The organism is Flavobacterium sp. CLA17, from assembly GCF_013112255.2.
Lineage (GTDB): Bacteria > Bacteroidota > Bacteroidia > Flavobacteriales > Flavobacteriaceae > Flavobacterium > Flavobacterium circumlabens.
On sequence record NZ_CP068294.1, the window covers coordinates 2,520,849 to 2,578,519 of the forward strand.

36 protein-coding genes (1 of these 36 only partly in view) are annotated in these 57,671 nt (G+C 36.0%); 26 read left to right on the plus strand and 10 right to left on the minus strand.

Annotation, left to right across the window (positions count from 1 at the left end; all coding sequences use genetic code 11):
- Positions 1–124 precede the first annotated feature (124 nt).
- Together HAV12_RS10445 and HAV12_RS10450 are read left to right on the plus strand one after the other, a co-directional pair.
- Positions 125–1,588, plus strand: a complete 1,464-nt coding sequence (locus HAV12_RS10445) for a catalase (RefSeq protein WP_171569593.1) — start codon at positions 125–127, stop codon at positions 1,586–1,588.
- A 193-nt stretch (positions 1,589–1,781) separates the two neighbouring features.
- Complete coding sequence (locus HAV12_RS10450) at positions 1,782–2,576, plus strand: alpha/beta fold hydrolase (RefSeq protein ID WP_240345261.1); 795 nt, start codon at positions 1,782–1,784, stop codon at positions 2,574–2,576.
- 539 nt (positions 2,577–3,115) lie between these two features.
- Here the strand turns inward: HAV12_RS10450 and HAV12_RS10455 are convergent.
- The 7 genes from HAV12_RS10455 to HAV12_RS10480 all read right to left on the minus strand — a co-directional run bounded on the left by HAV12_RS10455 (position 3,116) and on the right by HAV12_RS10480 (position 11,846).
- Positions 3,116–3,796 carry a metal-dependent hydrolase gene (locus tag HAV12_RS10455; RefSeq protein ID WP_132037531.1) on the minus strand — a complete coding sequence of 227 codons (681 nt, stop codon included), beginning with the start codon at positions 3,794–3,796 and terminating at the stop codon, positions 3,116–3,118.
- A 217-nt stretch (positions 3,797–4,013) separates the two neighbouring features.
- Entirely contained in the window at positions 4,014–6,704 is a 2,691-nt protein-coding gene (locus HAV12_RS10460; RefSeq protein ID WP_240345262.1) for a TonB-dependent receptor domain-containing protein, read from the minus strand.
- Positions 6,682–7,230, minus strand: coding sequence for a carboxypeptidase-like regulatory domain-containing protein (locus HAV12_RS22915; protein WP_240345263.1), 549 nt, complete (start codon positions 7,228–7,230; stop codon positions 6,682–6,684). The genes HAV12_RS10460 and HAV12_RS22915 overlap by 23 nt, the downstream gene beginning before the upstream one ends.
- 866 nt (positions 7,231–8,096) lie before the next feature.
- A complete protein-coding gene (locus HAV12_RS10465; protein WP_171569595.1) occupies positions 8,097–9,464 on the minus strand; it encodes a HAMP domain-containing sensor histidine kinase in 1,368 nt (455 codons plus the stop codon).
- Positions 9,454–10,146 carry a response regulator transcription factor gene (locus HAV12_RS10470; protein ID WP_171569596.1) on the minus strand — a complete coding sequence of 231 codons (693 nt, stop codon included), beginning with the start codon at positions 10,144–10,146 and terminating at the stop codon, positions 9,454–9,456. Before HAV12_RS10470 ends, HAV12_RS10465 begins: the two co-directional genes overlap by 11 nt.
- A gap of 246 nt (positions 10,147–10,392) precedes the next feature.
- Positions 10,393–10,863: a hypothetical protein gene (locus tag HAV12_RS10475; protein WP_171569597.1), complete on the minus strand. Its 471-nt coding sequence runs from the start codon at positions 10,861–10,863 to the stop codon at positions 10,393–10,395.
- A 2-nt stretch (positions 10,864–10,865) separates the two neighbouring features.
- Positions 10,866–11,846 carry a heme-binding domain-containing protein gene (locus tag HAV12_RS10480; RefSeq protein ID WP_171569601.1) on the minus strand — a complete coding sequence of 327 codons (981 nt, stop codon included), beginning with the start codon at positions 11,844–11,846 and terminating at the stop codon, positions 10,866–10,868.
- 192 nt (positions 11,847–12,038) lie between these two features.
- Here HAV12_RS10480 and HAV12_RS10485 point away from each other — a divergent pair, with 192 nt between their 5' ends.
- On the plus strand, positions 12,039–13,163 hold the full coding sequence (locus HAV12_RS10485; RefSeq protein WP_171569602.1) for a LytTR family DNA-binding domain-containing protein: 1,125 nt from the start codon (positions 12,039–12,041) through the stop codon (positions 13,161–13,163).
- Positions 13,164–13,307: 144 nt separating this feature from the next.
- Positions 13,308–13,787, plus strand: coding sequence for a hypothetical protein (locus HAV12_RS10490; RefSeq protein WP_171569603.1), 480 nt, complete (start codon positions 13,308–13,310; stop codon positions 13,785–13,787).
- Between the two features lie 367 nt (positions 13,788–14,154).
- Here HAV12_RS10490 and HAV12_RS10495 read toward each other — a convergent pair whose 3' ends face one another.
- On the minus strand, positions 14,155–15,768 hold the full coding sequence (locus HAV12_RS10495; protein WP_171569604.1) for a class I SAM-dependent methyltransferase: 1,614 nt from the start codon (positions 15,766–15,768) through the stop codon (positions 14,155–14,157).
- A gap of 153 nt (positions 15,769–15,921) precedes the next feature.
- Between HAV12_RS10495 and HAV12_RS10500 the strand changes: the two genes are divergently transcribed.
- A complete protein-coding gene (locus HAV12_RS10500) occupies positions 15,922–16,884 on the plus strand; it encodes a CorA family divalent cation transporter (RefSeq protein WP_205423365.1) in 963 nt (320 codons plus the stop codon).
- Positions 16,885–17,020: 136 nt separating this feature from the next.
- Positions 17,021–17,269 (plus strand): hypothetical protein, encoded by a 249-nt coding sequence (locus HAV12_RS10505; RefSeq protein WP_132037544.1) that lies wholly within the window; start codon positions 17,021–17,023, stop codon positions 17,267–17,269.
- A gap of 101 nt (positions 17,270–17,370) precedes the next feature.
- Here HAV12_RS10505 and HAV12_RS10510 read toward each other — a convergent pair whose 3' ends face one another.
- Entirely contained in the window at positions 17,371–18,525 is a 1,155-nt protein-coding gene (locus HAV12_RS10510; protein ID WP_171569606.1) for a hypothetical protein, read from the minus strand.
- A gap of 357 nt (positions 18,526–18,882) precedes the next feature.
- Between HAV12_RS10510 and HAV12_RS10515 the strand changes: the two genes are divergently transcribed.
- A complete protein-coding gene (locus HAV12_RS10515; protein WP_171569607.1) occupies positions 18,883–19,893 on the plus strand; it encodes a hypothetical protein in 1,011 nt (336 codons plus the stop codon).
- A 69-nt stretch (positions 19,894–19,962) separates the two neighbouring features.
- Here the strand turns inward: HAV12_RS10515 and HAV12_RS10520 are convergent, their stop codons facing one another.
- Positions 19,963–21,174 (minus strand): DUF6625 family protein, encoded by a 1,212-nt coding sequence (locus HAV12_RS10520; RefSeq protein ID WP_171569609.1) that lies wholly within the window; start codon positions 21,172–21,174, stop codon positions 19,963–19,965.
- Between the two features lie 477 nt (positions 21,175–21,651).
- Between HAV12_RS10520 and HAV12_RS10525 the strand changes: the two genes are divergently transcribed.
- The 19 genes from HAV12_RS10525 to HAV12_RS10615 all read left to right on the plus strand — a co-directional run.
- The gene (locus HAV12_RS10525; protein ID WP_158286352.1) at positions 21,652–21,813 is read left to right on the plus strand and encodes a hypothetical protein; all 162 of its coding nucleotides are present in this window, start codon (positions 21,652–21,654) and stop codon (positions 21,811–21,813) included.
- Positions 21,814–21,873: 60 nt separating this feature from the next.
- Positions 21,874–23,346: a redoxin family protein gene (locus HAV12_RS10530; RefSeq protein ID WP_171569611.1), complete on the plus strand. Its 1,473-nt coding sequence runs from the start codon at positions 21,874–21,876 to the stop codon at positions 23,344–23,346.
- Between the two features lie 115 nt (positions 23,347–23,461).
- Positions 23,462–25,078 (plus strand): thioredoxin domain-containing protein, encoded by a 1,617-nt coding sequence (locus HAV12_RS10535; RefSeq protein ID WP_171569612.1) that lies wholly within the window; start codon positions 23,462–23,464, stop codon positions 25,076–25,078.
- A 337-nt stretch (positions 25,079–25,415) separates the two neighbouring features.
- The gene (locus tag HAV12_RS10540; RefSeq protein ID WP_132037611.1) at positions 25,416–25,874 is read left to right on the plus strand and encodes an RNA methyltransferase; all 459 of its coding nucleotides are present in this window, start codon (positions 25,416–25,418) and stop codon (positions 25,872–25,874) included.
- A gap of 621 nt (positions 25,875–26,495) precedes the next feature.
- Complete coding sequence (locus tag HAV12_RS10545; RefSeq protein WP_171569614.1) at positions 26,496–28,670, plus strand: alpha-N-acetylglucosaminidase; 2,175 nt, start codon at positions 26,496–26,498, stop codon at positions 28,668–28,670.
- A gap of 277 nt (positions 28,671–28,947) precedes the next feature.
- Complete coding sequence (locus HAV12_RS10550; RefSeq protein WP_171569615.1) at positions 28,948–31,959, plus strand: TonB-dependent receptor; 3,012 nt, start codon at positions 28,948–28,950, stop codon at positions 31,957–31,959.
- Between the two features lie 19 nt (positions 31,960–31,978).
- Positions 31,979–33,592, plus strand: coding sequence for a RagB/SusD family nutrient uptake outer membrane protein (locus tag HAV12_RS10555; RefSeq protein WP_171569618.1), 1,614 nt, complete (start codon positions 31,979–31,981; stop codon positions 33,590–33,592).
- Between the two features lie 310 nt (positions 33,593–33,902).
- Positions 33,903–36,215, plus strand: coding sequence for a GH92 family glycosyl hydrolase (locus HAV12_RS10560; protein ID WP_171569620.1), 2,313 nt, complete (start codon positions 33,903–33,905; stop codon positions 36,213–36,215).
- A gap of 57 nt (positions 36,216–36,272) precedes the next feature.
- Positions 36,273–38,549, plus strand: a complete 2,277-nt coding sequence (locus tag HAV12_RS10565) for a GH92 family glycosyl hydrolase (protein WP_171569621.1) — start codon at positions 36,273–36,275, stop codon at positions 38,547–38,549.
- A gap of 13 nt (positions 38,550–38,562) precedes the next feature.
- Positions 38,563–39,135 carry a hypothetical protein gene (locus tag HAV12_RS10570; protein WP_171569623.1) on the plus strand — a complete coding sequence of 191 codons (573 nt, stop codon included), beginning with the start codon at positions 38,563–38,565 and terminating at the stop codon, positions 39,133–39,135.
- Between the two features lie 81 nt (positions 39,136–39,216).
- Entirely contained in the window at positions 39,217–41,052 is a 1,836-nt protein-coding gene (locus HAV12_RS10575) for a metallophosphoesterase (RefSeq protein ID WP_171569625.1), read from the plus strand.
- 52 nt (positions 41,053–41,104) lie between these two features.
- Entirely contained in the window at positions 41,105–45,139 is a 4,035-nt protein-coding gene (locus tag HAV12_RS10580; protein WP_171569626.1) for a two-component regulator propeller domain-containing protein, read from the plus strand.
- A 387-nt stretch (positions 45,140–45,526) separates the two neighbouring features.
- Positions 45,527–46,405: an inositol oxygenase family protein gene (locus HAV12_RS10585; protein ID WP_171569628.1), complete on the plus strand. Its 879-nt coding sequence runs from the start codon at positions 45,527–45,529 to the stop codon at positions 46,403–46,405.
- Positions 46,406–46,446: 41 nt separating this feature from the next.
- The gene (locus tag HAV12_RS10590) at positions 46,447–49,587 is read left to right on the plus strand and encodes a glycoside hydrolase family 2 TIM barrel-domain containing protein (RefSeq protein ID WP_171569630.1); all 3,141 of its coding nucleotides are present in this window, start codon (positions 46,447–46,449) and stop codon (positions 49,585–49,587) included.
- Between the two features lie 108 nt (positions 49,588–49,695).
- Positions 49,696–50,838: an acyltransferase family protein gene (locus HAV12_RS10595; protein ID WP_171569632.1), complete on the plus strand. Its 1,143-nt coding sequence runs from the start codon at positions 49,696–49,698 to the stop codon at positions 50,836–50,838.
- A gap of 55 nt (positions 50,839–50,893) precedes the next feature.
- Positions 50,894–52,531, plus strand: coding sequence for a sodium/solute symporter (locus tag HAV12_RS10600; RefSeq protein ID WP_171569633.1), 1,638 nt, complete (start codon positions 50,894–50,896; stop codon positions 52,529–52,531).
- Positions 52,532–52,550: 19 nt separating this feature from the next.
- The gene (locus tag HAV12_RS10605; RefSeq protein WP_197984788.1) at positions 52,551–54,113 is read left to right on the plus strand and encodes a glycoside hydrolase family 28 protein; all 1,563 of its coding nucleotides are present in this window, start codon (positions 52,551–52,553) and stop codon (positions 54,111–54,113) included.
- A gap of 237 nt (positions 54,114–54,350) precedes the next feature.
- The gene (locus HAV12_RS10610; protein ID WP_171569635.1) at positions 54,351–55,790 is read left to right on the plus strand and encodes a glycoside hydrolase family 28 protein; all 1,440 of its coding nucleotides are present in this window, start codon (positions 54,351–54,353) and stop codon (positions 55,788–55,790) included.
- 20 nt (positions 55,791–55,810) lie between these two features.
- Positions 55,811–57,671: the 5' portion of an alpha-L-arabinofuranosidase C-terminal domain-containing protein gene (locus HAV12_RS10615; protein WP_171569637.1), read on the plus strand. It continues 119 nt past the right edge of the window; the window shows 1,861 of its 1,980 coding nt (coding positions 1–1,861); the start codon lies at positions 55,811–55,813; its stop codon lies off the right edge, out of view.

A 57,671-nucleotide genomic window follows, 5' to 3' on the forward strand; every position in this document is an offset into this window, starting at 1 on the left:
ATAGATTTTATGTACAGTGGATCGATCCGATCTAAATGTAATTACTATGCTGCCCTGGTATAACGTTATTTCAAAGCTTTATTAAAGATCAGAATTCTAATACTAAACCAAAATAAATACAATCATGGAAAATAACAAATTGACTACTTCTACGGGAACGCCGGTTGCGGATAATCAAAACATTCAGACAGCAGGCAAAAGGGGACCGGCACTGCTTCAGGACGTCTGGTTTTTAGAAAAAATGGCTCACTTTGACAGAGAAGTAATACCAGAGAGGCGCATGCATGCAAAGGGATCAGGCGCATATGGGGAATTTACCGTTACACAGGATATAACACGTTTTACTAAAGCTGATCTATTTTCAGAAATTGGAAAAACGACTCCGATGTTTGTAAGATTTTCGACCGTTGCCGGAGAACGCGGTGCGGCCGATGCGGAGCGTGACATTCGCGGTTTTGCACTTAAGTTTTATACGCAGCAGGGGAACTGGGATCTTGTAGGCAATAATACTCCCGTATTTTTCCTCAGGGATCCCTTAAAATTCCCGGATCTGAATCATGCGGTGAAACGTGACCCCAAAACTAACCTGCGAAGCGTAGATAATAACTGGGATTACTGGACGCTGCTTCCCGAAGCACTTCATCAGATTACAATTAACATGACCGACAGGGGCATTCCTAAATCCTATAGAAATATGCACGGATTCGGTAGTCATACCTATAGTTTTATAAATGCACAGAAGGAAAGATTCTGGGTTAAATTTCATTTCAGAACACAGCAGGGTATAGAAAATATTTCCGATGCCGAGGCAGCAGCGATTATAGGCGATGACAGGGAAAGTCACCAGAGGGATCTGTTTGAAAATATTGAAAAAGGAAATCTGCCGGAGTGGAAGTTCTATATTCAGATTATGAGTGAAGAGCAGGCTTACAATTATCCCCACAATCCTTTTGATCTGACAAAAGTATGGCCACATGGGGAGTTCCCTCTTATCGAGACCGGAAAATTTGTACTGAACAGAAATCCGGAAAATTACTTTGCAGAAGTAGAGCAGGCTGCTTTTAACCCCGCCAATATTGTTCCCGGCATCGGATTTTCTCCCGACAAAATGCTTCAGGGCCGCCTTTTTTCTTATGGAGATGCCCAGCGTTACCGTTTAGGTGTCAACAATTCACAGATTCCTGTCAATGCTCCAAAATGTCCTTATCACGCCTTTCACAGGGATGGAGCCATGCGTGTGGACGGGAATTATGGAGCTGCCAAAGGTTATGAGCCAAACAGTTTTGGAGAATGGCAGCAGCAGCCCGAGTACAAGGAACCACCTCAGGCTTTATTTGGTGATGCATGGCAGTGGGACCATCGGGAAGACAATGATTATTTTTCTCAGCCGGGTAATCTTTTCAGGCTACTGACACCTGATAAGAAAGAACTGCTTTTTTCAAATACAGCCAGAGCAGTTGGCAGCGCACAGGAATTTATTCAGGTACGGCACATTCAAAATTGTTATAAAGCCGATCCGGATTATGGGCGAGGTGTTGCAAAAGCTTTAGGTATTGACATAAATCTAACGTGGTCTGAAGAGAAGTGATCTTTATCAGTCACATTTGTAGCGAAAGTAATTATCGAAAAGGCTGATTTAAATTAACAAGAAAATGAATTTATAATCCAAAAATTAAAATTTATAGTATGAAAACAAAGACTTCAAATGTAGTAATCCTGACACAATAGCAGGTAAAAATGCACAGGATACGGCGCATGGCAGTGAAACTCAATATGCAGAATTGGCCGGAAGAAAACTGGCATACCGTTCCATTGGAAACGGAGCACCCCTAATTTTAAGCAATCGTTTCAGAGGTACTCTTGATACCTGGGATCCATTATTTTTAGATACACTTTCCGAGAATTTTCGGGTTATCACCTTCGATTATTCGGGAATCGGTTACTCGACGGGAACTCTGCCGACTGATGCGGTCTCTGTAGCAAGAGATATAAAGGATTTGGCGGCTTATTTAAAACTGGAGAAAACAGCTGTGCTGGGATGGTCCTGGGGAGGACTGATTGCTCAGGCGGCAACACTTGAATATCCGGAACTTATCACACACGCTGTAATTATCGGATCAGTGCCGTTGGGGGAGAGAACAGTGGATATAGAACCCGCTTTCCTGCAGGCTGCGGTAAAGCCATTGAATGATTTTGAGGATGAAATTGTTCTTTTTTATGAACCAAAGTCCCGCAAATCAATAGCGGCTGCTGAAATTTCTTATGAAAGAATCCGCAAAAGGCTTGACGTATCTAAAATTCCTTCTACTATGGATGTTTTTCAGCTTTATTTTCAGGCAGGTGGAGCAGCTGCGGAAGACAAGGAAGGACTCAGAGACAAACTTAAAGAAACGGCTGTTCCAATTTTGGTAATATCAGGAGACAACGATATTAGCGCCGCCGTAGAAAACTGGTTTCCGCTGCTTCGGGAGCTTCCTACCGTACAGATTATTATACTTCCTCACGCTGGCCACGCCCCGCAGCATCAGGAACCCATATTGACTGCCGGATATATAAATACTTTTCTGGCGCAATAAAGAAGCAACAGAAGAAGGTTTGTCTGAAATTACCGATTCATTTGAAACAAGATAGTACTGCATGAAATTAAATTTACTGAATATGCTGCAATGTTTTTTGACGGCAGCACTATTGTATAGATATGGAGGATGTAAACTCTCAGAGCATGGAGGCTTGTAATTTTTATTTCACAATTGCAGCAATACTTGCTGTGCTGATACTGATTGTTTTGATTTTAACAATTATAGTTTCTTTTTCCCTGAAGCAGAATGTTTCTGAACGTTATAAGCTCAGCTGTGAAAATAAAATAAGATTGGAAGAGGAAAAAAAGAAATAGTCTAAAAAGGAAAACCTCTCCGTTTCGTTTATCACGAATTTGGAGAGGTATTTCATGTTAACCTGATTCTGATCTTTCCAACTGGTTCAGGTATCGATTTTTTAAATATTTATTCCCGAATCGCCCAAGGATTCATAGTGCCTTGATATTTTTTCTTAAATATCACTAAAAAAAATATGTTTTTACGAAATATAGAAAGCAGACCCGGTTAAAATACGCTGATTAAAGCAGTATTGTACTGTCAATTTCCGGGAGATAAAGTTCCAGTCCGGCATTTTTAAATCCGTCATATGCTTTCTGATGATCCATTACAATAAAGCCAAACGTATCATAGTGAACGCCTAATATTTTAGTGACTCCAACAAGTTTTGATGCTTCAACCGCCTCTTCTATACCCATTGTAAGTCCGTCCCCGATTGGGAAAACAGCAAAATCAAGGGAAGTAAATTTTGGTATCAGCTGCATGTCGAGAGTCAGGGCAGTATCTCCGCTGTAGTAAAAATTACCGTCAATAGTGGTCAGAACAAAACCGCTGGCGATACCACCGTAAGAGCCATCCATGAAGCTGCTTGAATGCTGTGCTGTAACACATTTTACAGTTCCAAAATCAAAATCATATTTACCGCCGGGATTGATGGGATGTGCATTTTCGATCCCGTTTTTTAAAAGCCAGTTGTAGATTTCAAAATTCCCAAGCACTTTCGCTCCGGTATTTTTGGCAATACGCTCCACATCCAGAATATGATCATAATGCGCATGGGAAATAAAAATGTAATCTGCTTTTATGGCATCTACATCCACATCTCTGGCAAGTTCATTGGGGGTTATAAAAGGATCAAAAAGAATATGTTTTCCATTGGCATATACAGAAAAACAAGAATGACCGTAGTACGTTACTTTCATAATAAATAAGATTAGTAAATTTATAATTAGAAATAATTGACAAAAAATAGTATTCAAGTAATGTGCCGCTAAATTGACTTGCAGATAGCTCAATGGAAAAAAACATTTAATAAGGGGATTTTTTATGTCAATCGCGGAATTCGCTATAAAAAAGTCACCCAGTTTCATAAGGTTTGAAACCGGGTGACAATTAAAAAATAAAATAAAAACACAATCTCTAGAACGAATACCTAACTCCAAATTGTCCTTGGAATCTTGAGGCTAATTGATCTACAGTGTAAGGTGATGAACCCGGTTTCTGGAAAGTATAGGTTGGGTCGCCGGTAGCAACTCCGCCTAAGTTTCCTGATTTTGTTAAACCTAAGTTGGCTGTTGAATTATAAGTGTTTGGAACGAAATAACTTCTTCCCCAATCTTTATTGATAAGGTTTCCAATATTGGCCATACTAAATGAAATCTGGAAAGTACCTACTTTAGCAACTTTGATTTCATCCATTAATTTCAAATCAGCCTGGATGTTCCATGGAGTAGTGTCGCCATTTCTTTCTGTGAAATTTCCTCTTCTGTTTTTCAAATAATCATTTCCATTAACGAAAGCTTCGTAATCTGCTACTTGTTGTGCTGCTGTAGCTGATGGAACTCCGGTTGGACTTACTCCGATATATTTAGCGGCTTCTGTTGCATCTTTAAAGATATAAGCCAATCCTGCTGCTTGTCCTGTTCCGGCAATGGTTGAGTTTACAAATCCCCATGAAAACGGATTTCCGGATTGTGCATTAAAATATACATTGGCAGACAAAGTATTGTTATCAGCCACTTTTACCGCATATCCAACATTAGAAACGATTCTGTGTTTGATGTTAAAGTTAGAAGTTGCCAGTTGCGGATCATTAGGGGTTAAGGATTGGTTCATCTGGAAGTTACTTTCCATAGAGTTACGAATTCCGTTGGTAACATCACGCGAATTTCCGTATGTATATGCGACCATGAAATTTAAACCAAAATCATATGTTTTAGAAACCATTTCCGTAATGCTGTATCTGTATCCTTTATTCGTATTGGAAAGAAGGTAAGCATTTGAAAAAGCAGGATTGATGTTTGCTGCATAAATTGGCATCTGATGATTCGTGTCATAAGAGAAATAAGTAGGATTGTCTGTCTTATTTACCTGTTGAAATTCAAGATCACGAATTACTTTGGTATAAATACCTTCAGTTGTAAATTTATATCCGTCGATGATTTTATCGATAGCCAGGGAGTTTCTTAAAACAGCCGGCATTTTAAATTTATTGTCTACCAAATCCGCCTGTACTTTTGGAGTTGCATCGTGATATCCGTTTAATCCATTGTTTGCCAAAGGATCGCCCGCTGCTGCAACCTGTGCTGCAGTAAGGTTGTTTTTGTCGTAACTTCCGTAACCTACACCATCATTGTAATAGGCATATCCTAACCAGGCAAATGGAATTCTCCCTGTAAATACGCCTGATCCGCCTCTTACAACAAGTGTTTTGTCTTCGTCTACATTATACGTAAATCCTATTCTTGGAGAAACTAAAGCAGTACTGAAAAAGTTGTTTTTAATCTGGTTCAATGGCGTATAACTGTACGTTGTACCATAATTAGGATCGGCAGGAGAGTTTTGCACTTGTGCACTCAGATTTGGTTTTGTAGGCAAATCGGTGTAATCTACTCTCACACCCGGAGTAACTTTTAATTTGTTACCAATTCTGATTTCATCCTGTACATAAAAACTATAAAGGTTTACTTTGAATTTAGCATACGGGTCATTAAAAATTTCATCTCTGGTAGAACCGTCAAACGGATACGTTCCACGGACACGAGAAGGTAATTTATTGTAGAAATCTGCCAGGGATTTATATGAAACTCTTCCGTTTAGGGCATTTACGAATCCGTAATTGATGTCGTAGAACTCATTGTGCGTACCAAACAACAAAGTATGGTTTCCGGTTTTGTAAGTTAGGTTGTCTGTGATTTCAGCCGTATTTTGTTTCATATTAAAAACAGTGGCTTCACGGTCGTTTCCTAAGAAAATAGTACCTCCGTTATATCCAATTTCTGTCTGGGGAAACATAATATTGCCTGATTTTGGATCACGATAATCTTTAATGGCTGAATAACTGGCAATAAAGGAGTTCGACCATTGGCTGTTGAAATGGCTTTTTAATTCTAAAACGGTACTGATGGATTGGTTTTTCTGCGTAAAATCCATACTTGAAAACCTGAAATTTGCTGCATCACGCTCTAAGTTTGACGCTTCAGAGATAACAGTATTGTTTCTTAACGATAGGGAATGTTTGTCATTAATTTTCCAATCTAATTTATTGAAGAATTTCTGGCTTTTTGCAAAGTTGTTGTAGGCACCATAACTTCCCGTGTCAAATCCGTAATTTGTTTTAACGAAATTCGAAATTTGTTCTGCTGTAGCGTTATCTACCAATGAAGTTAATTTTCCGGCAGAATTGGTCTGTCCTGCATTGTAAAATAACGGATCAGTTCGCTCGGCATATTCCATATTGGTAAAGAAGAATAATTTGTCTTTTATAATGGGCAAACCCAATCGGAAACCCACTTGGTAATCACCAAAAGAATTGGGCATCTTAGAACCGTCACCAGCGTTATTCGGGCCTGTAATGGCTGCACTTCGGCCATAACTGTAAATAGATCCGCTCACTGTATTGGTACCGCTGCGGGTTACGGCATTGACGCTTCCTCCTAAAAAGTTTCCTAATTTAATGTCGTAAGGAGCAATGTAAACCTGAATATCCTGTATCGCATCCAAACTTATCGAATTGGAACGTGTGCTGCTTCCCGGCATTCCTGAAGTTCCGGATTGCCCACCCAAAGACGGACTAAATCCAATGGCATCATTGTTTATTGAAACCGTCAATGGTTACGTTATTGTATCTGAAATTGGTTCCTGCGAAAGAGTTGTTGGAACTTTGCGGAACCAGTTTGGTAACATCCTGAATCCCTCTGTTGATTAACGGAAGACCATTTACCTGCTTTTCGTTAATATTGGTTCCGTTATTTTTAGAAGAAGGTTTAGAACTGGTAATCACAACTTCTTCCAATACATTATTGTCCGCTTTCGCAACTACGATTGTTGGTAAATCATTATCACCAAGTGCTAAAAATATTTGTGCGTTGGAGTAATCTTTGGTATCCTTACTTTTAATTTCCAGTTCATAAGGTCCGCCGGCATTTAAATTTTCGAAACTAAACCTACCTTGTTTATCTGTTACGGCTCTGTAAACGGAGTTGGTAGGTAAATGTGTTAATGTAACCTCGGCATCAGTAAGAACGCTTGTACCATCATTAACTTTTGCAGATAAGGACGAGGTTGTAATTTGAGCAAAAATGTTCCCCATAACAAGAAGCATTAAAGCCGAAAAAAAGAGTTTTAGTTTTGTCATGTTATTTTAGTTTTTATTTGACAAAGAAACTGCCTTTGTTTCGATCCCATTTAACGCTTTTGTTAACTTAAAATCATAAAACAATTTAGTGTTATCTTAAAATTAGGAACGTGTTATTTATATGGAATTTATTTAACTCTTTAAAACCAATCACTTGTGTAATATTCTAAAAATAAGTAGATTATAGTTGTGTTTAAAGTAGATTAGAAAAAGATTAGAGTATTAAGCCAATGTTACGGATTGCAAAAACAGATAACTTTAAATATTCGTATTACAATTCAGAAAATGGAATTCTTTGCTGTATGATGAATAGCGTCTAACTTTAGTTGGATGGAAAATAAAGTAGGATAGAAAAGCTTTAGCCTAATGATCAGTTTGGCTAAAACCTATTTCTTTTCCGTTTTTAACCTCCAGCTAAAGCTGGAGGTTATTAAATGTTTTTTCTCGCAGATTTTGCAGATTGAGCAGATTTTTTTTAAGCAAGGTTAAACAAAAGTAAGATCTGCTCAATCTGCAAAATCTGCGAGAGATAAAAAAACATAGAAATCCTTTTAATTGTATGTAACGTTTTTTAAATGGTTAACTTATATCAGGACTATAAAAGATTTTAAATTGGTATTAGATCGAATAGCCGTCCAATTTTAGTTGGATGGAAAATAAAGTAGGATAGAAAGGCTTTAGCCTAATGATCAGTTTGGCTAAAGCCTCTTTCTTTTCCGTTTTTAATCTCCAGCTAAAGCCGGAGACTATTTAAATATTTTTTTCACAGATTCTGAAAGCTCTATTTTGTAATCTGTCTGATCCTTTTGATCTGTGGCTATTATTTAAAAACATAGCTTTTAGTAAATATTCAATGCGTTTATTCTCTAAGGAAATATTAGAGAGAAGGAAGTTCCTTTTCCGAGTTCGGAATCTACGATTAATTTAATATCGTGCAGTTTGAGAATTTGTGTGGTGATAAAAAGACCCAATCCCTGTCCCTGAATATGACGTGTATGGTCGCTTCTGAAAAAGAGGTTGAAAATAGATTGCTGATCGTTTTCTGAGATTCCGGGTCCCTGATCTGTAATTTTGATGACCAGTTTCCCTTCTTTCGAAAGAGCAGCAACGGCCACTTGTGCCGGAAATGAAAATTTTATGGCATTGTCTAAAATATTATACAACGCAATAAAAAGCATGTGTTTATTGGCGTAAACAGAAAGTAAATCTTCATGCTCTGCAATCGCGTTCAGGTCTACCGAAACTTTAGCTTCCGGATATTCAATCGCTTTCTTTTCGAGAACATTCCATAATATTTCGTCTATTCTGACCATTTCCATTTGTTGCGGTTCTGAAAGCTCCAGTCCGGATAAAACCAAAAGCCCTTCGAGAGTTGCTTTGAGATGTAAAGTATCTTTTCGAAGTGATTTTAATATTTCTTCGTATTGTTCGTTTGTTCTGGGTTGCTGTAACGAGACATCAAGGTCTCCAATAATAATAGTGAGCGGCGTTTTTAATTCGTGAGACGCATTTTTCAAAAAGTTATTCTGAATCATGATGCCGCTTTCTAATCTTTCTAACAGATAATTAAAAGTAGTAACTAATTCCCTGATTTCGTCTTTGTCACTGGTTTGCGGTACTTCTAATCTCGAATGCAGGTTTTCGGTTGTTATCGTATTTACTTTCGCAATAACGTCTGTAAAAGGACGGAAAGTCTGTCTGGCTAAAAACGTTCCTAAAAGATAATTTAAAGGAATTCCCGCCAGGTAAAATAAAATAAACATAAGACCAAGCATCTCCAGTTGTCGGTTACCGGTGCGATCGATTCCTGAAACCACAATGATAAAGTCGCCCTGATTGTCCTTATAAAATAGTCCAACAAATTGTCTGTGGTTAATTGTAAAGGTTAGGATTTTGTTTTTTGTGATCGCATTTAAATAGTGATCATTTAAAGGGATGTCAATATTATCCTGTACAAAAAGGTTTTTGGTTTTGGCGTCATAAACCCGTATCGATTCGTTATTGATTCTGTTGTACTGAAGTTCAATCTGACGGTAACGTTCACTGCTAATTTCTTTGATCTCATCTTTTTCAAAATAAAAAAGTGCGGTTGTCATGGCATGATCTTCCAGATTATCAAAGTACAGATCTTTCATATGACTTCTGAACAGCAGAAAAGAACCAGCCATAAGAAGTCCGGCTATAAAAGCAAACAGCAAAGTAGAATTAACCGCTAACTTGTTCTTAAGATTCATAACTCTTTTGTTTGAGCATATATCCTGTTCCTTTAATGGTATGAATGAGCGGAGTGGGGAAGTTCTTGTCTATTTTGTTTCGCAAATAGTTAATATAAACATCTACGGTGTTTGAGGTAGTGTCAAAATCAATATTCCAAACTGCTTGTGCAATCTCAATTCGGGATAAGGCTTTCTCGCGGTTTTTCATAAAAAAGATCAGAAGCTTGAGTTCTCTTGACGAAAGATTTAATTCTTTTCCGTCTCTGGAAACACTTTGTTCTTTCATGTTAATTTCGACTCCGGCATACGACTGAAAATCCAGAATTCCGTTGCTGAATTCCGCACGACGAAGCTGCGCATTTATCCGTGCCAGCAATTCTTCAAACAAAAAAGGCTTGGCCAGATAATCATCGGCTCCCGCCTGTAAACCTTTTACTTTTTCCTGCGGCGTATCGAGTGCGCTTAGAATAAGTATCGGAACTATTATTTTTCGGCTTCTTAAAACTTCACAAACCTCAAATCCTGTAATGTCCGGAAGCATGATGTCGAGAATAATAATATTATACTCGTTCTCCATAACCTCTTTTATGGCTTCAAAACCTTTTGTGATCGTCTTGACTTCATAAAGATGTTCTTCAAGTCCTCTTGTAATAAAAGATGCGACTCTCGGATCGTCTTCCACTAATAATACTTTATTCATAAGTGAATAGAATTGGAGTGTTTACTACTATAAAATTTATCCTTAATCATCTTCTATCAGAAAGGTTATAAAACAGACGGTCAAATTTGAAAACAAAAGTAATAAGAAAAGTCCTGACAGCACTGTAAAAAAAGTTTTTCATTTACAAGAATGGCTTTGATAGCAGTGCGATTAAAGTGTATAGGAATACAGAAAAAATTTCAATTGTTTTAATTTATACTTATTCTGGCAAATTCCCGTAATTTATCAGGGATTATTAGCCATACGTTGAGCAATAACAAAAGCAATTCTTTTATTTTCAGCTTTAAAAGGTACTTTCTTTAAAGGATGTCCGGCATATAATTCGTATTTTGGAAGTGAGTCTCCTGAGAATGTTAAACGTTCCACCTGAATAATTTGATTGGGAATATTAGCACCGTACCATAGCGAATCTGCTTTCTGGCTCCAGGTCACTTCATACAATACAGCTCCGTCTGGGTAAGAACTATTTGCTTTGGTTGCGGCATGCTGATAAGCAATTGAATTACCATATAAAGTTGCCATGGCAGCCTCACGTGGATTAATAGAAAATGTGATAGGCGACAGTAACAGAGGATTTTCCGGCAGCTCATCTACTGCTGATACAGAAGCTTTTTCGTTAAGGTTGTGTTTGTTATTTCGGTTACAGCCTGACAGTATAACGACACAGGCGATGAAAATATAGTGAAGTGGTTTCATATTTATTTGCTTTTATTGTAGCTATTAAATGTATTGGAATCAAGATGCAAAGGAGTAGTAAAAACATAATCATTATTTTTAACGGGATTATGACAGGCAATACACTCCTGATCAAAGTTAGCGTTATCTCCATACGGCTTTAGATTATTGCCTTTCCATCTTGCCCATCCCCATCCTTTTGTTGATTCATATTTTTTGGCATCTTTGATCATGAATTCGACCTGAATGAATTCTCCGGCAGATACAGTTCCGTCGGTTTCTGTTTTTTGTTTCCAGGCTGTTTTTGCAAAAATAGCACCATCTGGCCAGGGATTGGTCTGATGATTTTCAATAGCTTTTACCGCAATGCTGTTTCCGAAAATAATACGCATGCTGCCATTGTCAAAACGGTCAGAAGTACTAACAGCTTTCCAATTTCTAAAATTAGGGATGTATGAAATTTTATTGGGCGAAGGCTTAACTTTAGAATAATCTGATATAGTATTATTCAATACTATATTGTCATTTTCCTTTGCATTAGAAGGAAGCGGTTTTTGAGGATTTGTTTTTCGGGCAGCTATTGATGTTACATAATTTTTTAGTACAGCTACAGACCGATCGTCTAATTTTGCAGATGGATGAAGAGCTGTGTAACTTTTAAGCGGCATTTCACCCGACAGTATTTTGTTGAAAGCGTAAAAAAGTATCGAATTTTGCTTTTGCTTGTCTAAATCGTCCCAATTAGAAAAATTCAGTGCTTTTCGGCCATCCGTGATATGAGAACTAACTATAAAATTGGCAGGAGTTATTTTGTCAAACCAGCTTAAATTTGTGGTATTGGAATGACAATCAAAACACGAGTTTCTTAAAATAGTATTCACTTCCTCAGGAACATTTGTTAAGTTTTTTGTTGAGGTGCTATATTCAATTTCGGCAGGTTTCCAGAATTGTAAAGCAATAAATGCCAACAACATAATTACGATTATTTTAATTCCCTTTTTCATTCGTTTTATTTTTAGAGATAATAGATTATGAAATCAAAATTAGAGATAATTCAAGTGTCGTAAATCCATTAACTCGTTCAAAGGGCATTTTTAGACCTTAAAGCCGAATATTAAAAGCTAAATAAATTGTTTACTTTAGCCTTAAATGATAGATTTTCTACATTAGCTCCATTTTAAGAATTATAAAAACACATGAAAAAAGCCCGGCTTTATATTTTGACACTTGCAGGCATTAGTATCGTTGTTCTGATTGTTAGTTTGATATCTTCTGCTTATCTCTATTCTTCAGCCAAAGAAAAATTATGGAATAGTAAATTAGAATCCGGTGAACGCGAAGCCAGGGAAATTTCCCGTCTTTTAGAACAGCAGCTTCATAGCGGATTGTCTAAAGATCAGGTCATACATAATTTACAGCTAAGCATCGAGAACACCGATATAAAGAGTGACTTTATCTGTATGTACAATCAGGAAGGAATTGAACTCTGCCATCCTAATCCGGCATTTATCGGTCAAAAAATTCAGGAAGGTAATTCTCAGGTAAGAGCAATAACAGATAAAAAAATAAAAACGTTAAGTGCCGTTTTAGAGCAGGGAGAAAAAACGGCGGGCATGCGTACATTTCCTAATAATCCAAAAAGAAATTCGGAAATCGTAAATATAAATCCCGTTGCAGGAACAAACTGGATGGTAGCTTCACACGCCAATTTAGCTGTTTTAGAAGAGCAATTATCTGATTTGTATCTTCAATTTGTTCTGAGTATGCTTTTAAGTACACTATTCATAAGTGGCTGCTGCTATACAATCATACGACTTATCTACAGGAAGTACGAAACCGCTTCAGACCTGGAAAAGAAGGACCTGAATGACAAAGTCAATGAGCTGCAGGTCTTGAATTTACAATTAAACTCAAATCAGCAGAAATTACAAAACCTGCCGGACAGTGCTTTACTTAACGATGCATCAAAAGAGTCCGAAATCGCAAAAAAGAGAATACTTACCTATCATAAAGACGAACTGATAAAACTGGATACAAATGATATTGCGTACATCTTGCTGGATACCGGAATCACCTGTATTTATACTTTCGACAATCGCCAATTCAACAGCAATAACAGTCTGGATGAGATTATGAAAGGACTCGATTCGACTACTTTTTACAGAGCCAACAGGCAGTTCATCGTTAATATCAGGGCTATTAACAGTATATTGCTTTACGGAAAAAATCAGTTGAAACTAATTATAAAACCTGAACTGAAAATGGATGTTATTATCAGTAAGAATAAAGTTTCAGAATTTAAGAACTGGCTGGACCAGTAATCGTCTGCTTTTATTGTAATCGGACTAAAATTGGCATTAGTCGATACTATTTATCATTCGGTATAAAAAATGATTACAGCTCAAATAATGTCTCTAAATTGTGGTATATATTGATAAAATTCAATTAATTAACACAAAAAAAAGATGAAAAAAATAATCCTTGCCTGTCTGTTTTTAACGAGTGTTTTTTCTAATGCTCAGGTTGCAACCCATAAAAAAGCAGTCTCCAAACCCAGTTGGGGACCTTTAAGCAGTACCGATTTCAGATACTACTATTTACCTGATATCGATATTTATTATGATACTGTCACGAGTGAGTTTATCTATGATAAAAAAGGGAAATGGATTCGTGAGAAGTCACTCCCTTCGCGATGCAGAGAATATAATCTTTATGAAGGTTATAAAGTTATTATAAACGATTATAATGGCAATAGTCCCTATAAGTATCACCAAAAGCACCTTGCCAGGTACCCGAAGGAAAACAGGGGCAAAGGAAAAAAAGTGGTAAAGACGCAGTCAATTCCAAGTAGTAAAATCCCAACCGGACCAAATGGTAAACAGGAGAAGGGCTCGGTTAAGTCAATTCCGGCTACAAAAGGCACGTCTAAAGAAAATGGATTTTAAAAACTAAATTTCATTCAGTATCTTTATAATCAGGGTGATTCTAATCCCAAAGATTATTATCCTTGGGATTAGCGATAAAAATAATGCTTTGAAAAATTAACAATACTTTCAATCACTGGTATTTACAAGATGCATTTTATTGTTGTGATAAAATTATAATGAAAAGTAGATTCATCACGCTTTCTGTGATAAAGTAAAAACATAAATAAAACTTATCATATTTTCTGTGATAAGTCTAAAATTGAAATTAAATTTATCACAACAATAAAAAGTATTTTCAGGTAAGACATTTGTACTATCCAGGCTTTTTTGGTTTGTAATTTTATTATAATCCGATATTGCGGATAAATAGTCTTATCACTAAGGATTATGCTCCGTTTCCTTTCAATAGATTGATACTTACCGTAGCAATATCAGCTTCGGGAAATCGTTTGAAAATGGATTGATCCGGAAACAATCCTGCTTCTGCCGCTACAGTATTGAAAACCTCTACCTCCACAATATACTGGTCGGAAAAACCGTGAGTGGCATCATAAGCCGTTGCAGGCGTTTTCCCTAAATTGCCTGCGGCAAGTTTTGGATTTATGGTATGTAACTCAATCAGAAGCAAACCAAACTTACGGACATACGGCGACCATTTTTGTAAATGTTCCAGCAGATTATCTTCTACGAGATTGTTAGAGATTCTTTTTCCCCTATAGGCAAATGCACCGGTAGACTTGCTGATCCTGTCTGTGTTGATGTGTTTCGGATCTGTCCAAATTCGATTGTGATCCAAAAAAGTCCTTACGTTAAGTAAATCTTTCAGGTCAATATTATAGTTTTCTTTCAGGTCTTCCGAAAGTATATCCGGGCGTCCGATATCGCCCCAAATAACTTTTGCCCAAATATCGGCCTTTATAAGATTGGCTCTGGTTACTTTCAGCGCTGCCTGGTTATAATCAGCTCCAACCAGAAACAACGGATACTCATCGAGCATTTTTCCTCTTAAGGTTTGTCTGTCGATTACTTCAAAAATGTGTTGCAGGAATGCGCCATTACCACAGCCCATATCCAGGATTCCTTTAGGCTGTTCTTCAATAGGGAGGTTAAAAAGTTTGACGATAATTTCATCGATAACTTTAAAATAAGTATCGTGAGCACCGCCGCTTCCCCATACATTCATTTCACGATCAACATGAATTTCGTTTTCGCCATCGGCTACCATTCGTAACACGGCCGGATCGCCAAAAATTAATTCTTCAATTCGGGCAAATGTGGGCAAATAGGAAACGGTAACGCCATAGGCACTCGCTCTTTTTGCAAAAAACAAACCTGTTTCTGTAAATTGGTAATTACCGTTTTTTTCCGTGAACCATCCAAGATGTACAAAAAAGTCTAATATTTTTTTGAAATTCTCAGGAGATTTATGAAACTCTTCCGGTTTAAAAGAGGTCTCCATAAAATACTTGTGAAACATGCCGTTCATGGCCAGACGCACTATCGTTGGGCCAATCAGATAACCTTCTATATGTTTTAAAATCTGTTCCTGAATCGTGTTGGTCAGCGGATCGACGGAGGGTGCAATTCCGTATTTCTTTTTATATTTTTCAAAAATAGTATTGAGTTTTTCAAACGGTTGCTCCTCAAAGAGACGCGGGTGAAACCGGACAGAGAACTGAAGCAAATCAACTACGTCTTCATAGAGATGAAACATCGAAAAGGCTATTGCTGTCTTTTCATTGACTAAAATCGTAATTTCCTGTTTAGGGTTATCGACTTCGTAATCTAAAAAGCCCTGCGAAGCCAAAATTCTCAAACCAACATTCAGATAGCCTTCGTTTGCTTTAAAAACAGTTGCAAGCTCGGTTAATTGTATTTGTTTTTTGTCCAGTATAAACTCCAAAACGGCTTTATTCCTCAGTGCTATTGCTACCGGAGCAACAGCTAAGCCGTCAAGATGTCTGAAAATAAAACTTCGTAGTTGTGATTTATCGGTCATAGTAAAAGAATGAATGTTTGTTAAAAATAGTTATTTTTTTTAAGTGAAGACGTTTCAATTTCAAAATGAAAAGGAAACAGAGTAAACAGGCTGTTTTTTTATTTGAATAAATTTACTTAAGTTCCGTACTACTATTTATTAAAAAAGACATCCATGATAATTGAATTGTTAGATAAAAATAAAAACATTATACAGTTAAAAAGTATTGATGAAATACCTGAAGACCTGAGTAATATAAACAGTCTGCAGATTATTAATTATAAAAAGTCGGATATTGCCACTTTTGAAAAACTTTTTACTATTGACACAACGATATTGAGCAATAGTGATGATATCGAAATAAGTTCGCATTATCTGGAAAAAGAAAGCCAGTTAGCATTCAATTTTTCATTTCCCTATTTTTCAGCCCATAATAAAATTGAAGAAGTAATTGTGTCTTTTATTCTGAAGGAGGAAATTATGTTTTCGTTTATGGATATTAATTTTGAGCAATTTATACCGGAAAATAAGAGACAGGAACATTTTGATAAAATAAAAAACCTGCCGTTTACGATCAATACTTTTCTCTTAATGATGATTGGAATCGTCCCCGATTATTTTGCGGACTTAACTGAAATCATCTCAAAAAATATTAAAACAATGTACTCTAGTCTGCAGAAAGAAAATGATTTTTCGGAGTATGGTTTAAATGAAATAACGGCGCTGAAATTTAACAACCTGCTGGTTAAGGAATCACTGAATGAATTTAGAAGAATTTTGCATCTGCTTAGAAAAAGCACGAAGCTTAGCCCTGAAATCAAAGAAACAATTTTACTGGAATTAAGCGATTTAACCGTAATTAATGAATATGTACAAAATAATTTTGAGCGTTTAGATGATCTGAAAGATTATATCGCTACCAAAATTGATCTGGAGCAAAATCGAATCTTTAAAACATTAACGATTATAACCATGTGTATTTCATTACCAATGCTTGTAGCTGGAATTTACGGCATGAATTTTAAAAATATGCCTGAACTGGAGTGGGAGTACGGCTATTTTTATGCCATAGCATTGATCCTTATTTGTTTTATTGTACCATTGATTTGGTTTAAACGAAAAAAATGGCTCCAGTGAAAATAATTTATAATTAGTCTGCTGTTATAAATTGATGAAATAATATTTTTTTTTAACTATTTATATCTAGTGTTATACCTTATTTAATATTTATATTTGATATTGTTTACAAATTATTAATTTAAAGATATTTATCATGGATAAAGCTATAAAACTAAAGGTCCGCAAGGAATTAGATAGTCAGCAGCAGTTGAATATTATTAAATTAAAAGGGACATTAATTTCGAGAGGCTACACAGAGATCATCCATATTTTGGATCAGGATGAAGAATTTCACATCAATTCTTTTGAAACGTCGGTTGAAAGCAGTACTGAGGTACGTGAATTTATCACAGAATTCATAAATAAAGAGAATCTTGCCGAAACGATTACTTTGTTTAGATAAATTACAAAAGGTGATGATCGACTAATCTATAGGACTGTATACGGGAACTTAAAGTATCACAGGCAATATTTGTTCGGCGATGCAGAAATTGTGAGCATTATTTAATTGTGAAATTCGGGATCTTCTGAAAGTTCTTCTATAAAATTAATTAGTTTTTTATAGTCGTATTGTTTAGGATAAAGGTATTGGTTAATACTAAATATCGGCGCGAAAAATAAATGGTTTTCTATATTGCAAGTGAACTGTTTACTCAGAATTTCTTTTATCACAATTTCATTTTCCCTTGTTATTGGGGTTGTAGGTAGTTTTCTTTCATCAGTATAGGTAAACCAATTGTATAGTCCCGTTATGAAAGCTTGCGGGCCTTCACTCAGATAAAGATACACGAGTTGCTCATGAACTGTTTTTGATTTTTTATAACCATAGTCTGCATGATTAAAATGGAAACGAACTTCTACACAAACCAAATCATGATAATTTTCCAAAATCTGCTCCATAACGAAATGTGCATTCCTGCTTTTAGCACTAAAGGGATTGACAATGAGTGTGATTTTTAATTTTGCGTTCCTGTTTCCAAGCGCTAGGACAGATGAAGAAGGCAAGCTTTGTTTTACCTTTTCCGACAGGAGCAAAACACTTTTAAAAGTCTCGTAATGGTCAATAAACTGATTGCTCTTCAATAACGAGTCCTGCATTACCTGATATTTTATAAAAAAACTTTTCATACTGACCCATGACATACCTGTAAGGAGTATGAGAACCAGGAGAAAAAGGGATTGAAAAGAATATAGGATTGAAGTGCTGCCATACAACAGCGCATAACAAATTTCAATTAAAAATAACAGAGAAACAAAAAGGCACGGTTTACAGGGCTTTTCCTTGTTTGTCGATTCTGGTTTTTCGATAAGAAATACGGTATTGCACCACAACGACTTCAATTGTTTTTCAGAGACTTCAACGGTTGTATTGTCCCTATAGTAAGTGTAATTTCTTTTATTTTTTTTAATGAAATAAAATTGTGATTCCTTGCCTTCCTCTTTTAATAGTACAGCAAAATTGTGAGGCAAAAGTTCGATTTCTGAAAATTCTGCCCGGATAACACCATTTTGGATATTAAAAAAACTTAAAGTATCGGTAATAGCTAACAGATAAGGATATTGCGGATGGGATTGAATTTGAATTTCGAATTCGTTTTTATCAATACAAATTCCTTCTTTTTCTAAATATTGATAAACGTAATTATATTCTTTGGTCATAGTTAACAGGTGCTTAAATCTCGTCAAAAAGTATCCGAATAGCAGCAATTTCGGTTTTGAAAATAACAATCAGGATGGATACCCGAATACGTAAATGTATCAAAATTCTTTCAGAATATTCGCATGAAATATATAGTTTTATACTGTATTTGAAATAAAACTATAGTTAGGGACGGGAAAATTCCACGGTATCATAATTAAACAATCACAACTCCGGCATTATCCGTTCCTAAAGCAATAAAAAAGAATAACAGTAGAAAAGAATGATAACTGAATCAGAAATATAAGGTTAAAATAAATGATTTATTTGTATGTTTATAGGAAAATGAAGCTGCAAACTCTAATAGTAAATAAGAAATGTTTAATCTGATAAAAAGGAATTCTGAAACTAAAAACGCCTACAGGCCGCACCCTGAGGCAATGATTATAACGTGTTTTTTTAACCCTCAGAACTCTCCCTACCGCATTAAGGCTTTCCAGCTGTTTTATGAAAGTATCAAACAAGTCAACCATTCTGTCATCGAATGCGTCATTGGCAATACGTTACCACAGCTGGAAGAGAGCGAACATATTACAAGAGTATATACTGAGAATTTGCTTTGGCATAAAGAGTCTTTATTAAATAAAATTATAAGTGAATTACCGGTACAATACCAATACATTTTCTGGGTAGATGCCGACGTCCTGTTTACCAACCCAAACTGGATAGTGGAAGGGGTAGAAGCACTGCAGGATAATACTATAATTCAGCCTTTTGAATATGGTGTGTTTCTTGAAAAAGACCAACTAAAGCCGTCTTTTAATATGGATGATATAAAGGAAACTTATTTGCCAAATGCAGTCCACAATAAAGTGTGGCGCAGTTTTGCAGCTAACTACACCGATACGGAACTTTGGAAACATAAAATGTATAATAAGCACGGGCATGTGGGACTTGCCTGGGGTGCAAAAAGAGCAATATTGGAAGCCGTGCCATTGTTTGATAAGGCTTTAATCGGCGGAGCAGATCATGTTATAGCCCATGCTGCAGCCGGACAAATTCCACATCCGTGCATTACGGAAGATTTTAAAGGCAACATTGAACAGGTCAATTTATGGAGCCTTGATTTCTATAAGGTTACAGAAGGGAAAATTGGTTTTGTTCGGGGTGAGTTGTATCATTTATGGCACGGCGACATGGATAAAAGGCAGTATAGGGAAAGAAATGAATATAATGCTAACATAAAGGAAATCGTAAAGCGTGACGATAACGGATTATATGTAACCAATCAGGCTGATGACAGTTATATAAAAAATTATTTCAGGCAGAAAGAAGCTCCTGAAGAGAAAAAGCCCCATTTTTTTAAACGCTTGTTTACAAACAAATAACAGTTTATTAAACAGATTCTTCTAATGTAGGTGACCAGTATAAAACGCTACAATTAATATACTATTAACTCACTTTACTTTGTTGTAAACGTTACCATAACCCACCTCTGATAATAAGTTAAAGCGGGAGCGCTTCTGATTGTCAGTGTCTTCTAATCTGAAAATCAGTGGCAGGCTTTTGACGTAAAAGTAATTTTTATAAAAAGCAGACTGATAGACGGGCAGGAAATCTGAACTCCAGATTTTCAATAAATTAGCTCCGGAATCCTTTGTTTCGCATATTTCAATTTTCATTTTGCTCAGGTAATACAAATACTCGCCTTCGGCAATACAGTCGACGGGTTTTCTTAAAATAGCAGTAGAAACAAATGCATCCAGTTTTTTTGACAGATTCCATAGTAAAGGCTGCAGGATGTCTTGATTGTACACCCTAAGGCGCGTTAAACAGGAATTGTCTTCACGAAAATCATATTTATCAATGTAAAAGACGTCGGGAACCTGGTCCCAGTTTATCGTATTATTGGCGAAAATATTCCCCTTGTAATTGAGCAGATGGTAGAGCATAATTTCCAGTTTGCCTTTATAGCCAAACAATCCATTGTCCCATTTTAGCTCTCCGGCTGTACCTTCACAGAGTAAAAAATCAAAATGTGATTTTAAGTTTCCTTCCCGCTCTTCGTTAAGAATGATATGCTGCATGCTTTCAATTTCGCAGTGCAGTTTAAAAATATCTTCTTTTTCGAAAATAGAGGCCTGCTCAAAATTAGACTCATCAAAAGCATAGTTCTTCTGCGAGGTAAAAATCAAATGATAATCCTTACTTTTTTTAAACAAATTATTGACGTAATCTGTATTTTTAAAGAGCATACAACATGCTGTTATAAAGTCGTGCCTGACACAAACAACGTCAAATTCATCCAGTAGGTCATCAGTCATGAACTCCCTGATCCTGCCGTATATGACATCCAGATCAGTTATGCCCCAAAAATCATAATCTTCCAGATAGGATGAAAATAGTATTCCAAATGCCGGTTTATAATCACACAATTTATAGGGCTTCTCTACGGCAATGTTAAAACCTAATTTTTCTGAAGCCAGACGGTTAAAATCGACGAGATTTAACGGTATAATTTTAACATTATCAGGAACGCTGTAAGTAAGTATATTATCTGTGAAAATAAAAAAATCAACTGTTGGATTGGATTCGCATGATTTCAGGAAAAATTTAAAAAACCAGGGAAAAGGTCCCATATAACAATTGATTAAAGCTATTTTTTTCATACTTCTGATTTAAAAAAACGATTGGAATAAGGACTAATAAATTTTCACGAGACTGTGCGAATATCATTACTAATAAGAATGCAACCTAAAAAATTAACGTTTCGTTAACTACTTTAGATTCTTACATCCCCAACTGTGAGACACTACTATTTAAAATGATATACAAAACAGGTTAAAAAAAAATACAAAGCAAAAAGTACTAAAAAACGTATGAAAATAAGCAATTGTTAAATTGATATTTTGTAAGTGGTTTTTTTGCGACTTGAATATAAAATTTGCACTATTTTTTTTGATATGTCAGATAATTAATATATTTAACAAAAGATTAACGATGCTGTTTTAACAACAACACGTTTTTTTAATTTTATTTACAAAATATTCTTACTTATTTACTTTTATAAACTTAAGTGCACATAAGTGGTAAAATTCATTATTGTAAGAATTGAAAAAAAATTATAACTATAAAAACAAAAAACTATGAAAAAGTTAAGTTTAAAAAATGCGGACATGCTTTCCAGAAAAGAGTTGAAAACAATCATGGGAGGATATGGCGGTTGTCCTGATGGAACTGCACCTTGTACTTGTAACGGTACTTCTTATGGATGTCAGACAGTAAGCAGCTGCTGGAATAAATGTTAAGAAATATTTAGAATTTACAACAGGCCATTTCGATGGCCTGTTGTTTCAAATAAAATTTATATGAAAATTTATTATGCTTTCCTTTTTATTTCTTTTTGTACTGTTGTAAATGCCCAAATTGTAAAAGTGGAAGGGGAGTTTGTAGAAGCAAAAGATTCAGTCGAAATTACATTTAATAAATCAGTTGATCTGGATAATAAAAATTACTGGATGAATGCTGATAAAACTCTTATAAAGAATAACAAATTCAGCAGGGAATTTAACTTTAGTACATCAGGCACAATAACAATAAATAATTCTGCCTATACCCCAAAAACAGAACTTATAGTTGATAAAGATTCAAAAATCAAAATACTGTTCAAAAAAGACAGTGGCGTTTTTAAAGTTGGTTTTGAAGGTACCAACGCACTGGGTCTGCAAGAACTAAATTCTTCTGCGATGTTCCGGTATAAAACATTAATGCCGATAATAACCGAATTTTTCAATGAATCTGCTTCTGTAAGCCAATTTTTTGAAAAAATAAGTACATTCCAATCACAGACCATAAAGAAATTTGATTTGCTTTATCAGGAACATAAGATATCGGAATCTTTTTATAGTATCGTCAGGAAGGAAACCGAGTTAGCTTTATTATTTGTTATTAATGATAAAGTCAGAGCCTTGAAAGAAGATACTGATCTCATAAACCAATCAAAGTGGCCGGATAAAGATTTAAATGAAATAATTGTTCAGGCTGATAAAATGTACAATGCATTCGATAAAAAATACAATGAATGCAACGGGGCCCATAGAGTAGTGGTTATAGAACAGAAGTGTTATAATATATCCAAAGGAATTTTAGAGCAGAAGTTTAAGAATGAACTCGGACTTTGGAAAAAAGAACTGGATTATTACAGTTACGCCCCTTATGACAGTCAGGAATTGATGATCACCAACAATATCAATTTTCTCGGATTTGAAAAGAGCAACTGCTCGTTCGAAAAATTTAAAAAAATATTCCCGAAAAGTCCCTATCTGAGTGTTCTCAAAAAACTAAATGATGAATTTAACCGTTCGCAACTGGCACCTTACACCTTAATGCATTATTCTTCTGCATCGGATGATGTAGCTGTAATAAGTACCACTAAATATGAGGGAATAAAAGATTTAATTGCTAAAAATTTCCCTAATAAAGCCGTTTTTGTTGATTTGTGGGCAACTTATTGTGCGCCTTGCAAGGCAGAATTCTCGTATTCAGAAGAGTTACGCGATTTTTTGGAAACAAAAAACATAGTAATGCTCTATGTCTCGGTAGATTCCAGGGAATTTAACCAAAAATGGCAACATGATATTTCTCAGTTCAAGCTGAGTGGGAATCATTATTTTGCTACTTACGAAGAACTGGATTCGCTTAAAAAATTACTGGACGAAAAAGTGGTGGCTATTCCGCGATATCTTTTGTTTAATCAAAAAGGGGAATTAGTCTTAAAAAATACTGAAAAACCATCAACCGGGAAAAAGCTCTACAGTCAGATTACCAGAGAGCTGCAATAAGAATAGTACACTGATTCATCTCTTCCAATCCTCCATGTGATATTTGAGAATTAAAGAGCGATCTGCAATTTTATAATGGATGAAGAAAATAATCATGTCCAAATAAATTTAACAAATGACCAACGATTTCAATTATATTTTTCAATATTTAGACAAGGAAGGGGTTTATATTAATAAAGCCGAATTTGAGTATCAAATTCAATCGCATCCGGACTATCCTTCATTTTTAGCCGTTTCAGACACACTCACATTCTTTAATATTGCTAACGGTGTTCTTTCGGTCGGAATAGCTGAAATTGAATTATTGCCCGATCGTTTTGTGGCATTTCTGGAAATTGAGAAGGGACAGCCGCAGTTCTTTTTTATTGAAAAAAAGGACAGCACTTATTTTTACAGCCATAATAAAACCGCAACGGCATTATCCTTGCAGGAATTGGAACGCTTCTGGAAAAACAGGGTATTGCTGATCGAAAAATCCGGCGCAGATGCTGATCCACCAGCTACTACCGCCACAAATTACTGGGTTTTGCCTGGTTTGTCGGTACTTTTATTGTTCGTTCTTCTTTTGCAATCGAAAGCCGGGCTGAATGCTAAGCTGTTCCTGGCTTTGCCTGCATTGGGCCTTTTTTTTTCATTTGCGGCGCTAAGAGATTTATTCAGCCACAAGAGTGTGCTACTGGACAGTTTCTGCAATATGACTTCTGCTGAAAGTTGTGAAAAGGTAACGCAATCTGCCAAATGGAAAATTTTTGAAACGGTTAGTTTTAGTGATTTAAGCCTTATATTTTTCTCTTACCAGTTTATTTGCTTGTTGTTGTTCTTATTTATTGAAAATACCGAAGCTTATTTTGAAACACAAATACTTTTATTAACAATTGCCCTTCCGGTACTTTTTATCTCGCTGTACTATCAGAAATTTGTCGAAAAAATGTGGTGTCCGGTTTGTCTGGCCATTATTTCAGTGATTCTTTCGGAATTGGGTTATGTGTGGTTTTACTATAATTTTGATTTTAATGTTACAGCTCAGGCGATACTGATTTCTGCTTTTGTTTTTGTAACGGTTGCGCTGATTTGGTTTTCGCTAAAAAAACTATTAAGACAACAGAAAGAACTGAAAGAATTTCATATTGCCGGCAATCGCTTTAAACGTAATTATGAAATTTTTAAAAATAACCTGCTGGCTTCCGAAATTTCAGCTAATAGCGAAATTGAGTCAGGCAGTATTATTTTAGGAAATAGAGATGCATCGTTAAAAATTATAGTGGTCACGAGCCCTTTTTGCAGTTTTTGCGCCGAAGTCCACACGGTTATCGAAGAAATCTTGTCAAAATATTCCGATTTAGTATCTTTTGACCTGCGTTTCAATTTTAATGAAGTAAATAGTGATGCCAGATCCCAAAGAGTGCATCAGAAATTACTGTCTATTTATTACAATTACGGTCAGGAAGCTTTCAGGGATGTTCTGCATCAGTGGTTTACCGATTTTGCTACAAAAGATGAAAAAATAATGGACCGGCCGGAAATAATGTCGCGTGATGATAGAAGCATACAGGAAATTCTAAAGGAACAGTTCCTGTGGAATCAGGCTAATGATGTGGCTTACACACCGTCAATGTTCATTAATGGATATGTTTTTCCAAAACATTACGAAAGGAAAGATTTACTTCACTTTATAATAGACCTATCGGAAGATGAGTGTTTTATTACCGAACGAATTAAAATTCAGGTATAGTTCTATGGGCTTAACGGATAAAATTACGGTCTTAAAATCTGCGTTACCTCCAAAAAAGTTTTAAGCCGCAATGCCATGGTAGGAGACAGCCCTGCGTTACCGTTTATAATATTAGAAATATCTAAATTTGACTATCTGACAATTGCGCAATTTTGCGCACCGAAAGTTTTCTTCCTTAACACCTTCCGTTTTTAAAATTTCTTCAGGATATACGTTTTTTATTTTTCTTTCCCTATCTCAAATGTTTTAAAATTAAGTACTTATAGCCGCTACTTGATCTTCATTTAAACGCAATAAAAAATTGATTCATGTTCTTATAGTTTATATTTTTGCCGTTATGAATGATAATTTTATAAATGAATATTTTGGGATAGGAATACAAAATGGTAAAACGCCTGAAAATTTAGGTGTTTTGTGGCGATCGGCTCAAAACTTAGGCGCTACTTTTATATTTACCATAGGTAATCGATATGCCAAACAAGCCTGTGATACTCATGATGCTGTAAAAGCAATTCCTTATTTTCATTATGATACTTTTGAAGCTTTTTTTGAAAACTTACCTAAAGGAGCGAGATTGGTAGGTGTTGAATTAGATAAAAAAGCCTCCGATTTAGAGACCTTTGAACATCCAAGACGCTGTGTTTATTTATTAGGAGCAGAAGATCATGGCCTATCCAAAAAAGTAATGGATAAATGCCATCATCTAGTGAAGTTTAAATCAGAAAAAAGCCTAAATGTGGCTGTGGCCGGAACTATTATTATGTACGACAGAAACTTGCCTAAACCACGTTCGTAAATAACAGTTGATCTTTTATAGTGCTAATGTTGATTAAAAACATGTAATGTCTTTTAGGCTCAATACTGAGGTTTAAAAGTTATCGGACAAATTGCTTTGCAGCCTTAAAGCAAATCTCTCATGCCACCTGAAGCAATCGGCAGTTGTGAAAAGACTTTTTCTACTTTGTACAATTCTTCTAATGTCGCATATCATGTTTACCAATGTCAATTTCTTATGCTAAAAGCAAATTCCCTAATCTGATCTGATACCATAAATTTTTAATTTTAGGGGTTATTTTTTAAACTCTTCCCAATCTGCTTTTTTCGTTCAAAGACGGGCTGATTTGATGTTTTTAGGATAAAAAGAGAGTAACTCAAAAGGATACATTTTATTTTTTTGTAAAATATGTCTATGAATTTGATTAATAAGTCCATCTTAAAATGATGCATTAGATATACTTTTATTTTCAATTCAATAGTCCTTTTAAAGCAGTTTGAACTTCAATGAATAAAATAGTTAGTTATAAGTAACAGATTTCTTGTTTGTTTTTTGTTTGTAGGGAGATTAATAAAAAAATTAATCTCCCTTGTTTTTTGTGTAGACTAAAAAAGGATGATAATTTAATAAATGTACAACTATATGGAAAGAGAGAATTTGAAAATTAAAAGTGGTAAGCCCTCAAAAACGGTAGTCCTTTTTTTTGTGCTGTTATTTTTATTAGCAGCTAAAGGGTATTGTCAAAATGGAGAAAACACAAAAAGTTCCATAGCCGTGTTAGAAAGACTGATTGGTGATCGTGCGAAAGATTTCGATTTATATATTATTGAAAGTAATGATCAAATTGGTTCTGATTCGTTTGAGGTGGAAACAACTGGAAACAGAATAAAAATCAGAGGAACATCTAATGCCTCAATCTGTTATGGGGCCTATACCTTTCTTAGGGATATTGGGTCTGTTTTAGTAAGTTGGGAAGGAAACAGAATCAATCTTCCTAAAGTATGGCCTAAGTATTCGAAAAAAGTAAGCACGCCATTTCAATACAGGGAGTATCTAAATGCCTGTACATTTGGTTATACCACACCATGGTGGGATTGGAAATCTTGGGAAAAAGAAATAGACTGGATGGCTCTTCACGGCATTAACCTGCCTACAGCAATGGAAGGTCAGGAAACCGTCTGGCAGTTGTTATGGAAAGAATACGGATTGACCGAAACGCAATTAGAAGCCCATTTTGCAGGACCTGCCTTTTTACCATGGCAGCGTATGGGAAATATTAACAGTCTTGAAGGGCCACTGCCACAGGAATGGTTCAGTAAAAAGGAAGAGCTTCAAAAGAAAATCTTAGATAGAATGAGAGCATTAGACATGCATCCTGTTGTACCTGCTTTTAGTGGTTATGTACCGAAAGCTTTTGCTGAAAAATACCCGGAAGCCAAAATAAGCGAATTAAAATCATGGTCCGGAGGTGGTTTCGAAAGTACTTTTCTTCTGGATTCCAAAGATCCTTTATTTAAAAAAATAGGAAAACGCTTTATTGAAATTTACACCAAAATTTACGGGAAGTCTAATTTTTATTTAGCAGATTCTTTTAACGAGATTACACCACCGGTTTCTGAGAATAATAAATATGAAGAACTTTCAAATTACGGAAGCGGAATTTATGAAACTATTAATGAAGCAGCCCCGGGTGCAGTCTGGGTGATGCAGGGATGGCTTTTTGGAGATAAAAAAGAATTCTGGACAAAAGAAGCTACCAGCGCATTTCTGAGTAAAGTGCCAAATGACAGATTGATGATACAGGATTACGCCAATGACAGATATAAGGTATGGGAAAATCAGGAAGCCTTTTATGGAAAACAGTGGACGTACGGTTATGTGCATAATTATGGGGGATCGAATCCTGTCTATGGAGATTTAAATTTTTACAAAAATGAATTGACTAGTCTGCTGAAAAATCCGAATAGAGGAAATGTTGTTGGTTATGGGGCAATGCCGGAAGGTTTAAATAACAATTCAATTGTTTACGAATATATTTATGATCTTCCCTGGAGCAAAGGAGAGGAGCCCATTGATGATTGGCTGACGAAATATTTAAATGCCAGATACGAACAAAAAACTTCTGCAACTGTTTTTAAGGCTTGGGAATTGTTGCTGGAATCAGTTTACAGTACTAAATACTGGGAACCTCGCTGGTGGAATGATAGGGCCGGAGCGTATTTGTTGTTTAAACGCCCGACGGCGACAGTTACAGAATTTAAAGGGCACCCGGGAGATAAGAAAAAACTAAAAGAGGCTTTAGATATTCTAGTCAAAGAAGCGAAAAAATACAATAAAAAGAATTTTATTCATTACGATTTAATAGATGCTTCAAGACATTACTATTCACTTTGTATGGATGAAGATTTAATTGAATGTGTAAAAGCATATCAGCAAAAAGATATAGCAAAAGGGGATCAACTCTTTAAAAAAATAGAGAAACAAGCTTTAGCTATAGATACTATGATCTCTAAGCAACCTTTAAACAGTCTGGATTATTGGATAAAATCTGCTTCTGACTATGGAAGTTCGCCTGAAGCATCTAATTTGTACGTAAAAAACGCAAAAACACTGATTACGCTTTGGGGAGGAGAAGGCCATTTGAATGATTATGCTTCCAGATCCTGGCACGGAATGTACAAAGGATTTTACTGGCCAAGATGGAAAATGTTTTTAGAGGCATTAAAAAAATCAGCAGTTAATACTACTCCATTTGATGAGAGCAAAGAAAGAGAATCAATTAAAGATTGGGAAACTAACTGGTCAAAAAGCAAATAAAAAACATGAGACTTTGATTAATAGTTATTTAAACAAAACTTTACCGAATCTTTATACGATCCTCTTAAGCTATATGAAATGTATGAGATGAAATTTTTACGAAATCGATTAATTAATAAGTTTTTAACTATATATTTTTTTAAAAACAACCTTGCAAAGCCTTGCTATTATTGACCTTAAAGGAATTATCCATGTTTATGAATAACCTGTCCATTTGTTAACATTTCTTTACCATTAATTTCGTCAGTACTATATTAACCAATTAACCAATATCAAAATGGAAAAACTTAAACTTTTATTATTAGCCTTTTGTTTTTGCTTCTCAATTAATACCTGGGCACAAAAAACAGAAGTGTCCGGTGTAGTTTTAGATGACAAAGGCATTCCACTGCCTGCCGCAAATGTACTCGAGAAAGGTACAACGAATTCAGTAACAACAGATTTTGATGGAAAATTTAAATTTTCGGCTTCAAACAAAAATGCGACACTAATAGTTTCTTATATGGGGTTTGAAGATTTGACTTTAAAACTGGAGGAAACAAAAACGAACTATTCGATCAAATTGCAGCCTACTACAAACAGTTTAGAACAAGTTGTAGTAGTAGGTTATGGAAAAGGATCCCGAAAAAACCTTACTACCTCTGTAACTTCTATTAAAGGCGAGGAACTAAATCGAGGAGCAATCAGCGATGTTGGACAGCTTTTACAGGGTAAAGTTTCCGGTTTGAACATTTCATCAAGCGGTGACCCTACAAAAACGGCTTCTGTAGTTTTGCGTGGAGCTTCTACATTAAACAGCTCCCAAGGACCATTTTATGTAATTGATGGTATTCCGGGAGTTGATATCTCTGTAATCTCACCAGATGATATTGCCTCTATCGACGTGCTTAAAGATGCAGCGGCAACGGCAATTTATGGTAATCGTGGTGCAAATGGAGTTATCATGGTAACCACAAAAAAAGGAAGTAAGGGTAAAACGCAGATTGCATACAATGGTTATGTTGGCTGGGAAGAAGTTTCAAATAATCTTGACATGATGAATGCAGATCAGCTGAGAGCTTTTACAACTAAAAACAATTTGAATTTTACTCCGGAAAATGATAAAGGTGCTAAAACAAACTGGCAAAAAGAAATTTTAAGATCAGGACGTGCAGCATCAAGCAGCCATAACTTATCGATGAGCGGTGGTGGAGATCATGGAAACTATACAGCAAGTATTACTTCTCTTAATAAAGAAGGAGTAATGTTAAAAAGTGACTTTTCTCGTATTATTGCCCGTTTATCTGTTGAACAATTTGCTTTTGATGATAAGGTTAAATTTGGTTTAAACGTTACTAATTCCAGCACAAAATATCAAAATGTACCACAGAGAAATACTGTTCTTTTGCAGGCAGCAAGTTATCTCCCTGTTTCTCCGGTAAGAAATGCTGATGGAAGTTTTTTTGAAAATTTTACCAGTCCGGGATATTTTAATCCGGTAGCTTTAATTGAACATGGTACCGATGAAACTAAAACGGATAACCTTGTAGGTAACCTTACTGCAGAAGTAAAACTTCCGTTTGGATTTACTTATAATTTGAATTTAGCACACCAAAGATTAACTGCGTCTCATGGAGAATTTTATGACAGTTATTATTCACAATACAACAGTGCCAACTTTTACAACAACCCAGATCCACCTTTGACAAAAACACTGGTTAATTTTGGTATAAATGGTTCTGCATTGAGAAATTCTTACGAAACCAGAAACAATATCATTGAAAGCTTCCTTACCTGGGATAAAACATTGGGAGAGCATAAAATAAAAGCTGTGGCTGGTTACTCCTGGCAGGAAAATACATTAGGGGACGGATTTCAGGCTACAACAACTAATTTTCCTGTAAACAATGTGGGCTATAACAACCTTGCATTAAGTAATTATACTTCGGTAAATGGTTATGTAGTAAATTTTGGAGACAGTAAAGCATATCAAAAAACGCGTCTGATAGGTGAATTTTTACGTGTAAACTACAATTACAAAGACAAATACCTTTTGCAGGGAACCATCAGAAGAGATGGAGGTTCGATGTTTGGCGTAAACAACCGCTGGGGATACTTTCCTTCTGTAGGCGGGGCATGGAGAGTAGACAAAGAGAGCTTTATGCAGAATCAAAAGATTTTCAGTGATTTAAAATTCCGCGGTAGTTATGGAGTAACAGGAAATTCATCAGGATTTAATGCTTATACGGCTCAGTTTATTTCAGGAAGTTTAGGTACTTTTTATTATAACGGACAGCAAATTGGTGCATATGGCCCTAATCAGGCAGCTAATCCAGATTTGAAATGGGAAAAGACAGCTACAGCAAATATTGGCGTTGATTTCTCAATCTTAAACGGTAAAATAACAGGTTCTGTAGATGTGTACGACAAGAAAACAACAGATATGATTTTTAACTACTCTGTTAATCCGGTACTTGTGCCTGTAGGGACAATTGTAGCCAACGGTGGAGCAATGTCGAATAAAGGTATCGAACTTAGCTTAGGCGCAGCTATTATTAAATCAGCAGATTTTAGCTGGTCAACAAATCTGAATCTGGCGAGTAATAAAAATAAGATTGTTAAATTAACCAATCCTTTTTTTATAGGCGGCGATTCAATCCGCCGTGTACAGCCTGACGGAGGCGGACAAACAGGAAGTACTTTACAGATTTTTAAAGAAGGAAGACCTCTTGGACAATTTTTTACTCTTAAATATGCAGGAAAAAATGCAGATGGAGTTTCACAGTATTACGACAAAAACGGAAATCTGACGACTACACCTTTAAATGGAGTAGATTATCATTATGTAGGAAGCGCGCAGCCAAAACTATTGTTAGGCTGGGGAAATAACTTTCAATACAAAAAATTTGATTTAAGTATTTTCTTCAGAGGAGTGTTTGGTAATAAAATTTTTAATGCTACACGTGCCGATTTGTTTAGGCCGAGTACCGCAATGACTACAAATATTTTAGTTGATGCAGGAAACGAATCGCCAAATGACCTTAACTCTTACAAGTATTCTTCTCGTTTTATAGAAGACGGAAGTTACCTAAGATTAGACAATATGACTTTGGGGTATAATTTTGGAAAAGTAGGCAGATACATAAGCAGTGTACGCATTTATCAAACGATAAATAATCTGTTTGTAATTACTAAATATTCAGGAATTGATCCGGAAGTTGAACAGGGAGGAACTGCTCCTGGTGTAGATTCAAATAACTTCTATCCAAAAACCAGAACGTATATGTTTGGTTTAAACGTGATATTCTAAAAATTAAACTCTAAAAATCATGAAAAAGATATTAAAATATATAGCACTTCCAATGCTTATGGCGGGTATACTATGGTCTTGTGAAGATCTTGATGTGCCAATTACAACACAGCTTACACCTGAAGTGTTTCCTCAAAACGATACACAATACATTCAGGTAACAGGACCTGTCTATGCAGCTTTTCGCGGCGAGTATTCATTTGCCTGGTGGTGGTCGCAGTCTTTATCTACAGATGAGGCGATTTTACCTTCAAGAGGAGGAAACTGGTTTGACAACAGAAATTACATTGCAATGCATTATCATGACTGGAATGCAGATAATGGCATCATAGGAAGTCTTTGGGACTGGTCTTCTAAAGTAATAGGATCCAGTAACCAGGCCATTTCTATTTTGAACCAGACTATGCCGGAAGGTTCCAATAAATCAACTTTGATTTCCGAATTAAAAACCATGCGTGCTATTTCCTATTTTATGTTAATGGATAGTTACGGAGATGTGCCGCTCGATACAGTTTACGGAGATTTTGGTTCTCGTGCCAAAACGCCCAGAAAAGATGTTTTTGTTTTTATTGAAAAAGAATTAAAGAAAGCAATTCCTAATTTAAATCCTGCATCAGGAATTACAACTTATGGCAGACCAAACAAACAGACTGCTAATGCTTTGCTGGCAAAATTATATTTGAATGCAGAGGTATATACGGGAGCACAGCGTTATAATGAATGTATTGCAGCCTGTGATGAGGTAATTAATTCTAACTTATATGCTGTTGAACCAAGAGCGACTTATCTTCAAATGTTTTATCCTAATAACGGACCACAAATGAAAGAATTCATTTTTGCAGTTCCTTATGATCCGGCTGCAGTTACAGTTGGTTACAACGGACAAATGTATCACGCACGTTATGATGTACCTCGTTCTGAAAGAACTAAGTTTGGTCTTCCTTATACGCCAAGTGCACCAAGAAGTACCCTTCCGGAGTTCTATGCTAATTTCAATGATGTAAATGATATTCGCAACAAACAATGGCTTACAGGCCTGCAGTACATGAATGATGGCGTTACCCCGGTAATGGTTACGACAACTAAAAAAGGATATGATCAATTTTATACAGGATCCGACGGAGGTGCTGCCTATACTTATCAGGTAAATTTAACGCCGGATATTATCCTTCGTCAGAGTGTAACCTTATTCGATCTTGGAAATGATGAAATTGCCTGGAACATTGGGTATAGAAATATTAAATTCTACCCGGATGCGACTTCAACAAATCGTAACCAGAATAACGACGTTCCTTTCCTGCGTTATTCAGATATTCTTTTAATGAAAGCAGAATCTATTCTTAGGGGAGGAACAGTTACTTTAGGGCAAAGTGCAGATGCATTAGTAAATATGGTTCGTTCTAATCGAACAACATCCTCAGCTTTTAGCGGTGTAACTTTAGAAGAACTTTACAAAGAAAGAAGCCGTGAGTTTGCCTGGGAGGCCTGGCATAGAAATGATATGATACGTTTTGGGAAATATGAAGGACAATGGGGGTACAAAACCAATACAGATGTTTATCGTCGTGTTTTCCCTATTCCAACCAATGCCAGGATTTTAAATCCGGCCCTGACTCAGAACGATGGATATTAAAAATAATTTTAATTAGGAAAAGGAGAGAAACGTCAAAAAAATCATCCTTTTTAATAAAAACAGCCGATTTGTTCAGTTGTTCAGAATCAGTTTAGTTTCATTTTTTGAATGAAGACAAAGCTTAATCGAATGCCGTTCCAAAAATCAATGAAAGATTAAGCTTTGTAACATTCTTCTCCATTTCTGTTTTCAGAATACAGTATAATCCAGTAGTTCTCAGGTAAATCTTTTGCCTTATATTTTCGTTCAGTAATAAATCAGTATAGAAAATCCTGTATAAAACAGTATTGCCCCAACAAACAGCAGAAGAATGGAATTAAATAAAATCTATAAGACAGGACGCATTGGAATAGGTTTAACGCTTATTTTTTTAGTGTCATGCAATGCTCAGACAACTATTTCTTTAAAAAAGAAACAGTTATCTGATATGGTTTATCCGTTGCTGGACACCGAAAATTCAAGATGGTTTTACTTTTCATCAGCAAGCCGTCCGTTTGGGATGGTAAACTTAAGTCCCGATACAGAAATTAGCAGCGATTGGGGAGGAGGCTATAAATATACTACAGATACAATTAAAGGCTTTAGCCATGTTCATGAATGGCAGATGTCCGGTGTATCCGTAATGCCCGTAACAATAGCAGCTAAAGAGAAGCAGACTATTTTTAAAGATTTTTATTCCGGATTCAGTCATAAAAACGAAACAATTACACCGGGATATCATTCCGTAAAATTGGATAGATATCAGATAACGGCAGAATTAACCAGCACGCTGAGAGTTGGTTTTCATAAATATACTTTTCCTGTAAAGGCACAAAAAGCGATTCTTTTTAATCTGAATACTATTTTGGGACCTTGTGAAAATACGAATGGGAAATTAGAAAAAAACAGTGACTATGAACTGTCGGGATCATTAGTTTTAGGGACCAATTTCAGACGCCCAAAACCATTAACCGTATTTTTTAAAATTAAAACAAATAAGCCGGTTACTTTTATCGAAAGGGATAATGTAACCGGTAATTATTTGGTTAATCTAAATAAAACGACCGGACAGCTACTGATGAAAGTCGGCATTTCGTATACTTCAATTGAAAGTGCCAATAACAATATTGAAACCGAATTAGCCCATTGGGATTTTAATAAAACAGTTGCCGATTCCAGAAATGAATGGAGCAGTTTATTAGGAAGAATAAAAATAGAAGGCGGAACAGAAATCGATCAAAGAAGATTTTATACAGATCTCTGGCATGCTCTGCAAGGGAGAAAAATGATCAGTGATGCAAATGGAACCTATCCTGATAATACAGGAGACCAATTCAGGGTGGGACATTTACCTTTAGATGCTGACGGAAAACCCAAATTCAATCAGTATAATTCAGATGCTTTTTGGGGAGCACAATGGACGATAAATAATCTATGGGGACTGGTATATCCTGAAATTATGGAAGAATTTGTATATTCTTTAATGCAATATTATAAAGATGGCGGTATAATTCCGCGTGGCCCTTCGGGAGGAAATGATACCTACGTAATGACAGGAGCTTCGGCAACGCCTTTTATCGTAAGCGCCATTCAAAAAGGAATTGTAACACAAGATTTAGAAGCTATTTACATTGCACTCAAAAAAAATCATATGCCGGGCGGTATTATGGAAAAAGCAGGATATGAGCACAATACCAATATTGGCGGCGGATTGAAATATTATTTAGAAAAAGGATATGTGCCTTATCCGCTTCCGGAAGGTCATTTCGGAAGCCATGAAGACGGTGCAAGCCAGACTTTAGAATATGCCTATCAGGATTGGACTTTGGCGCAACTGGCTAAAAAACTAAATCATGAAGAAGATTACAATTATTTCATGAAAAGATCAAAAAATTACCAAAATGTATTTGACAGCAGCACAGGATGGATACGCCCCAAAAACGTTGAAGGGAAATGGCGCGAAAATTACGATCCCTATCAATATGAAAATGGATTCATAGAATCGAATGGAGCACAATCAACCTGGTTTGTGCCGCATGATATTGAAGGTCTGGCAGTTTTAATGGGCGGAAAAGAAAAAGCTGTAGCAAAATTAAATGCACAATTTGAAACGGCTAAAAACCAAAAATATACTTCTGGTACATCACACCATGCAGAATTACATCCGGAATTTAGCAGAATCCCCGTCAATTTCGGGAATCAGCCTTCTATGCAGACCTCCAATATTTTTACCCTGTTAGGAAGACCGGATTTAACACAATACTGGACAAGAAACGTAGTAAAAGAAACTTTCAGCGGATTATCTCCTGCAACGGGGTATAACGGTGACGAAGATCAGGGATTAATGGGAAGTCTTAATGTATTGCTTAAACTTGGATTATTTCAAATGAATGGCGGTACAGACAAAGATGCCGTGTATCAGATAGGAAGTCCTTTATTCAATAAAATTTCGATTGACCTAAATCCGAACTATTATTCAGGCAAAACATTTATAATTAAGGCCGCCGGTAACAGCAGCGAAAATGTTTACATAAAAGACCTGAAATTCAACCATAAAACAGTACAAAATTTTAGTCTTTCGCATCAGGATATTACTAACGGAGGAGAACTAATCTTAGAAATGTCGAATAAACCAAACCCTTAAGTTTGTAGGTGACAACATTTAAAAAGAAAAAAATAAAGACTAAAGAAATAATACACAATGAAAATATCGACCAGAGTTATCTTTTTTTTAGGAATATCATTTCTTATTGCAGGTACAATCAGTGCCCAACAGCCCGTACATCAATATGTAGACCCGATGATTGGATCAGAAGGAGTAGGCAGGGTTTTCATTGGTCCGTCCTGCCCTTACGGAATGGTAAAACCAAGTCCGGACTGTACCGCGAGCCCGAACAGCGGCTGGTTTCCTGTACCAAAAGAAGTAACAGGCTTCAGTCAGGTGCATGTAAGCGGAACAGGCGGAGGTCCCAAATACGGAAACATTCAGATTATGCCATTTTCAGGTGCTTTAGATAAAATGGATCAAACCGCATTTAGAACTGAAGAAAATGTAAAACTGGGGTATTATGAAACTGTTTTCAGGGAGAATACTATTAAAACCGAAATAACTACAGGTGAAAAAGTATCTTTTTATCGTATAACTTATCCCAAAAACACATCCAGAGAATTAAAAATTGATCCGGGATTTTTTCTCGGAGAAGAAAAGATTCCGGATGCCAGGGAAGCACAGCAGTTTGTAGGTTCGCAGATCGAAATTGTTTCAGATACAGAAGTTCGGGGCTACAGCCGAATTCGGGGCGGTTGGAACAACGGACGTGCTTACACCGTTTATTTCTGGGCCGTTTTTGATCAGCCGATCGCAAAATATGTAACCTTTAAAGACGGTAGATTTTATAATGATCAAAAAGCACAGTTTGATTCCGGAAAGAAAACTGCAGCTTTATTTTCTTTCGGAAATACAGGAAAAGAAGAGCTGAATGTCAAAATCGGAATTTCTTTTTTAAGCGAATTAAAAGCGAAAAATAATATTGAAGTTGAAATTCCGCATTGGGATTTTAATACCGTTTTGTCCAGTTTAGAAAATAAATGGGAAGCTTTATTAAGCCGAATCCAGGTTTCTTCAGATACATCCGAAGACTATAAAAAAATGTTCTACACCGGTTTGTACCATACCATGATTATGCCTGTTGACCGCACAGGAGAAAATCCGTTATGGACAAATGACGAACCGTATTATGATGATTTTTATACCATTTGGGATACATTTAGAACGTCAAGCCCTTTAATTACGCTCATTGACAGTAAACGTAAAGTCGAAATTATCAATGCGATGCTCAACATTTACAAACGGGAAGGCTTTTTACCCGAAGGAAGAAGCGGCAACGACAACGGAAGAACTCAGGGCGGTTCTAACGCTGAGGTTGTTTTGGCAGATGCTTTTGTAAAGGGTTTAAAAGGAATAGATTATGAATTGGTGCTGCAGGCAATGCTGAAAGATGCGACCGTTTCACCAGGCGGAAATGAAGAAAAAGAAGGAAGAGGCGGACTACTGGATTATTTAAAATTAGGATACGTTCCGTACGGCACAGACCGCGCAGGAAACCGAACCATTGATTATGCGTACAACGATTATAATATTGCCGTAGTCGCTAAAGGATTAGGCAAAACGGATTTGTATAATCAGTACATCAGACAGGCAGACAGCTGGCAGAATTTATGGCGTTCAGATTACGAAAATAATGGCGCAAGAGGATTCATTATGCCGAAAGACAGAGACGGAAAATGGCTGGATGATGTTGTTTTTGGAGCATCAAAAATCCAGAAACCTACTTTTAAATATACTCCTGTAATTACAGAATCGCCCTGGTATGTCTGCCATTGGTGCGTGTTTTTTTACGAAGGAAATTCATGGGAATATTCCTTTAGCATTCCACACGACGTTCCGGAACTGATTGTTAAATCGGGAGGAGAAAAAGCTTTTGAGCAAAGACTCGATACCTTCTTTACTGCAGATTTGTATAATGTTGCCAACGAGCCTTCGTTTTTAACGCCTTGTCTGTATCACTGGATTGGAAAACCCTATTTGAGCAGCAACAGAATCAGAACGATTATCAAAAACAATTTTAACACGTCAAGAGAAGGACTTCCCGGCAATGACGATTCGGGTGCAATGTCTTCGTGGCTGGCTTTCCATATGATGGGACTTTATCCGAATGCAGGACAGCCCTATTATCTCATTAATACGCCTTTGCTAAAGGAAACAACAATACAATTGGAAAACGGTAAAAAGTTTACCATTTCCGCTAAAAAACGGAGTGATAAAAACACATACATAAAAAAAGCTTTTTTAAACGGAAAATCGTATGATAAAGCATGGATTTTACATGATGATATTATTAATGGAGGAGAATTGATTTTAGAAATGGATTCGAAACCTTCTGCCTGGGGAACCCTAATTTTACCACCCAAAAAATAAAATGATGAGCAAGATGAAAAATATAATTTTAGTATTTCTGTTTTTATCATTTTATGAAACAGGAACAGCACAAACGTACATTCCAACACTAAAAAATAATACAGAACTGCACTATGTGTGCAAACTTCACGGACAGACCAGAACTTTGCAGCTTACCGCTGAAACGGCAGACCATAAGCTGACTTTTAAACTGGAAACAAGGGGTGTGAAAAGCAGTATAGTGATGCTTCCCGAAGCAGTGAAAAACGGTAATGCCTTAAGTTTTAATCAGGGAGAATATGCACCTGTTTTAAACTTAAAACCAACAGAAACTTTTTTTATGATTTCGCAGTCCGCTTATCAGGATTTAGTCAAAAACAATTCTTTTGTATATAATAATACAACTTATGTGCTGGATAAAAACGAAGATAAAGACAGCGTTTCAATTGACGGAAAATTTGTAGATGCTTTACACGTAATCGCACAAATCGATGAAACCGAAATGTGGATCGTAAAAAATCCTGAGTTTCCATTAATCTGTAAAATAATTAAGAATCCGCTAGGGATAAATTTTACTTTAGTGAAAGTAGTGGATACTATAAATTAAAAAAAAATAGTTAAGAGATTTCAGGCCTGACAGGTTTTAAAAACCTGTCAGGCCTATAGTATACTATCAAAATAATAAACAATGTCATTCAAAAATATCTTTGGTTCATTGCTTCTTTTAATTCTGATTTCCTGTAAAACAGAACAACATTTCAAGGAGAAAAATGTGCAGATCGCTTTTATAGCCGATGTTCATTTACAGGATATTTTTGCCAAATTTGAAGACAACAATTATCGGGGAATCAAAAATCCGGTTACGGGCGAATATGCAAATATCAGAACAATGAATTCCCAGCTGCATTCTACCAGAATTTTCAATGAAAATTATTTTGCCTTTTTAGAAGCCCTAAATGACATTGTAAAAAGAGGTATCAGACAAGTTGTACTTCCGGGTGATTTCAGCGACGACGGACAGCCCGTTCACGTACGGGGCTTGAGAAAAATACTCAACGAATATTCCCAAAAACACGGCCTTTCTTTTTTCGTGACTACGGGTAATCATGATGTTGTAAGGCCATTTTCTCAGGATGCCGTTAAAACTGATTTTTTAGGTAAAGACGGAAAAGAGCAGATTATCAGCAGTTCTGAATACAATTTTAATACAAGTAAAAGTGAACTGGAACCCATTATCACTGCTGATATAAAAAACTGGGGTTATAAGGAAACCATTCACGAAATGAGAGATTTTGGTTTTTTTCCAAAAAATACTGATTTGTATTGGGAAACGCCTTTTTCAAACTACACCTACGGACACTATAATTTTGAAGAAGCACAAAAAGAATCTGTTTTAGAAAAAAGAACGTATGCCATTAAAAATACGAATCTGTTTCTTCCGGATGTGAGTTATCTTGTTGAACCAATAAAAGGAATCTGGCTTTTGGCAATTGATGCGAATGCTTATGTTCCGAACGACAAATTATCCGGAGAATCAGATAATCCGCATGATTTTTCGGGAGCGAATACGGGTTATAATAACGTTCTTATTTACAAGAGCTATTTATTAAACTGGGTTAAAAAGGTGTCCGCAGAAGCAAGGAAAAACGGAAAAATCCTGATTGCTTTTAGCCATTATCCGATGGTTGAATTTAATGATAATGCATCTCCGGAATTGAAACAGCTTTTGGGTTCCGATAAAATGCAATTGCAAAGAGTTCCTGATGAAGCAGTAGCGCAGCAATTTGCAGATGCCGGCATTCAGATTCATTTTGGCGGACATATGCATATCAACGATACGGGAGTAAGAACGTCCGCAAAAGGGAATACTTTGTTTAATATTCAGACACCTTCGCTTGCCGCTTATCTGCCGGCTTATAAAATATTGACCATTCATGCTGGTTCTGAATTTGAAGTGGAGACAGTTGTGGTGGGCAATGTGGCAGATTTCAAGAGTTTATTCCCTTTTTATGAAGAAGAATATGCGCATCTGCAAAATAGTAAAAATGATGGTATTTGGAATAAGGAAATATTAAAGGCAAAAGATTATAAAGAATTTACAAACTGGCATTTAAAAGAACTGGTTCGTTTGCGATTTTTGCCGGAAGATTTTCCTGCAGAATTTTTAAAATCAATTGTAAATCTTACAGGTAAATATTTATTAGAAATAAATAAAAACGCTTCAGAAATTGATAAAGATTTGAAATCAAATTCCCTGGCTCTTGCCGATTTTGAATCATGGACTGGTTTTGATATGATTTTCGATTTTTACCGCTTAAAAAATGCAGATGAACTGGCAATTTCAGAAATTGGAAATCAGAGATTAAAGCAATATGATTTGGTCTGCAGGCAGTTAAAAAAATCAAATGATCCAAAACTGGTTTTATGGGCTGTAATATTTTTGAAAACCAGAAATGGAGAGCCTTCAGATCATTTTAAGATTGATTTAATAAATAACAAAATTGATAATTTATCTGTTAAATAATTTTGATATTTATTAAATCAAAAAGATTAAATTGCATTTATAATTTATTTCCATGAGACAAAGATTCTTTATCCTTTTCTTGTTTTTTGTCCTTTTTTATCATTCTTATTCACAGAATATAAAATTTACACATTATAATGACAATAACGGATTGTCTCATAATTCTGTGCGCCATATTGTGCAGGATAAAAAAGGCTTCATGTGGTTTGGAACATTTTCAGGATTAAATCGTTTTGACGGTTATCAATTCAAAAACTACATGGGCTCCACCGCCGGAAAGAATAAATTGTACAATGATGACATAACAGCTTTGAAACTGGATGAAGAATCAGATCATTTATGGATTGGCACCCGAAAAGGACTGACTCTTTTCAAAATGGATACCCATGTTTTTACCACTTTTTTTCATAAAAATGATGATCCGAATAGCCTGCCTGACGATGAGGTGAGATCTGTTTATGTAGATAAATTTAAAAGAGTCTGGGTTGGTACCAAAACAAAAGGAGTGTATTTATTCTTTTTGAAAGAAAACCGATTCGAAAAAATTAAGCTTAAAGGTTTCGATTACGTAAAAGAAATCTTTGAAGATAAAAAAGGAAATATCTGGATTGGAAGTTATGAAAAAGCAGCCGTAGCAAAAATCACTATGGATGCAAAAGGAGCAATCGTACGCATTAATAATTATACGCTTTCTGTTCCGTATTCAAATATAAAAAATCCATATCTTAATTTCATTTACGAAGACGCCAAATCGGATATTTTTGTCGGCACACGGGAAGGTTTATATAAATTGGATAAAGCCAGCGATCAGTTTGTTAATTTATATATAGAAAACAAACAGGTCAGGGGGGCTTTAGGCCCTTATTTTTTATCCGTTGCCCGCGCTTCAGATGGAAAATATTGGGTGGGAACTTTAGGCGGATTACTCGTTTGCAATCAATTGGAAGACATTCAAAAAGGAAATTACAAATGGTATTATTCCATTTTATCAGATGACACCTCGCTGGTAGATAATTTAATTTCATCCCTTTATTTTGATGCTTCCGGAGTCTTATGGATTGGAACAGAAGACGGATTGGATAAGTACGATCCTTATGAAAATCAATTTACTTTAAACAAAGATATTTCGCGTTCCATAGGGAATCAGGCACCGCGTATAAGAGGTTTTGCCAAAACGTATGATGAAAAAGTGATTGTGGCAACCTATCACAACGGACTTTTTATTTCTAATACAAAAGGCTCAACACCATTACACAATACAGGAAAAGATATCGCCAGTATTTATTCTGATGACGGAAAGATCTTTTACTGTGGTCTTTGGGATGGTACTATTTTAGTTTACAATTACAGCACAAATTCTTCCAGAGAAATAAAGACAGGATTTGAAAAATCGCCCGTTTTTGCCTTTAGAAAGATTGGAGACGATTCGATGATAGTGGGTTCTTTTGGAGAAGGCGCAGTAATTTTGAACACCAAAACGCTTCAGGTACAAACTTCGGGTAAACTTTTGCCGGACTTTCAGATTAATGCGATTGAAAAAGACGCCAAAAATAATGTTTGGTTTGCTACAGAAACCGGAGTTGTAAAATACAATATCGATTCAGGAAAAATAGAAACCTATTCTTCCCTTTTTATCAAAGAAAAAGGAGTGCCCCATGATGAAAATGTAAGTGATGTTTTGGTGGATGCAAAAGGTAAAGTCTGGGCGTCAACGCGTTTTGGGCTGTGTTTATACAATCCGAAAAAGAACGAATTTGAACCCGTAAAGTATCTTAAAGAACTATCCGGTAAGTGGATTACCGATCTCTTATCAGATGCAAACGGAAATTTATGGCTGAATATCAATAACAATAATATTGCTTTCGTTAAATCTAATTTAAAGGATATCAGCATTTACCACGTAAACAGCGGTAACAGACTGGACGTTTTCAGTTCAAGCGGTTTTTTTTACTTTAATAATTCTAATATTTTTCTGGGAGGAAAAAATGGTATTATTTCTTTTTCACCGCCCGCAATGAAAAGAAATAAATGGTCGCCGTTACCGGTTATTTCCGAATTTAAAATCCAGAACGAAGAAGTATTTCCGGAAATGGAAATCAATGGGGAAATTCCGCTCTCAAAAGATCTGAATTATGGAAAAGAGATAGAACTTACTCATAAAAACCGCAATTTTTCGATTCAGTTTTCGGCTCCTTCATTTGCAAATGAAAAGCTGAATAAGTTTCAATATATGCTGGAAGGTTTTGATAAATACTGGATTACCGCTAACAGTACTTCCAGAATAGTACAATATACCAATCTTTATCCCGGAAATTATGTATTTAAAATAAAATCCAGCAACAGCGACGGATACTGGAGTAAAACGGTTTCGTATAAAATAAAAATTCTGCCGCCCTTTTGGCTGACGCCGACCTCTTTTTTACTTGTTTTTGCACTTTTATTGGGTGTTTTTTATTTCATCAGAAAAGAAATCAAAAACAGAATTCGTTTAAAACAGGAACTGCTGACAGAGAAAGTAAACAGAGAGCATGATGTTAAGCTGAACAATGAAAAATTACGTTTCTTTACCAATATTTCGCATGAATTAAGAACGCCGTTAACGCTTATTTTAGGTCCGGCCAAACAGCTGCTGGATGAAAGTAACAACGCAACTGATTATGAAAAAAGCAGATACAATCTGATTTATCAAAATGCCAGCAGATTACTGAATCTGGTAAATCAGGTTTTGGATTTTAGAAAAGCACAATCAGGGGAATTAAAACTTAAAGTGACTAAAACCGATATTCTGGCTTATTCGAAAAATATTTTTGACTCCTTTAAAGAAATGGCTTACGATAAAAAGATTAAGCTCAATTTTATTTCTGAAGATGATGAAATAAACGGCTGGCTGGACAATGACAAATATGATAAGATTCTGTACAATCTATTATCAAATGCCTTAAAGTTTACCAATAAAAATGGAAATGTCGATTTGTACATCAGACTGAAAGCTACGGTTGAAGACATTTTAGTGATCGAAGTAACCGACGATGGAATCGGAATTCCGTTAAAAAGTCAGGATAAAATTTTTAAGCGATTCTATCAGGCCACAAACAGTAAAGCCAATAATACCGGATCGGGCATTGGTTTGTCTTTGGTAAAATCTCTAGTGGCAATTCATAAAGGAATAATTTCTGTAGAAAGCACACCGGGAAAAGGAAGTACATTTAGGGTAGAAATTCCTATTGACCGTGATTCTTACGAGCCTAAAGAAGTGTTCGAATATGCACTTAAGAATGACAATCTGAGCATGCTTATTCCGGAAAAAGCAGCTAAGAAAATCATTCAGAATACAGATCTTAAAGAGAAAATACTGGTAATTGAAGACAATAGTGAGCTTAGAAAATATCTGGTCGACTATTTGTCCGATTATTACAAAGTTTACGATGCAGAAAACGGTGAAGAAGGTTTGAAAATCTGCCGGCAAATTAAACCCGTCTTATGCGTTGCTGATGTCATGATGCCCGTTATGGACGGACTGGAATTTTGCAGGGAACTTAAAAATGATGAATTCATCAGTCATATTCCGGTTGTAATGCTCACGGCGCTTGCTGAAAATACAGATAAAGTAAAAGGGTATGATATGGGAGCTGATAGCTACCTGGTAAAACCTTTTGAACCGTTATTGCTTAAAACGGTTATTGAAAATATGATCAGGTCAAGATTAGAACTCAAACAAAAATTCTCCGGAGAAGTAGAAGGTAAGATTAGCATGCTTACACATTCTCCAATTGATGAAGAATTTATGGAAAAAGTGACTGCTTTAATCAATAATAATTTAAGTGAAGTAGATCTTTCCACAGAATTTTTATGCGATAAATTGGGCGTGAGTTCTTCAAAATTATATCGAAAAATCAAAGAACTGACCGATTTGGCTCCAAACGAATTTATTAGAACCATTCGTTTAAAAAAGTCAGCAGAATTACTCAAAAGTAAAAAGTATAATGTTTCTGAAGTAACCAATTTAGTTGGCTTTAATGATCCTTTATATTTCAGTCGATGTTTTAAAAAACAGTTTGGTTTCCCGCCAAGTAAGCTGATCAATTAATTTTCCTTATCTCCTGTCTGAAATATAGCCCGTGGTTTCAATCACAGGAACGCACTTTATATTCGTAATCTAATTTCTCCCAATACCTCTACCGTGATTGAAATTAATGACTGTTGTTTAAATACGAATCCGCAATCCTGTCATCCTGACGAAGGAAGGATCACATTCGGAAATCGACAAAGATTGATAATTTAATATAGAGAAATTCTGGTGTGATTTCTCTTTCCTCGAAATGACAAACAAGAACGTGAACACATGTTTTTTTTAAGTAAATAACCTGTAAAAATCTTATAGAAACAAAAATATCCATGTTTTTGATGTATTAATCCATTTTGAACGGTACAGGTAATTCTATTTTTGTCTTATAACTTTAAACTTTTCAGCATTATGAAAAAGCATATAGACACAGACAATCCCTTGAATAATTTAGATGAATGGGAAGATGATTTGTTATTGCGATATCCTGATCCTTCAGAAAGTATACCGGAGAAGCAAAAAGAAGAATTCAGAAATTATGTTGATTCGGAAAGATTGGAAACGGTTAAGGAGTTTTACAGAATAAACCATACCTACCAGACTTATGATTTTGTATGCAGTAAAGAGCAGGAGTTTTTACAATTCAATAAAAAAGAAATGTCAATCTGGGAAGCGGTTGATTTTTTAAACACACTGGTAGACGATAGTGACCCGGATATAGATTTAGATCAGACACAACATCTATTACAGACTTCAGAAGCGATTCGGGCAGATGGTCATCCGGATTGGTTTGTATTGACGGGTTTCATTCATGACCTGGGTAAAATTTTATGTTTGTTTGGAGAGCCTCAGTGGGCAGTTGTCGGCGACACATTTCCCGTGGGCTGTGCATATTCAGATAAAATTGTTTATTCGGAGTTTTTTAAAGAAAACCCCGATTATACAGACAAAAGATTCAATACCAAATTTGGTGTTTACACCCAAAACTGCGGACTGGATAATGTGAAAATGAGCTGGGGACATGACGAATATTTATATCAGATTATGAAAGATTATCTTCCGGATCCGGCTTTATACATGATCCGTTATCATTCCTTTTATTCACAGCATAAAGAAAATGCCTATTCCCATTTAATGAATGAAAAAGACATAGAAATGTTTGATTGGGTTAAAAAGTTCAATCCGTACGATTTGTATACTAAAGCACCCGTTAAGCAAGATGTAAAAGAATTGCTTCCTTATTATAAAGAATTAGTAGCGAAATATTTACCTGAGAAATTGAAGTTCTAGAATATCAAAAAAACATTTGAAAGCTATCTAAAACCAAAATAATGCATAAAATCAAAATCAATATACTTTTATTGCCCCTCCTGCTGCTTTGCGGAACTTTAGTTTTGGCTCAGGAGAAGGATCGCAATGATTGGGAAAATCCTCAGGTGTTTCAAATTAACAGAGAACCGGCACGCGCTGCTTTTCTTCCTTATGCAGATGAAATTTCGGCTATAAGCGATAAATATGAAAACTCACCCTGGTATTTTTCTTTAAACGGTAAATGGAAATTTTCCTGGTCACCAACACCAGATCAGCGACCAAAGGATTTTTACAAAACAGATTTCAGTACGTTGCACTGGAACGAACTTCAGGTGCCATCCAATTGGGAACTAAACGGTTACGGTGTGCCAATTTATACCAATATTACGTATCCTTTCGAAAGAAATCCACCGTTTATCAATCATTGGGATAATCCTGTCGGGTCCTATAAAAAAGATTTTGTACTGCCTGAAAATTGGAAAAACCGACATGTTTTTCTTCATTTTGAAGCAGGAACGTCCGCCATGTATATTTGGGTAAATGGTGAAAAAGCAGGATATACCGAAAACACCAAAAGCCCGGCAGAATTTGATATTTCTAAATATTTAAAACCCGGGAAAAATAATTTAGCAATAGAAGTGTACAGATGGAGTGACGGCTCTTATCTGGAAGATCAGGATTTCTGGAGACTTTCCGGAATTGATAGAAATGTGTATTTATACAGCACAGATAATGTTCGCATTTCAGATTTTTTCGCCAAACCAGATTTAGATGCGAAGTACAAAAACGGAAGTCTGAAGGTAGAAGTAAGTTTAAAAAATCTAACATCAATAGCGGTTAACAATCAAAAATTGACTGCAAAACTGGTAGATGCTTCAGGAAAAAATGTGTTTAGCAAAGCGCTTAATGTCAATTTTGATGCATCAAAAATTCAGACTATAAATTTTACTCAGAATGTATCCAATCCAAAATTATGGAGCAGTGAAACGCCAAATTTATACACTTTGGTTTTAACCCTAAAAAATGCAAAAGGGGATATTGTAGAAAGTGTTTCAACTCAAATCGGATTCAGAAAAGTAGAATTAAAAGGCGGGCAATTATTAGTAAACGGAGTTCGATTGATGGTTCATGGTGTTAATATCCATGAACATAATCCGGTAACAGGACATTATCAGGACGAAGCTACGATGATGAAAGACATCAGGATGATGAAGAAGCTAAACATTAATTCAGTGCGCTGCAGTCACTATCCTAACAATATTACATGGGTAAAATTATGTAACAAATACGGTTTGTTTCTGGTAGATGAAGCCAATATCGAAAGTCATGGAATGGGAGTAGAGGGACAGCCTCTTATTTATATGAATCCAAAAACTAATCCGGGCCATCTTCCGGAATGGAGAGAAGCACATTTAGACCGAATTTACAGCCTGGTAGAAAGAGATAAAAATATGCCATCGGTAATTATTTGGTCATTAGGCAATGAAAGTGCCAATGGACCAGTTTTTCATGAGGCTTATAAATGGATCAAAAAAAGAGATACTACCAGACTGGTTCAGTTTGAACAGGCAAAAGAAAACGAAAACACAGATATTGTGTGTCCGATGTATCCAACAATTGCCTACATGAAAGAATATGCGGCGCGTAAAGAAGTAAGTCGTCCGTTTATCATGTGTGAGTATTCACATGCCATGGGAAACAGCAGCGGTAATTTTCAGGAATATTGGGATATTATTCGCGGAAGCAAAAATATGCAGGGCGGGTTTATCTGGGACTGGGTAGATCAGGGATTTGAAACGACTGATGAGGCAGGCAGAAAATACTGGTCTTATGGCAGCGATATGGGAAGCCAAAATTATCTCAATGATGAAAATTTTTGTCACAACGGATTGGTTTATCCAGATCGTACACCACATCCGGGAGCATTTGAAGTAAAAAAGGTATATCAGGATATTTTATTTAATGCCGTTGATATCAAAAATGGAGTAATTGAAATTATAAACGATTTTGGATTTACCAACCTGAGCAAATACAACTTTAACTATGAGGTTTTAGAAAACGGAAAAGTAATCAAAGAAAGTACCATCAATGTGGTTTTAGATCCGAAAACAAAAAAACAGTTTAAGCTTGATTTACCCAAATTACAGTCAAAAGAAGGAACAGAATATGTATTGAATGTTTTTGCTTACACCAAAACAGGTTCTGAATTACTGCCTCAGCATTTTGAAATTGCCAAAGAACAGTTTGTTATCGAAGACTCCAACTATTTTGCAAAACAAGAAAAGGTAAATGCAGCTAAAATTCAGGAGGAAAAAGAGCAGTTTGTACTGACTTCAGAGAATGTTGTGGTCAAAATCAGTAAAAAAACAGGATTAATTTCATTCTATAGTTTAAAAGGCGAAGAGTACTTTAAACAATACCCCGAACCCAATTTCTGGAGAGCACCAACCGATAATGATATTGGAAATAAAATGCAGATTAGAACGAACGTATGGAGAACGGCGGGTAAAAATACCACTTTAGAAAGCATTCAGCAAACAGAGGAAAATGGGCAGCATTATATCATTGCCAAATTAAAGCTGAATGATGTCGCTTCTGATTATACCATTAAATATACATTAGGAAATGACGGTGCTTTAGCCATACAGGCGTCTTATAAAAAAGGCAGCAATCCGGTACCGGAATTACCACGTTTCGGAATGATTTTTACTTTAAAAAACACGTTAGAAAACCTGGATTATTATGGAAGAGGACCTTTAGAAAATTATCCGGATAGAAAAACAGCTGCATTCAAAGGAATTTATAACAGTAAAGTTGCAGACCAGTATGTGCCTTATACACGCCCACAAGAAAATGGATACAAGACAGATATACGCTGGTTTAAATTGTCAGGCAATACAGGAAATGGACTGGAAATAAAAGGCCTGCAGCCTTTAGGCATGAGTACTCTGAATAATTATCCGGCTGATTTTGACGGGGGAATTTCTAAAAAGAACATTCATTCCAGCGATATTACGCCTCGAAATGAAGTTGTAGTTTGTGTTGATTTAACACAGCGCGGATTAGGAGGAGACAACAGCTGGGGATTATCACCACACGAACAATATGTATTGACACAAAGCGAATACAGCTACGGATTTGTTATAAAACCAATTTTTTAAAGTTTTCAGTCTCATGTTTACAGTCGCAGTCTCAGTTTGCACTGACGACTGACGACTGACGACTGAATGCTAAAAAAAACAATCAACTGACCACTGAATATTAAAAAAATGAGTAACACTACAAATGGAAGATTAGTTTCTTTAGATGCGCTTCGCGGATTTGTTATGTTTTGGATTATGAGCGGTGAACATATCATTCATGCTCTGGCAAAAACGGCTCCAATTCCTGTTTTTATATGGATGTCATCACAACTGCATCACGCGGAATGGAATGGAATTACATTTTACGATATGATTTTTCCCGTCTTTCTGTTTGTTGCAGGAGTATCGATGCCCTATTCTTTTGAAAAGAAAATGCAGCTGGCTGGTGTAAAAACACCACAAGAATTACCGGGTAACGAAAAGCGAAAAATTTACGTATCAATGCTCAAAAGAACTTGTATTTTATTGGTTCTGGGATTTGTAGTAAATGGATTGCTGCGATTTGACGGTTTCGATCAAACGCGTTTTGCAAGTGTTTTAGGAAGAATTGGTCTGGCTTGGTTTTTAGCCGGAATCCTCTATTTAAATTTTGATTTTAAAAAGCAGCTAATCTGGTTCTTCGGTATTTTGATTGGTTACTATGTCGCGATGAAATGGATTCCCGTACCCGGTTTTGGTGCTGGAATTCTGACAAAAGAAGGATCACTGGAAGGCTATATTGACCGTCTGTTTTTACCGGGCAGACTGCACAGTACGGTTTATGATCCCGAAGGAATACTTTCTACCATACCTGCAGTTGCTACAGCTTTATTGGGCGTTTTTACAGGAACATTTTTAAAAGCAAAAGTCGCTTTTTCGGTAGAATTTAAATTGCTTTTAATGACTCTTACGGCTGTGCTTCTAATTATTGCAGGCTTGATTTGGGATATTAATTTCCCCATCAATAAACATTTATGGACAAGTTCATTTGTATGTTTTGTCGGAGGGTTCAGTATTTTGTTTTTTGTCTTTTTTTATTTGATAATTGACCTTTTTGGTTTTCATAAATGGGCATTTCCTTTAATCTTAATCGGTTCAAATTCTATTTTAATTTACATCGCTGCTGAGGGCTTAGTAGATTTTAAACATACAGCAGATTACGTCTTTGGCGGACTTATACATTTTCTGCCGCTCATTTGGCAGCCTGTATTTGCCGCTTTATCGGTAACAGTTGTACAGCTTATTTTACTGTACTTTTTATATAAAAGGAAATGGTTTCTAAAAATTTAAGAGATATTAAATTTTAAATACATTTTACTAACTAACCACACAATAACCACGCATCATGAATGTATTACAAACCGCAGATTACATTGTTTTCTTTATTTACTTTGTCATAGTCACCGCTTATGGAATGTATATATACAAAAGCAAGAAAACCGCAGCGACAAGCTCCAACGAATATTTTTTAGCCGAAGGATCACTTACCTGGTGGGCCATTGGAGCCTCATTGATCGCTTCCAATATTTCAGCAGAACATTTTATTGGCATGAGCGGTTCAGGTTTCGCCATCGGACTTGCAATTGCTTCCTATGAATGGATGTCTGCAGCCACATTAATTATCGTGGCGATGTTTATCCTGCCGATTTATCTTAAAAATAAAATATTTACCATGCCGCAGTTTCTGGCTAAAAGATACAGCGGAACAGTAAGTACTATTATGGCCATTATCTGGCTGCTAATTTATGTATTTGTAAATCTTACTTCTATAATTTACTTAGGCGCTTTGGCTATTTCATCTATTGCGCCGGTCAGCTTTCAGTTTTGTGTTATTGTGTTGAGTTTATTCTCTGTGATTGTAACTTTGGGCGGTATGAAAGTAATTGGATACACCGATATGTTCCAGGTTATCGTATTAATTTTAGGCGGATTAGTAACAACTTATCTGGCACTGACTTTACTATCAGATCAATTTGGTTTTGGAAAAGACATTTTAAAAGGACTGGCTATTATTGCCGATGAAGCGCCTGGACACTTGCACATGATTTTAGACAAATCAAATCCGCATTATAATGAACTGCCGGGAATGTCTGTTTTGATAGGAGGTATGTTAATCAATAATCTGGCGTATTGGGGATGCAATCAATATATTGTTCAGAGAGCTTTGGGAGCCGATTTAAAAACTGCCCGTAAAGGAATTTTATTTGCCGCTTTCCTAAAATTATTAGTTCCAATCATTGCTGTTTTACCGGGTATCGCGATGTTCGTGATGCATTCAAACGGAATGTTTCAACAGGAAATGGCAGATGCTGCCGGAGTTTTAAAACCGGATCATGCCTACCCCACTTTAATGAATTTGCTTCCTGCGGGATTAAAAGGTGTCGCTTTAGCAGCTCTTACAGCAGCAATTGTAGCTTCTCTGGCTGGAAAAGCCAATAGTATTTCGACTATTTTTTCTTTAGATATTTATAAAAAATATTTTAATTCTCAGGCAACAGAAAAAAAGCTGGTACGTACCGGAAGATGGTGTGTGGTGGTCTGTATTATCATTGCCGCTATCGTGGTTCCGGCATTAAAATCATTAGATCAGGCTTATCAATTTATACAGGAATATGTCGGGTTCTTTTCACCCGGAGTTTTAGCGGTTTTTTTATTGGGAATGTTCTGGAAAAAAACAACACCATCGGCTGGACTTGCCGGAGCATTGTTAACAGTACCGCTCGCTGCTATATTGAAATTCCTGCCTATGTGGACAGATGGAGCCTTTCCTGATTATCCTTTCCTGGACAGAATGACTATTGTTTTCTTTTTAATTGTGTTTATAATGGTTGGCATTAGTCTGGCAGATCGGGTTTCTGAGGAAGAAGCTGAAATACATAAAATAAAAGTCGATAAATCGATGTTTAAAGTGTCATCAGAATTTATTGTCGGCTCTTTTATTATCTGCGGAATACTGGTGGCTTTATATACTGTTTTTTGGTAATCTTTAAAAAGAAATAATTATGGATATTTATAACAAACAAGTTTTCAGGAGTTTCATCATTTTGTTTTTTCTTTTACAGTTAAGTTTCAATTCAGAAATGTATGCTTTTAAAAGAAAAGATTATTTGGTGACTGCCTATGGCGCTGTAGGAGACGGCAAAACTTTAAATACAAAAGCCATTCAAAAAGCCGTTGATGCCGCAAATAAAAATAAAGGCGGAAGAGTTGTTTTTTCTAAAGGTAAATTTCTATCAGGAAGCATAGTCTTGAAAAGCGGAGTAGAATTGTTTCTTGAAGAAGGAGCGGTTTTGTCAGGAAGCACCAATCCGGATGATTATCCGAAGTATGAAGGAATAAGAGCTTTTATTATAGCTTATGAATCAAAAAATATTGCTGTAAAAGGAAAGGGAATTATTGACGGACAGGGAAGAGAACTGGCATTGGCAATCGATAGCCTGCATCATACCGGAGTTCGGATTGATCCCAAATACAATTACAGGAGAATGCGCCCCGAAGACGGAAGAGGAAAATTGATTTCGTTTGTAAAATGCGATTCGATAACCGTAATCAATATTACATTAAAAAACAGCCCGGGCTGGGTGCAGTGTTTTAGAGAATGTAAAAACATTGTAATTGATTCGATGAAAGTCAATAGCACCGCTTATTGGAATAATGACGGAATTGACATTGACGGCTGCGAAAATGTCCGAATAACCAATTGCAATGTAAACGCGGCAGATGATGGTATTTGTCTGAAATCGGAGTCACCCGGATTACAGAATAATAACATTTACATCGCTAACTGCAGGATTAGATCGAGTGCCAATGCGGTTAAATTTGGTACAGGTTCTTACGGTAGTTTCAAAAACGTAACTATCGAGAACATCGAGGTTTATGATACTTTCAGATCGGCAATCGCAATTGAATCTGTAGATGGAGCCGAGATTGAGAATATTAAAGTTTCAAATATTACGGCCGTAAATACAGGAAATGCGATATTAATTCGTTTAGGCCACAGAAATGGGGATCAGCCGGGTTATATCAAAAACGTATCCATTAAAAATGTAAAAGCACAGATTCCTTTTGGCCGCCCGGATATGGAGTATGATTTGCGCGGACCGGAAGTTGACTATTTCCATAATCCGTTTCCGGCTTCTATTTCGGGAATTCCGGGACATTTGATAGAAAATGTGACTTTAGAAGATATTGAAATTACCTATCCGGGAAGAGCCTCAAAAGGAATGGCGTACCATCCTTTAAGCCGATTGAAAGATGTAAAAGAAAACATAAACGGTTATCCTGAATTTACCATGTTTGGAGAATTACCTTCCTGGGGATTTTATGTGCGTCACGTTAACGGAATCGAAATGAAGAATATAAAACTCATTTTGGTGAAAGAAGATTTTCGCCCGGCCTTTGTTTTTGATGATGTAAAAAATCTCACGATGAAAGCTATTGATGTTCCTTCAGACAAAACTAACCAGATTATTTTTAAAGATGTTCCATCCAGCAATCTGGATAGTGAATCTTTAAAAAGAAAAATAGAACCAGAGCAAAACAAGTTTGAATTGCCTGCCAGGTAGCTTTTATATGCTGGTAAAAATTGCTGGCAAAGACGCAGAGTCGCAAAGTTTTTTTGCCACAGATTATAAAATTAAAAAGGATTTTTTTAATGTAGATTTTTTAGAATATCTGCTTAAATCTTTTTAAATCTGCGTGAAATAAAAAATTTTGCGACTCTGCGACTTTGCGAGATTAAAAAAATAAACCAAAAACCTTGCGAGAGCCATCTTAAATAAGGTTTTTTATAAATAAAAGTAATGAAAAAGAAATCTATAATCGCGATCCTGATTTTTTGTCTTTCGATAACCGTTTCGGCACAAAATATTTACGACGTTAAAAAATACGGAGCTAAAGGAGACGGAAAAACAAATGATGCGGCAGCTATTCAAAAAGCAATTGATGCCTGTAGTAAAACCGGCGGAAGAGTTTTAATTCCCGCACCGTTTACATTTTTGGCCGGACCAATTGAGGTAAAATCAAAAGTAGAGCTGCATATTCAAGCAGGAGCTAAATTATTGGCAAGTCCGGATGAAAAGTTATACACAAAAAGCGCTTTCAGAACGAATCCGGGTGAAGGGACAATTTGGATTGGAGGAGAAAATGTAGTAGATTTTACCATTAGCGGAAGCGGAAAAATAGATGGAAACGGAATTTCATTTATGGGTGAAGAACTCGAAGATTCTTATGTTTTAAAACCTTTTAACGTGCTTGATCCAAGACCGCACGTATTGACCATCATTGGAGGAAAAAATATCAGAATCAAAGATGTGCATATCGGAAATTCGGCCTACTGGACCATTCATTTGGTTGGCTGTAACGATGTCGTAATAAGCGGCATTACTTTATTGAATAGTTTAAAAGTCCGTAACAGTGACGGTATCGATTTGGATCATTCCAAAAATGTGAGAATCAGCGATTGTTATATCGAAAGTGGTGACGATTGTATCTGTTTAAAAAACAGAAGAGAGTTTGAAGAATTTGGTGCCTGCGAAAATATTACAGTGACCAATTGTACGATGACCAGCAGCAGTTGTGCGATTAAAATTGGTTCAGAAAATATGGACGCAATCAGACAAGTGGTTTTCAATAATTGTATCATTAAAAACAGTAATCGCGCTTTGGGAATTCAAAATAGAGATGAAGGAACCGTAAGTGATGTTATTTTTTCTAATATCATTATTGAAAGTAAATTGACGACAGATACCTGGTGGGGAAAGGCGGAACCAATTTATGTAACGGCTTTCAGCAGAGCGAAAGGGAATCATAAAGATGCCAACTGGCGTTTTCCAAAAGGAGCAACAGAAGGAAAAGTAGGAGAAATAAAAAACATCTATTTTTCTAATATTCAGTGTACAGGAGAAAACGGTGTGTTTGTAAGCGGAGAATCAAAAGATAAAATCAGTAATATTGTTTTTGATAATGTGAGTGTTTTTATTGATAAAATCACCTCTTTTCCGGGTGGAGTATATGACAGACGACCTTCTAATGTCGAAGGTTTTGTAAAAGGAAGTACTTCGGGGTTTTATTTTGATTCTGCAGAACGTATTAAAGTGCAGAATTGTACAGTACAATGGGGAAAAAATAAACCCGAATATTTTAAATATGCAGTCGAAAGTAAAAATGTAGATGAATTAATTATAACAAATTTAGACGGACAATCAGCTTTTCCCGCTAAATTAGAGGCAGTAAAAAAATAATCAGTTCCATTTCAAAAACTATGAAAAATAATATTCGTACAAAATTTACTATTTGCAGTTTACTATTAAGCAGTTTTTGTGTAAATGCTCAAACAACGATCTTAGAAGTTGATGCCACAAAGACTATTGCCAAAATCCAGCCTACTATGTTCGGGTTGTTTTTTGAAGATATCAATTTTGCGGCAGATGGCGGATTATATGCTGAAATGATTAAAAACAGATCTTTTGAATTTGACAAACCTTTCATGGGATGGGATCAGCCCAATACAAAAAGATCTTCTTTAAACAAAGAATCGGGTAGTGCTACGCCAATCAGCTTATCGGCAAATAATACTAATTTTTGCAGGGTAGAAATCAATAATGATAAAGGTTTTGCTTTGCTAAATGAAGGTTTCAGGGGAATGGGCGTGAAAAGGGATGCAAAATACAATTTTTCTTTAAAAGCGGCCAATCACAATTCAGCCATTAAAAAGATTATAATTCAGCTTATTGATAAAGATCAGAAAGTGATTGGAGAAACGGGCATTGTTCCAAAATCAGAGCAATGGAGTAATTATTCGGCACAAATTACAGCGACTCAAACCGAAGCAAAAGCAAAGCTTAAAATAACTTTTGAAGGAACAGGAACTATAGATTTAGATATGATTTCACTTTTTCCTGAAGATACCTGGAAGAACAGAAAAAACGGACTTCGCAAAGATTTGGTGCAGCTTTTATACGATATGAAACCTGGTTTTTTACGTTTTCCGGGAGGCTGTATTGTGGAAGGAAGAACCTTATCAGACCGTTATCAATGGAAAAAGTCAGTTGGAAATGTAGAGGAAAGAAAAACCATGATGAACCGTTGGAATGTAGAATTCAACCATAAACAAACTCCCGATTATTTTCAAAGTTTTGGTTTAGGTTTTTTTGAATATTTCCAGCTTTCAGAAGATATTGGGGCAGAACCGCTTCCGATTTTGAGCTGCGGAATGGCTTGTCAGTACAATACAGGAGAATTGGCTCCATTAAACGAACTTGATCCGTATGTGAAAGATGCTTTAGATCTGATTGAATTTGCAAATGGTGCTGTCACTACAAGCTGGGGAAAAATCCGATCAGATATGGGACATCCGAAACCCTTTAATCTAAAATATATAGGCGTTGGAAACGAACAATGGGGACCGGATTACATTGACAGATATAAAGTTTTTGAGAAAGCAATAAAAGCAAAATATCCAGATATCATTATTGTTTCAGGAAGCGGACCTTCTCCGGATGGCGAGCATTTTGATTTTGCGATGCAGGAACTTAAAAAACTAAATGCGGAACTTGTCGATGAACATTATTATCAAAGTCCGAAATGGTTTAGGGAAAACGCCGGACGCTATGATAATTATGACAGAAAAGGCCCTAAAATATTTGCAGGAGAATATGCCGCACAAAGTGTGTCAGGAGCCAATCCGAATAACAGAAATAATTGGGAATGTGCATTCTCTGAAGCCGCTTTTATGACTGGACTGGAACGAAATGCAGAAGTAGTTCATTTAACTTCTTACGCACCTTTAATGGCTCATGAAGATGCCTGGCAGTGGACTCCCGACATGATTTGGTTCAACAATTTAGAATCTTATGGTTCCGCCAATTATTATGTGCAGCAATTATTTTCAACCAATAAAGGAACAGATTTGTTAAGCATTACGAAAGATGGAAAAGCTTTAACGGGACAAAACAATTTATATGCATCGGCAGTAAAAGATGCAGACAGCAACGAAATAATTATAAAACTAGTAAATACAGCAGCAGCGGCGGAAGATGTTGCTATTGATTTAAAAGGAACAAAGTTAGGGACAAAAGGAACGATTACAACATTGGCAAGTCCAGGTACTCAGGATGAAAATA

What these genes read in the sequence shown, in the direction of transcription:
- HAV12_RS10585 (WP_171569628.1), top strand. Translation starts at nt 45,527, where the DNA reads ATGAAAAAGCATATAGACACAGACAATCCCTTGAATAATTTAGATGAA.
- HAV12_RS10465 (WP_171569595.1), bottom strand. Translation starts at nt 9,464, where the DNA reads ATGAATCTTAAGAACAAGTTAGCGGTTAATTCTACTTTGCTGTTTGCT.
- HAV12_RS10480 (WP_171569601.1), bottom strand. Translation starts at nt 11,846, where the DNA reads ATGAAAAAGGGAATTAAAATAATCGTAATTATGTTGTTGGCATTTATT.
- HAV12_RS10445 (WP_171569593.1), top strand. Translation starts at nt 125, where the DNA reads ATGGAAAATAACAAATTGACTACTTCTACGGGAACGCCGGTTGCGGAT.
- HAV12_RS10520 (WP_171569609.1), bottom strand. Translation starts at nt 21,174, where the DNA reads ATGAAAAAAATAGCTTTAATCAATTGTTATATGGGACCTTTTCCCTGG.
- HAV12_RS10560 (WP_171569620.1), top strand. Translation starts at nt 33,903, where the DNA reads ATGGAATTAAATAAAATCTATAAGACAGGACGCATTGGAATAGGTTTA.
- HAV12_RS22915 (WP_240345263.1), bottom strand. Translation starts at nt 7,230, where the DNA reads ATGACAAAACTAAAACTCTTTTTTTCGGCTTTAATGCTTCTTGTTATG.
- HAV12_RS10550 (WP_171569615.1), top strand. Translation starts at nt 28,948, where the DNA reads ATGGAAAAACTTAAACTTTTATTATTAGCCTTTTGTTTTTGCTTCTCA.
- HAV12_RS10570 (WP_171569623.1), top strand. Translation starts at nt 38,563, where the DNA reads ATGAAAAATATAATTTTAGTATTTCTGTTTTTATCATTTTATGAAACA.
- HAV12_RS10565 (WP_171569621.1), top strand. Translation starts at nt 36,273, where the DNA reads ATGAAAATATCGACCAGAGTTATCTTTTTTTTAGGAATATCATTTCTT.
- HAV12_RS10595 (WP_171569632.1), top strand. Translation starts at nt 49,696, where the DNA reads ATGAGTAACACTACAAATGGAAGATTAGTTTCTTTAGATGCGCTTCGC.
- HAV12_RS10505 (WP_132037544.1), top strand. Translation starts at nt 17,021, where the DNA reads ATGGATAAAGCTATAAAACTAAAGGTCCGCAAGGAATTAGATAGTCAG.
- HAV12_RS10510 (WP_171569606.1), bottom strand. Translation starts at nt 18,525, where the DNA reads ATGACCAAAGAATATAATTACGTTTATCAATATTTAGAAAAAGAAGGA.
- HAV12_RS10605 (WP_197984788.1), top strand. Translation starts at nt 52,551, where the DNA reads ATGGATATTTATAACAAACAAGTTTTCAGGAGTTTCATCATTTTGTTT.
- HAV12_RS10575 (WP_171569625.1), top strand. Translation starts at nt 39,217, where the DNA reads ATGTCATTCAAAAATATCTTTGGTTCATTGCTTCTTTTAATTCTGATT.
- HAV12_RS10540 (WP_132037611.1), top strand. Translation starts at nt 25,416, where the DNA reads ATGAATGATAATTTTATAAATGAATATTTTGGGATAGGAATACAAAAT.
- HAV12_RS10580 (WP_171569626.1), top strand. Translation starts at nt 41,105, where the DNA reads ATGAGACAAAGATTCTTTATCCTTTTCTTGTTTTTTGTCCTTTTTTAT.
- HAV12_RS10500 (WP_205423365.1), top strand. Translation starts at nt 15,922, where the DNA reads ATGATAATTGAATTGTTAGATAAAAATAAAAACATTATACAGTTAAAA.
- HAV12_RS10555 (WP_171569618.1), top strand. Translation starts at nt 31,979, where the DNA reads ATGAAAAAGATATTAAAATATATAGCACTTCCAATGCTTATGGCGGGT.
- HAV12_RS10470 (WP_171569596.1), bottom strand. Translation starts at nt 10,146, where the DNA reads ATGAATAAAGTATTATTAGTGGAAGACGATCCGAGAGTCGCATCTTTT.
- HAV12_RS10515 (WP_171569607.1), top strand. Translation starts at nt 18,883, where the DNA reads ATGTTTAATCTGATAAAAAGGAATTCTGAAACTAAAAACGCCTACAGG.
- HAV12_RS10490 (WP_171569603.1), top strand. Translation starts at nt 13,308, where the DNA reads ATGAAAAAAATAATCCTTGCCTGTCTGTTTTTAACGAGTGTTTTTTCT.
- HAV12_RS10530 (WP_171569611.1), top strand. Translation starts at nt 21,874, where the DNA reads ATGAAAATTTATTATGCTTTCCTTTTTATTTCTTTTTGTACTGTTGTA.
- HAV12_RS10495 (WP_171569604.1), bottom strand. Translation starts at nt 15,768, where the DNA reads ATGACCGATAAATCACAACTACGAAGTTTTATTTTCAGACATCTTGAC.
- HAV12_RS10455 (WP_132037531.1), bottom strand. Translation starts at nt 3,796, where the DNA reads ATGAAAGTAACGTACTACGGTCATTCTTGTTTTTCTGTATATGCCAAT.
- HAV12_RS10485 (WP_171569602.1), top strand. Translation starts at nt 12,039, where the DNA reads ATGAAAAAAGCCCGGCTTTATATTTTGACACTTGCAGGCATTAGTATC.
- HAV12_RS10535 (WP_171569612.1), top strand. Translation starts at nt 23,462, where the DNA reads ATGACCAACGATTTCAATTATATTTTTCAATATTTAGACAAGGAAGGG.
- HAV12_RS10475 (WP_171569597.1), bottom strand. Translation starts at nt 10,863, where the DNA reads ATGAAACCACTTCACTATATTTTCATCGCCTGTGTCGTTATACTGTCA.
- HAV12_RS10525 (WP_158286352.1), top strand. Translation starts at nt 21,652, where the DNA reads ATGAAAAAGTTAAGTTTAAAAAATGCGGACATGCTTTCCAGAAAAGAG.
- HAV12_RS10610 (WP_171569635.1), top strand. Translation starts at nt 54,351, where the DNA reads ATGAAAAAGAAATCTATAATCGCGATCCTGATTTTTTGTCTTTCGATA.
- HAV12_RS10545 (WP_171569614.1), top strand. Translation starts at nt 26,496, where the DNA reads ATGGAAAGAGAGAATTTGAAAATTAAAAGTGGTAAGCCCTCAAAAACG.
- HAV12_RS10600 (WP_171569633.1), top strand. Translation starts at nt 50,894, where the DNA reads ATGAATGTATTACAAACCGCAGATTACATTGTTTTCTTTATTTACTTT.
- HAV12_RS10590 (WP_171569630.1), top strand. Translation starts at nt 46,447, where the DNA reads ATGCATAAAATCAAAATCAATATACTTTTATTGCCCCTCCTGCTGCTT.